Origin of the sequence: Thalassospira permensis NBRC 106175 (assembly GCF_000714555.1) — a bacterium.
GTDB lineage: Bacteria > Pseudomonadota > Alphaproteobacteria > Rhodospirillales > Thalassospiraceae > Thalassospira > Thalassospira xiamenensis.
The window spans coordinates 1-57,671 of the sequence record NZ_AUNC01000001.1; the positions used below are offsets into that span (position 1 = coordinate 1).

A 57,671-nucleotide genomic window follows, 5' to 3' on the forward strand; every position below is an offset into this window, starting at 1 on the left:
TTGGGGGCCATACGCCCGAAGTGTGTCCGGGCTCCATCGGTTGCGGTAAAACCACGATTGCCGAAAGTGACCGGAGCGAGGGGTGAGCCCGAAGGTCGTCTGTTGGCGAGGATGGCAGACGCCCGAAATGTATCCGGGCTTCATCGGTTGCCGGAAATGTCACCGTGGCCGAAAGTGACCGGAGCGGGTGGTGGGCCCGGAGATTGTCAGTTGGCGAGGATGGCAGACGCCCGAGGTGTGTCCGGGCGTCATCGGTTGCGGGAAAACCGCCATTGCCGGGAGTGATCAGAGTGCGCTGCGGGACCGAAGGCCGTTTGTGGGCGAGGATGGTAAATTAAATGCGCAACTTCTGGGTTGCGTATTGGGATGTTGTATGTCAGATTAAATGCAACCGGGAGGTTGCTTAAATGACCAATAGCATTGAAAAGAAAATCGAGATCAACGCTCCGCGCCAGCGTGTCTGGACGGCCTTGACGGATCACAGGCAATTCGGAACATGGTTTGGTGTGAATATCAAAGATGCCTTTGTCGTTGGGCAGGTCTCAAATGGCCAGATCACGATTGAAGGTTTCACGCATGTGAAATGGCAATCGACCATCAAGGCGATGGAGGAACCAGCCTATTTTGCCTATACATGGCATCCCTATGCGATTGAGCCGGATGTGGATTACAGCAGGGAGCCGGAAACGCTTGTCGAATTCTGGCTGGAAGAAAAAGCGGGTGTGACACGGGTGACTGTGCGTGAAACCGGCTTTGACAAACTGCCTGCACATCGTCTTTCGGCGGCCTTGCAGGCCAACACACATGGCTGGGCGTTCCAGTTGGAAAATATCAGGAAATATGTCGAAAACTGAAAATCACATGCCGGGATTTGATGGTGATCCGGGGTTTGCCGAAATCTTTGCCGCTTTGGGCGATCCGACCCGACTGGCGATTTTTGATCGGCTATCGGACGGTCAGGCACGGTCAATCGCATCGCTTTCCAATGATGCGGACATGACCCGGCAGGCGGTGACGAAACATTTGCGCGTGCTTGAAATGGCCGGGCTTGTTGAAAGTCATCGGATCGGCCGCGAAAGCCGATATGCTTTTTGCCCTGAACAACTGGCACAGGCACGCACCTATCTTGATCAGGTGGCGGGACGTTGGGAATCTGCCCTGATGCGGCTCAAGTCCTTTGTCGAAGAAGATGAAGCTTAAATCTCACTTTGGCCAAGTTTGTCGGAAGTCAGCAACAAAGTTCTGAGGTTGTTTTCTGTTATCAGTTATGCAGCCTAGAATTTTCAATCTGATTTCGATGACTTGGCTGGACGTGTTGAAGTGCTCTGAGACGGCTGCAAGTAACAAGTAATAGTTGGACAAGTTTTGGGGTTGGTTATCGACAAATATGTACCCGTGTCCGCGATCTCTTATGTCGAGTTCGACCCTTAGCTCTTGTACTTTTTTGATCAAATTGAATTTTGGCAGGAGTAGGTGCGACGCAAACATGTTGGCCTGATACTCCATTCGATTGATCAAGTTTCCTTTCGTTTCACGCTCGTCGACAACCAAGTCTTGTTTGATGGTGGTTTCAGATCGGAGAAACTTGTCATGGTTTAGGTGAAAGTGACCAATTTCGTGAGCTAAGGTAAAGCGTTCACGCTTTCGGTTTCCATGTGCGTATATTGCTATTTTCTTGTTGGCGAAGTCAGCGCGTCCTAGAAGCTCGTTTTCATCATCGGGGTCTCCATATCCTGCGGACATAGTCAGATCAATAGCCAGTTGTTCGCATATCTTCTCTAGATCAACCGGACCGTCATCGTAGCCAATCATTGTATGTAATTGGTTTGTAGATTTCTCAATGTCGTCTGCGTGCAAATATGGAAACTGACTTTTTGAGAGTACTTGAACTTCAGATTTTTCAAGTGTTTCGCCGGCGACCGCACTAAGAAAGTTACGAGCGTTGTCGTAGTATTTCCCCGAGAAATATGCAGCGAATTTGAGCGAGCGAAAGCGGCTTTCAGAGCCGAGCATTGAGGCTTTTGCATGCTTGGATTTAAGATCGTCCGTAAAACGGCGTTCGGCTAGAAATTCCAAGCCAAGTGGATTGTATTTGATGATACCAAGTTTTCTGCTGCGAGCTACTTTTTCTGCACCGCTCTGGAGCCTGGAAGTTACAACAATGATGCCTTTCGTGTTGTCTCGTCCAATGTCAGACAGTTTGTCGGAAAACTCCCTAATCACGGTATCTGGAACGGCGCCGCTATAATTCTTGCACTCAAAAATTACGATCTGTTGTGGATCGAGATGCTCTTCTCGTCTGAGTTCAATTGATACGTCGAATTCTACGTGATCCCCGCGCTCTTTCGAGAAATATCTAGGTTTTCTCCTGATCGTGCAGCGATCAGGAGGTAGCGTTCCAATTAGGTACTTACCCGCATCCTGCTCCTCTTTCAGGTGAGCAAAGATTGCATTCTCAAGTTCGTTTCCGATTCGAACGGTATCCAGCGCAGCTCACTCCATAGAGACGTAAACCTAGTAGATGTTCGCGGAAGCATCATGAATTGCTAATCTATATGGCGCAATCGCGAAATGGTTGTCCTTTTGATTTTTCCGTTTGATTGGTGGCGTCATTTTGCTTTGCGATCTGCGGTTTTGCGGCTATCCCTTCGGCCGTTGAACCGGTCGGGCGGACCGGAAAACGAACGGTGATGGCTATTGTCAGGGTCTGGGGGTTTTGCCATCACCGCCGGGGAGAACGGGAAGGAAGGATCGTGAAATCATGAACACCAAAGATATCGTCTATATCGCGCTGTTTGCCGCAGTGACCGCTGTGCTTGGGTTGTTTCCGCCCATCACCCTGCCGATTACCGGCGTGCCGGTGACCGCGCAATCGCTGGGGCCGATGCTGGCCGGGGCGATTTTGGGGGCGCGTCGTGGCGGGCTTTCGATCCTGCTGTTTGTTGTGCTGGTGGCGCTTGGCCTGCCGCTTCTGTCGGGGGGGCGCGGTGGTTTTGGTGTTCTTCTGGGGGCGACGGGTGGCTTTATCGTCGGCTGGGTGATTTCGGCCTTCGTGATCGGCCTGCTGATTGAAAAATTCTGGGACAGGCTGAATGTCATTAACGCGGCATTGTCGATTGCGGTTGGCGGGATTGTTGTCCTGTATGCGATTGGCAATCTTTGGGTCAGCATCGTTGTTGAAATCAGTTACTGGCAGGCGACCGTCGGTGCCGCGCCGTTCCTGATTGGTGATGTGATCAAGGTTGCGATTGCAACGGCTGCCTGCATGGCGGTCCGGCGTGCCTATCCCTTGATTTCCAGGGCACGCTAGGTTTTGATGGGGCGCGGTCGTCAGATCGCGCCTTTTGCTGTTATTCCCTGTCTGAAATTTTGCGCCAGGTGCCGATGATCACGCTTGAAAATGTCACCGTGGAATTCGATCAGCGTCGCGTGCTTGACGATATTTCACTGTCACTTTCCGAAAAGCGGATCGGGATTGTCGGGGCCAATGGATCGGGCAAAAGCACCTTTGTCCGGCTTCTGAACGGGCTTCAGGTGGCATCGTCGGGGATTGTGCGCGTCGATGATTTCGATGCTGCCAAGGACGGGCGCAAATTGCGCCGCCATGTCGGTTTTGTTTTTCAGAACCCGGACAATCAGATCGTCTATCCGGTGGTCGAGGAAGACATCGCCTTTGGCCTGAAGGCACTTAAACTGCCAAAGGACGAGATTGACCGTCGTATCGACGAGGTCCTTGCGCGATATGGCCTTTCGGAATTTCGCAACCATCCCAGCCATTTGTTAAGCGGGGGCCAGAAGCAGCTTCTGGCGATTTCCGGGGTGCTGGTGATGGCACCGCGTTACATCATCTTTGACGAGCCGACCACGCTGCTTGACCTGCGTAATCGCAACCGGGTCGAACGCGCGATTGCCGAGCTTGATCAGACCGTGATTACGGTTTCCCATGACCTTGATCTGATTGCCGGTTATGACCGGGTGCTGGTGTTTGAAAATGGCAGCATCGCCTGTGACGATGTACCGGCCATCGCCATTCCCCGCTATCGGGAGATGATGGTGTGATTGCCGGACTTTACATCGATGGCAATTCCGCCCTGCATCGGGCGGCAGCCGGGTTAAAGGTGCTTGCCCTTGTCCTGCTGGGGACCGGTGTTTTTCTGATCCCTGACTGGCCGGTTCTGGCGGTGGTGCTGGTGACGGTTTTTGTCCTGTATCCGGTTTCGGGTTTTGGCCCGCGCATCCTTTGGGCGCAGATCAGGCCGATATTGTGGTTGCTGGCTTTGTTCTTTGCCGTGCAGCTTTGGCTTAATGACTGGCAGGCGGGGCTTGTGGTGATTTTCCGGCTCGCCGCGATTGTTACCTTCGCCGGGCTTGTCACCCTGACGACCAGAACGTCGGACATGCTGGCCGCGTTGGAGCGGGCGATGAAGCCGCTGGCGCGGTTTGGGGTTAACCCGGAAAAGATCAGTCTGGCCTTTTCGATGGTGTTGCGATTCATCCCGGTGATTGCGCAAATCGGTCATGAAATCCGCGATGCGCAACGCGCACGCGGGCTTGATAAATCGGTGCTGGCGCTTGTCGTGCCGCTGATCATCCGCACGCTTAAAACGGCGGATGATGTGGCCGATGCCATCGACGCGCGCAGCTTCGATCCGGATTGATCAAAAAAAGACCCGGCACGCCTACAGGGACGAGGCGCGTGCCGGGTGAAAACCGCTTGGGTGCGGGTTCCTCTATTACATGATCTCAGGCGATACCAAGATGCCATGCGTGGAAACGCAGATGGTCTTCGATGAAGCTTGCGATGAAGTAATAGCTATGGTCGTAGCCTTCCTGCATGCGCAGGTTCAGCGGATAACCGGCGTGGCTTGCGGCGGCAAAAAGCGTATCGGGTTTAAGCTGCTCGGTCAGGAAGCCATCGGCGTCGCCCTGATCAACAAGAGCCGGTGTTTGCATATCCTTGGCGGTTGCGGCCTTCATCAGTTCCGAACTGTCCCACTGTTTCCAGACGGATTTGTCATCGCCGAGATAATTGCCAAGCGCCTTCTGGCCCCACGGGCAATTGATCGGGTTGGAAATTGGGGAAAAGGCCGTCACCGATTTGAACATGCCCGGATTTTTAAGCGCGATCATCAGCGCACCGTGCCCGCCCATCGAATGGCCGGAAATCACCGCATCATCGGAAATCGGGAAATGATCGCGGACAAGGGCCGGAAGCTCCCCGGTCACGTAATCATACATGCGGTAATTGCGCGCCCAGGGTTCCTGCGTCGCGTTGACGTAAAACCCGGCACCCTTGCCGAAGTCATAGGCTTCTTCTTCGTCGTCGGGGACATGGTCGCCGCGCGGGCTGGTGTCGGGGGCGACGATGGCAATGCCCAGTTCGCTTGCGATGCGAAACGCGCCCGCCTTCTGCATGAAGTTTTCATCCGTGCAGGTCAGTCCCGATAGCCAGTACATCACCGGCACACGGTTGCCCTTGCCTGCCTGCCGCGGCAGGAAGATGGCAAACCGCATATCGCAGCCCAGCACATCGGACCGATGGGTATATTGTTTGTGCCAGCCGCCGAATACCTTGTTGCTGGATGAATTTTCGATGCCCATTTTATTCTCCCGTTCGCCCGCCTTGCCGGAATTTTACCGGCAGGGCGGTTTTATTTCATGAAGCTGATTGGTCTTAGTAATGAATGACCGAACGGATGCTTTCGCCTTCATGCATCAGGTCGAAAGCTTCGTTGATGTCTTCAAGCTTCATGGTGTGGGTGATGAAATCGGACAGTTTGAATTCACCCTTGAGGTAGCGTTCGACATAATCGGGCAGTTCCGACCGGCCCTTGACCCCGCCAAAGGCGGTGCCGCGCCAGACGCGACCGGTGACAAGCTGGAACGGACGGGTGGAGATTTCCTGACCGGCACCGGCAACACCGATAATCACCGACTCCCCCCAACCCTTGTGGCAGCATTCAAGGGCGGATCGCATCACATTGACATTGCCGATGCATTCAAAGCTGTATTCAACGCCGCCATCGGTCATATCAACGATGACTTCCTGGATCGGTTTGTCGAATTTTTGCGGATTGATGCAATCGGTCGCGCCAAGCTGTTTGGCGAGTTCGAATTTCTTTTCGTTGATATCAATGGCGATGATGCGGCTGGCACCCGCCATTTTGCAGCCGATGATGGCCGAAAGGCCAATCCCGCCCAGACCGAAAATCGCAACACTATCGCCCGGTTTGACCTTGGCGGCGTTGGTCGCAGCCCCCATGCCGGTCGTCACACCGCAACCCAGCAGGCAGACTTCTTCAAGCGGGGCGGATTTGTTGACCTTGGCAATCGAAATTTCCGGCAGAACCGTATATTCCGAGAAGGTCGAGCAGCCCATATAATGGTAAATCGGCTTGCCGTTCTGCGAGAAACGCGTGGTGCCATCGGGCATAAGGCCCTTGCCCTGGGTGGCGCGGATTTTCTGGCACAGGTTGGTTTTGCCCGATTTGCAGAATTTGCATTCGCCGCATTCCGGGGTGTAAAGCGGGATCACATGATCGCCGACCGCAACGCTGGTGACACCTTCGCCGATTGATTCAACAATCCCGCCGCCTTCATGGCCAAGGATGGCGGGGAAAATGCCTTCGGGGTCTTCGCCCGACAGGGTGAAGGCATCGGTGTGGCAAACGCCGGTGGCAACGATGCGCACCCGGACTTCGCCGGCCTTGGGCGGGGCGACCTGAACGTCTTCAATCGATAGCGGCTTGCCCGCTTCCCAGGCAATGGCGGCTTTGCAGGTAATGGTCTCGGCGCTCATGTCGCTCCTCCGGCTTGAATGATTTAATGCCAACAGTGTATTTATTTCCCCTGATCTGATAATCCGGTATTTCGGTAAATGACTTTTACGGTGGTGTAATAATGAATGCGTGGGACGGGATCAGCGAATTTGTCGCCGTGACGGAACGCAAAAGCTTTACGGCAGCCGCCGGGCAGCTTGGCATTTCCGTGGCCCAGGTCAGCCGACAGATTACCGCGTTAGAAGAAAAGCTTGGCGTGCAGCTGTTTTACCGCACCACGCGCAAGGTTAGTGCTACCGAAGCCGGGTTGGTTTATTACCAGCATTGCCGACAATTGCTGGATGGTTTGCAGGATGCGGAACGCGCAATCGGTACCCTCACACAGGTGCCGCGCGGCAAGCTTAAACTGACCGCGCCGACAACCTACGGCGAAACCGTGATTGCGCCGCTGGTGAATGATTTCGTCGCGCGCTATCCGGAACTTGAAGTCCAGTGCCGCTTTACCAATCAGAAACTTGATCTGGTGCTGGAAGGCTATGACATGGCGATCCGGCTTGGGCGGCTTGATGGCACGACTGGCAGTTTGATGAGCCAGCAGCTTTCCACCCGTCGCCTATATGCCTGCGCATCGCCAGCTTATCTTTCGAAACGTGGGGAACCGCATTCGCTTTCGGAACTGGCGCGCCATAACTGCCTTGTCGGGACGCTGGATTACTGGCGGTTTGAAGAAGATGGCCGGGAACGCACCATCCGCATTCACGGATCGATCCATGCCAATAGCGGGCAGGCGCTTTTGGATGCCGCGCTAAAGGGCATCGGCATCGTCCAGTTGCCCGATTATTACGTCGATCCGTGGATCGCCAGCGGCGATCTGATCCCGGTCCTGTCCAAATTCCAGCCGACCGATGAAGGTATCTGGGCGCTTTACCCGACCAACCGGCACCTTAGCCCCAAGATCAGGATGCTGGTGGAGCATTTGGGGCGGTATTTGGGGTGACTTTGTTACCGAACGGTATCATTCGTCTTGAAATCGAGGAAATGATACCGTTCGGTATCGCTTAATGGTTCTGGCAGCGCGATTTAATGTCTTCCAAGGCGAGATCAAGCAGGCTTGTATCCGCAATTGTTCCGCGCGTGGCTTGGCGCAGTTTGGTTGCTGCTTTTTCGGTCAGGCTGGCGAGTGTTGCAAGTTCGTCGATCACCAGTTTCGGGCTGATATTGATATCGGATGCAAAAGATTCCCAATGTTCACGGCCAAGCAGTTTCGGGTTGCGTTCGCCACCGATGGACATGGCGAGGAGAATGCGTTGCTCTTTGTAAAAATTACGAAATGCTGCGGCGTTATTGAGGTCATAAAGCGGTGCAAGGCGCACGCCGCCAGCCTGCCAGATCAGGCTGTAATTTTTGGCATGCGCATCAGGATTGCCGACAAGATATTGGAAAATGGCATATCGTAGCAGCAGCAGTTTATCGCGGGCAGGATCGAGGCTGAAATCCAGCGCGGCAAACATTTTTTTCCAGTCTGGGCCGCCATCACGCTCGTATTTCTGGTGCGGAAAATATCCAAGCGCCTGACAGAAATCTTCCTGATGCAGGCGGGTCAGATATCGTTGGCCGGATCTTTCGCGCAATGTCCGGTCGTATCGTGCGACAAGCATGAAAATCTGATCTTCTGCCTGCAAAATGTGTGACCGGGGGCAGGGAAGCCCGATTTCACGGGCGATTTCAAGGCAATAATGTTCGACGCGGATCGATTCCGGAAGGCCCTGAATATCGGTCTTGAGGATGTGGGAACTTGGCGTATTGCCATGCGGCAGGGCAATCTTTTCGCCGGTTCGAATAACAACGGCCTTGTCATGCACGCCTGCCAGCGAAATGCGGACTTCGCCTTGCGCATCAACGAATAGGGGACGCGCGGGCAAGTCGCGGATGTGCCCGGCAAGTTCTGCTTCGTCGAGAATGCGATATTCCGGATGGGTTGCATCTTCGGGGGATTCAGCAGTACCGACCGGGGCGATGGATACGGCCCCCGCACAATCCTTGCCAAGGGCAAATAGCATTGCAAATTCGTCATCTGCGGCGATGTCGTGATCTTTGCTTAGAACAAGAGCAAGTTTTCGGCGGGTCAATTTGTTGTCCGGCAACAGCCCGGCAAAGAAAGGCCCGCATTCAGCATCATCAAACCAGTGATTTTCAACCGCTTGGGTCGGTACCGGCAGGCGAAGGGACAGTTGGGGGGTGACGGTTTGAGCAGTGGCAGATCGGTGGATGTGATCGGGGCTATAGCGAAAGCGCAGGCCACCCTTATCGTCGGTGCCAAGTGTGCCGATTTCGATACCGTGCAATCGAACAGAGGCTTCCTGTGTCATTAAAGCCCCTCGTCAATGTCGATGATTTCGGAAGTATCTTTTGGTGTTGTGGTGGCTTGAAGATCGGTCAGCGATAGTGGACTGCCCAGCAAAACAAACAGGCGAATGATCATGTCAATTGGCGGGGTGCTGCTGCCGCGCTCGAATGACGATAGCCATTTTCGGCTGTAGCCGATAAGGGCCGCGGTCTGGCTTTGGGTAAGGCCGCGCTGCTTGCGTAAGCTACGCGCGGCCGCCCGAATATCGTCAATGTTTCGAATGATCATGATGTCACCGAACGGTTTTTTTCTTGCCTGAGGCAAGGTTATGTAACTATTCGGTATCATTCAAGCAAAATGCGCTACTTTGACACCAAACGGTATCAAAGTAGCGCATGAAAAATTTACTGTGCGGTCCAGCCACCATCGACCGACATATGCGTGCCGGTCATCTGTGATGCGGCGTCCGAGCACAGGAACAGGGCGGTCTGGCCGATCTGTTCGGGGGTGACGAACTGTTTGGACGGGTGTTTGTCCGAGACCAGATTGGTTGCGGCCTGTTCGACGGAAATGCCGCCTTCCTTGGCCTTGGCTTCGATCTGGCGTTCAACCAGTTCGGTGCGCACCCAGCCCGGGCAGATTGAATTGGCGGTGATGCCGCTTTCGGCGGTTTCAAGGGCCGTTACCTTGGTCAGGCCCATGATGCCGTGTTTGGCCGCGACATAGGCGGCCTTTTGCACCGATGCGACCAGACCGTGGGCGGATGCGGTATTAATGATCCGGCCCCAGTTTTTCTTTTTCATGTTCGGCAGGGCAAAGCGCGTCGTGTGGAAGGCCGAGGTCAGGTTGATCGCAATGATCGCGTCCCATTTTTCCGGCGGGAAATCTTCGATGAGTGCTGTGTATTGGATGCCGGCATTGTTGATCAGGATATCGGCACCACCGCCGAATTTTGCGGCGGCGTCCATCATCATTGCTTCGATCTGGTCGGGTTTGGAGAGGTCCGCGCCATTGTAATGCGCGGTCACGCCAAATTCGGTTTCAAGCGATTTGCGGGTGGCCTCGATTTCGTCCTTATCGCCAAAGCCGTTTAGCATGATATCCGCCCCGGCCCCTGCAAGGGCCTTGGCCATCGCAAGGCCGATGCCGCTGGTGGAGCCGGTAACAAGTGCGCATTTGCCTGTCAGCATGATGTTTCTCCCTGTGGGTGAGGAGTTGTTCCTCCTCATAAGTGAGGGTCAGGGCCCACTAATTTGATTGTAATGGCAGGTGTTATATTTGCGAAATCCAAGGAAAAGCCCGCCGTGCGGGTCGGCATCCCGGACAAGGGATTTGACGCCGGAGTTCGCAAATATAACACCTGTCCTTCGGATCAATCGGATTTGCACGGGCTACTTTGTCGCAAAACCTTGAAAGATAAATATCTTCCTGCGGTTTTGCTTCGCGTATCCGCACAAATCTGATTGACCATTTCAATCAAATTAATGGGTCCTGACCCTATGGATCATGCCGCAATGCAACATGGGTGGCAAGATCAACCGGAAATGCCATATTTGCGAAGCTTGCGGGCAATCGCCGTGTGCGAGATGCCAAGCCGTTCGGCAAGCTTCCGCGAGCTTGGATAATCCGGGTAAAGGCGCGCCAGCATTTCACGTTCGAGCATGTCCATCCCCTCGGCAAGTGTACCTTGGGCGATGGCCGCATTGATCGGGTCGGTTGCGGGGGCGGTGGGTGCCTGATCGCGGAGTCTGTCGGGGTCATTCGTGGTCGTGGCAGGCGGGTTGCTTGTGGTGGTCAGGTCGCGTGCGGTCAGGATATCGCCATCCAGAAGGGCGACCGCCCGGAATAATGTGTTTTCCAGTTCGCGGACATTGCCGGGCCAATCGTGGCTGGCAAGCCAGGACAGGGCATCGCTTGCGATATGGGGTGTGGGGCGTTCGGTTTGCTGGGCGGTGCGGGTGACGAAATAAAGCGCCAGTTCGGCAATGTCTTCGCGCCGGTCGCGCAAGGGCGGCAGGGTGATGCCAAGGACGTTGAGACGGAAATAAAGGTCTTCGCGGAATGTGCCGTCATGCGACATGGTTTCAAGGTCGCGGTTGGTCGCACTGATGATGCGGACATCAACCGCAATTTCATCCGTGCCGCCGACACGCCGGAACCGGCCATCCTGCAACACGCGCAGAAGCTTGGCCTGCAAATAGGGTGTCAGTTCGCCGATTTCATCAAGAAACAAGGTGCCACCATCGGCCAGTTCCAGAAGCCCCGGCTTGCCGCCGCGCCGCGCACTGGTGAAGGCCCCGGCGGCATAGCCAAACAGTTCGCTTTCGGCCAGGCCTTCGGGCATGGCAGCACAGTTAAGGGCCAGAAACGGCTGATCGGCTCGGTTGCTGGCCCGGTGGCAGGCGCGGGCAAAAAGCTCCTTCCCCGTGCCGGTTTCACCGAGGATCAGAAGCGGGGCATCGACCGATGCCAGTCGTTTTGCCTGTGCCTTGACCCGTGCCAGAACCTTGCTTTGGCCGATGATGTCGTCAAATCCGGTATGGCTGCGGTCCTGAAGCGCGGTCATGACGCGGCCAAGGCGTGCGGCGCGGTGAAACACCATGACGCCGCCCCACGGTTCATCATCGGCGGCATCGGTGCCGTCATCGACATGGCCGATGGGTTCAACCTGTAGCAGATAGGTTTGACCGCCCAGTGTGACCTCGCGTTCCGGCAGGCGGAAATGGCTTTGGCGCAGGTCATCAATATCCGGGTCGGTCAGGAAATCGGCCAAGGGCCGGTCGCGCAGCGGCGCATCGGGGGAGCCGGCGATATTTTGCGCGGCGGGGTTGGCCTGGGCGATCAGGCCGTTGGCATCCACCGCGATCACCGGATCGCCAAGGGCGGCAAGGGTTGCGTGCAATTGGGCGCGCCTGCGTTCAGTCGGCAGGCGGTCAATCGGTTTGACGTCCTCAATGCCGGGTAGCTGCATCAGGCGATGGGCGAGCAGTGGAAAACGTTCCGGCCGGATTGCCGGGATATCGGCAAAGATATGGTGGGTTGTGACCTCAAAGGCGCGGATATCCAGTTTGAAATCCGCCAGCACATTGACGACGTCCCGCGTGATGCCGACCCTGTTTTCCCCGGTGATTTCAAAACGCATAACTGTACCAAAAAGTTTACACTGTATCGAAAACTATACAGTCGTAAGGGACTGTTTTCCAGTGGTTTTGGCGAAATGTCGTGGTTGGTGAAGGTTATTGTAAATATAAGTTTACACTTGGGTGAGGTGTGATTTTACTAAGTATCTGAAATAACAGGGTTTTCAATTCTGGCACGGGCCTTGCGGTGATGGGGGCAGAACACTTTAGATAACGGGAGCCTTCCATGTCTGATCCGCGTCACACCAAATCCGGTTTTGCTACCCGCGCCATCCATCATGGTTATGATCCGCAAAGCCATAATGGCGCGCTGAACCCGCCGGTTTACATGAGCTCCACCTTTGCATTTGAAACCGCCGAGCAGGGCGGGCGGATGTTTGCCGGGGAAGAACAGGGCTTTATCTATTCGCGGATCGGCAACCCGACGCTGGCCCTTCTTGAAAGCCGTCTGGCGGTGCTTGAGGGTGGTGAGGCGGCCCTTGCGACCGCATCGGGCATGGGGGCGATTACGTCGGTCTTCTGGACATTCATTGCGCCGGGTGACGAGATCATTGTGGACCGCACCCTTTATGGCTGCACATTCGCCTATTTCCGCCACGGGCTGGAAAAATTCGGGATCAAGCATAGCCATGTCGATCTGACCGATCCGAAGGAACTTGAAAAGGCGATTTCGGACAAAACCAAGATCGTTTATTTCGAAACCCCGGCCAACCCCAACATGCGTCTGGTCGATATCGAAGCCATTTCCGACATCGCCCATCAACATGGCGCGAAGGTCGTGGTCGATAACACCTATTGCACGCCGTATCTGCAGCGCCCGATTGAGCTGGGGGCCGATATTGTTGTGCATTCGGCGACCAAATATCTGGGCGGTCATGGGGACCTGACGGCGGGGGCGGTGATTGGCCGTGCGGAAGACCTTGAACAGGTTCGCCTTGTCGGCCTGAAAGACATGACCGGTGCGGTCCTGTCGCCGCAGGATGCCAATCTGGTGATGCGGGGGCTTAAGACGCTTGAACTTCGTATGGAACGCCATTGCGACAATGCGGAAAAAATCGCGGCCTTTCTTGAAAACCATCCGAAGGTCGAAAAGGTTTTCTATCCCGGTCTTGAAAGCTTTGCGCAATATGAACTGGCGAAAAAGCAGATGGCCCGCTTTGGCGGCATGATCGCGTTTGAACTTAAAGGCGGGATCGAAGAGGGCCGCAAGCTTATGAATGGTCTTAACATGATCACGCGCGCGGTCAGCCTTGGCGATGCCGAAACCCTGATCCAGCATCCGGCATCAATGACCCATTCGACCTATACGCCCGAAGAACGCGCCGAGTATCAGATCACCGATGGCCTGATCCGTCTGTCGGCGGGGCTTGAAAGCATCGACGATATTCTGGCCGATCTTGAACAGGCGCTGGACGGCGATCAGATGGCGATTGCCGCCGAATAATCCGGCATTTTCAGGCATTTCCCGAACAAGGGAGGCGGACGGCAAATCCCCCAAACGATTTGCGGTCCGTATAAGGTTGCGCATGGCGTGGGGGCCGTTCCGCGCCAAAACGCCAGAAGCTGTAATCTGCTTACATGCACGCATTCGATTGTGGATTTCATAACCCGTTGGCGCGTCAGCCCTTTTCTCGCAAGTTTGTCTACACAACAGATTTATTTCGTCGCACAGAAAACTTTAACCACGCCCGCCAAGAGCAAGGAGACTTTCTGGAAGCGTAAAATAAATATGTTGAAAGGTCACTGCAAAGACGATTCAATGCGGCCACAATACGACAGTTAAAGCGGTAAAATGAAAGACATTGACGTTAGGCAAGCCCTTGAGCGCCAAGTTCTACGTGAGCACAACGCTGACCCGGACACACTCGTTGTTCATGAACTGGGGGTGTTGGGCGGTGCTTCCAGAGTAGACATTGCTGTCGTGAATGGAACTTTGCACGGTATCGAAATAAAGTCGGAAAGAGATACACTGGATCGCCTCGCAGGCCAATCTGAAGCATACTCTCTCGTTTTTGATAAGGTAACAATTGTTTGTGGTGCCAAGCACTTATCAAAGGTCGAGAATTTCGTGCCCGAATGGTGGGGGATCAAAGTAGCTACAGCAGGACCCCGTGGCGGTATTGAGCTTTCTCAGCAACGTTTTCCAAAATTAAATAGGTCGCTTGATCCCGAAGCATTGGCATCCTTGCTGTGGAAAGATGAGGCACTGAGTATTCTCGAAAAGTATGGCGCAGCCAAAGGTGTTCGAAGCAAGAATAAGGCGGCGATTTATCGCCGCCTTTCGGAGTCTTTATCGTTAGATGTGTTGCGGGATTGTGTCCGCGATTGCTTAAAGGCTAGGGAAGGTTGGCGATCTGATTAACTGCAAAATGGAGGTGGTGATTGGTTGGTGCTTGCCGCCAAGACTGTCCATTCCCCGGTCCTGCAACGTTATTTGCAACGTCGTCTATAAACGCATCGCCCCACGAAAACGTCCTACCACACCATGAGCGATGCTGAGTTATCGCTCTTGCTAGGTCAAAGTACTGCGACGTACCACCTCTCGCAGCGTTTGTAATTCCATAACCTTTAAAAATGAACCATACATCGTCTGATGTGTAACGAATGCTAGCACTCATTCTCATGAGTCTAGGGTCAATCTGCGCAATTTCCGGATTGCTTATTGCGTAGTCCCCGAACGATGGAAGACGCGGTAGTTGAGAGTTTGCGATTATATTCTGCCACAAATGCCAATCACTTCTCGGGGTGGATGAAATACCAATTCCAAAGTTTGATAGATTTACAGGAAATGCTGAGCTGAGCAACGTAAGTGTTCGTGCATTAAGTGCTATTGAATTTGTCGCGATGAAATTCGTTGCGAAGGATTGAAAAATTGGAATTTGACTATCCCCACCAATGAAGCCCAAGTCTAATACTAGGTCGACCTCTCCTTCAGATATGTTTAAGTAGCCTAGAAGTGCTTGCAGGTCCGTAGCAAAGGTGGCAGAGCTTAGGGCATCCCGTTCTATCCGGATGCATACTCCTCTCCCGTTACGAGCTACAATGCTTTGCACTGCCTGCTGGTAGGTGGCGGGCCTTGATAGTGAAGTTACTGGTATGGCTAAAGAGCTTGCCAAAGAGAGTCTGTCGAAGATGTACTCTAAGGGATGTGTGCCATCATTCATGACATCGGTTTCGCTAACCGAAGGGGCGTCAACGAATATCTCTGCGAGGCCCCAGTTGTCTGTTATCAAATCGGGATAACGGTTTATGTGTTCTTCGACCGTCTTTCTATAGTCTTCTACTTCGTAGTCCCAGTCGCGATCAGGAACTTCCAATAAAGGTGTCAAACTACTTCGCGCTGTCAGAGATAGTTCTTTTAGGGCAATGAATTCGCCCATTTTTCCGCGCAAAAGTGGCACATAGTACTCGTGACTAAAATCTGGCATAGAATCATCACCTCGCTATATCTGTGTTTATTAGGAGTGTTGAATTCTACTTTTAGTCGATGGAGGGCGGGAAGTTATCCTTAAGGGGGGGCGAATCGTTGATACAAAAAGTCCGAAATGCCGCCACGAAATAATGTTTCAGACGGGAAATTCGAACGTTTGAGCGCGATTGTCGCAGCCTATTCCACATTTCAGCTAAAAGTGACAAATCTTGTGTGAAATGACGACAGCGCCCCTTGATTTTTGCTGTGTCGGCTTAAAAATCGGTACTTTGGTACCGGATTGCCCATTGCTAACTTCCAGTTTGAGCAGTGGGAAAATCTCAGGCTCTCGCTACAAAGGCTAAGAAAAGATGTCAGCACAAAACAGCACACCTGAAATTGGCGAAATGATCGAAGCAACCTCGACCGGGCGCGTGGCGGCCAAGGATCTTGAGATGCTGGGCCAGATTGAAAAAAAGGTGCGCTGGCTATCAAGCTGGACCATCCATAACGCCAACCATATCCGCCCGAAGCGCGATGGCATCAAGGTTGGCGGCCATCAGGCAAGCTGTGCGTCGATGACAACCTTGATGACGGCCCTTTATTTCAACGTTCTGCGCCCGCAGGACCGGGTCGCGGTCAAGCCGCATGCATCGCCGGTTTTCCATGCGATCAATTACCTGTTTGGTCGCCAGACCAGGGAAAAGCTTGAAAACTTCCGCGCATTTGGCGGCGCGCAATCCTATCCGTCGCGGACCAAGGATGGCGATGTTGTTGATTTTTCGACCGGGTCGGTCGGGTTGGGGGCGGCGGTCACCAACTTTGCGGCGCTTACGCAGGATTACCTGCGTTACAAGGATATGCTGCCGCGCGGTGAAAAACCCGGTCGCATGGTCGCCCTTGTTGGCGATGCGGAGCTTGATGAAGGCAATATCTATGAGGCGCTTCTTGATACCTGGAAGCATGATATTCGCAATGTCTGGTGGGTGATCGATTACAACCGTCAAAGCCTTGATGGCATGATCGATGCGCATCTGTTCCGGGTGATCGGCCGGTTTTTCCGCGCGGTTGGCTGGAACGTGATCACCATCAAATATGGCCGCAAGCTGCATGATGCCTTTGCCAAGCCGGGTGGAAAGTCGCTTAAAAAATGGCTGAACGAGGCACCGAATGATGTCTATTCCGCCCTGACCTTCCAGGGGGGTGCGGCATGGCGCAAACAGATCCTTGGCGATATGCCGGGCGACAATGCGCTGGCAAGCCTGCTTGGCGATTATGATGACGATGCCCTGCATGACCTGATGACCAATCTGGGCGGGCATTGCATGGAAGCGGTTTTGAATGCGTTTGATTCCGTTCCCAATGACAAGCCGACAATCTTTATCGCCTATACGGTCAAGGGTTATGCCACCCCGCTTCAGGGGCATAAGGACAACCATGCGGGGCTTATGAATGTGCCCCAGATGGACGCATTCAAAAAACAGAACAATATCGGGGACGGGCAGGAATGGGATTACGCCGCCGGTCTTGACGTGGCCGAGGACAAGGTCCGTGCCTATATCGACGCCGCCCCGTTTAATGACGGCAAATCGCGCAAGAAGCTGGCAACCGTCATCGATATTCCCGAAATGCCCTATGCGCGGGTTGATACATCGAGCACGCAGGAAGTTTTTGGCAAAATCCTGAATGAACTGGCGAAACTGAAAGATAGTGATCTGGCGGACCGGATCGTCACCACATCGCCCGATGTGACGGTATCGACCAACCTTGGCGGGTTTGTGAACCAGCGCGGGCTGTTTGCGCGCGAAAATCTTGCCGATGAATTCCGCGAACGCAAGGTGCCCTCGGCCCAGAAATGGATCAGATCGCCCGAAGGCCAGCATGTCGAACTGGGCATTGCCGAAAACAACCTGTTTTTGAACCTTGCCGCCCTTGGCCTGTCGCACAGCCTGTTCGGGCAGCGGCTGTTTCCGATTGGAACGCTTTATGATCCGTTCATTGCGCGCGGCCTCGATGCGCTGAATTATGCCTGCTATCAGGATGCGCGGTTTATGGTTGTTGCCACGCCAAGTGGCATTTCGCTGGCCCCCGAAGGCGGTGCGCATCAGTCGATCTCAACCCCGATGATCGGCATGGGGCAGCCGGGCCTGACCAGTTTCGAGCCAAGCTTTGGCGATGAACTTGCCACCATCATGGGCTGGTCTTTTGATCATCTGCAAAATCCCGATGGCGGATCGGTTTATCTGCGCCTGTCGACCAAGCCGCTGGCGCAGCTCGAACGTGACCTTTCCGATGCGACAAAATCCGAAATCGTATCGGGCGGTTACTGGCTGCGTGAACCGGGCGAAAATTGCAAAATGGCGATTGCCTATTGCGGCGCAATGGCCCCGGAAGCGATTGCCGCATGGGAAAAACTTGAAGCCGATCATCCGGGGATTGGCTTGCTTGCCGTCACCTCGACCGACCGGCTGTATAACGAATGGCAGGATCTGGAACGGGCGCGCCTTGAAGGCAAGGCCGATGGCCGCATGGCCCATATCGAAAACCTTCTGAAGCCGCTGGCATCGGATGCGCGTCTTGTCACGGTGATTGATGGTCATCCGGCGGCGATGGCGTGGTTGGGTTCGGTCCGTGGTCATGCGGTCGCCCCTCTTGGCGTCAATGCGTTTGGGCAGTGCGGTGACAGCATTGATCTGTATAAATATTACCAGATCGACACCGATGCAATCATCCGCGCGACCAAGCGCTGGGATTGATATCCATCTGGAAATCTGCATCAATGGCCGGGAATTTCCCGGCCATTTTGCTGTGTCGGCGGAAATGTAATCGGGGTCACTTGCGCAGGGTCGGAAACGCACACACATCTGCGCGCTGTATGCTGTGACACTATTGATCATTAGCGCGATGGGGGCTTTGGTTATGGAATATCTGATGTTGCTGGCGGGCCTTGTTGGTCTGTTTTTCGGCGGCGAGGCGCTGGTGCGTGGCAGCGTCGGGATTGCGCAACGTCTGGCGATGCCGCCGCTTCTGATTGGTTTGACCGTGGTTGGCTTTGGCACATCGACCCCGGAATTGCTGGTTTCGGTTGATGCGGCCCTACGCGGGGTTTCCGATATTGCGCTTGGCAATGTTGTTGGATCGAATATTGCCAATATTCTGCTGATCGTTGGTGTGTCAGCCCTTGTCTGGCCGATCCGGGTTTCTGGCGATACCCTGAAACGTGATACGGCGGTGATGATGGCGGCGGCGATTATCCTTGTGCCGATCTTTGCCTTCGGGATGATGGGGCGCGTTGCCGGGGGTATCCTGTTTGCGTCGCTTGTTGCCTATCTTGTGTTTGCCTATCGCCAATCACGCAATGCGCCCAATGCGCCCAATGCGCCCAATGCGCCACTTGCCGATGAGGGTGATCTGCCGATTCCGGCGCGTGGCTTGTGGCTGTCACTGATCTGGGTGATTGGCGGGCTGGTGGCGTTGATGTTTGGGGCGCGCTTCATGGTCGATGGGGCGGTAACGATTGCCCGGACCTTTGGCGTGTCAGAGGCCTTTATCGGGCTTACGGTCGTGGCGGTTGGCACGTCCCTGCCGGAACTCGCCACCTCGTTAATCGCGGCGTTGCGCAAGCAGTCGGAAATTGCCATCGGCAATATTGTCGGGTCGAACATTTTCAACATTCTGGGTATTCTTGGCCTGACCGCGATCATTACCCCGATCCCGGTTGCCAGCCGTTTCCTGACCTTTGATCTGCCGATCATGATCGCGGTATCGCTGGTCCTGACTTTGTTGTTGCGCCGTCAAACCATCGGGCGGGGGATCGGGATTGTGATGCTTGTTGCCTATGGCGGATATGTTTTTGCCGCACAGTGAAATATTGCCAGCCAGTGCGGGCGCGATCCCGCCTTGTGCGGGGCATTGCGATCAGGGGCCTTGCCGGTAAAAGTTCGAAAGGAGGGCCGCGTGCCCTCCTTTTTGTTGGGGGATTTATCGGTTGCCGTTATTGACGGGGATGCGAATTACAAATACTAGAAAAAATCGCATTTATAAAAATTGAACAATAATTAAATGTTCAATAACGGGCCGGGAAATGAACCAATCCGATGAAATTTCGCAATTTTCGCGCGCTTTATCCGGCGATACCGGCCAGCACGCATAAGGAAGCCATCCGTGCCGGGCTTGGGGCGCTGATCGGGCTGGGGATTGCCGGTTTTGTTCTGTCGTTCCTTGATCTGCAGGGTGCAGGGCTTTATCTGATTGCGCCGTTCGGGGCGTCATCGGTGCTGCTGTTTGCCGTACCAAACAGCCCGCTGGCCCAGCCGTGGTCGGCGATTGTCGGCAACTCTGTTGCCGCCCTTGCCGGGGTTGCGGTTTGTTACGTGATTCCCGATCCGGTTTTGCGGGTGGCGGTGGCGGTCGGGCTTGCCATTACCGTGATGATCGTTGCGCGCGCCGTCCATCCGCCGGGCGGGGCGGTTGCGATGGTTGTTGCGATGAACCCGGATATCGCAACCGAGCTTGGCTTTCAGTTCGCCGTGACACCGGTTGCGGCAATCACGGCCATTCTTGTTCTGACGGCAGTACTTTATGCCCGGGCAACCGGGCGGAAATATCCGTTACGCCATTTCGATGACAAGAGCCCCTTTCAGACAACCGACCGTTCCCCGATTGAGCGGCTTGGTCTGGACGAGGGGGAGCTGAATTCCATTTTGCAGCAATATCGCCAGTCGCTGAACCTTGGCGTCGAGGACCTTGCGCGCCTGATCGGGGCGGCCGAATTTCAGGTCGCGGCCCATCGCGCCGGGCCAATTACGGCCGGTCAGATCATGTCGCGCGATCTGGTGACGGTGAATGCCAAAACCCCGCTTAACGAGGTCGCCGACCTGTTTCGGCGGCACGGATTTACGTCATTGCCGGTCATTGAGGATGATGGACGTTTTATCGGGGTGATTTTCCAGATCCATCTGATCCGGCGCGCGACCGAAGATGCCCTTCGTCTGGATCGCGGATTGCTTGCCGCCATGGCGCGCCTGATTGATCGCCGTCGCAATGTCCCGATCCGGGCCATCGAAATCATGTCGGTGACAGAACCGCGGGCAACGGCGAATACCCCGATTGCCGCCCTGCTGCCATTGATGGCGGATGGGGCCTGTGATGCGGTTCCGGTGGTCGAAGATAACCGGATCATCGGCATTGTCACCCGAACGGACCTTATCGCGGCCTTGGCCCATGCGGGGTTGAAGGGCTAGGTAACGTCGAAGGTGTCGATCAGAAAAACGCCTGCTTGATGCCGTCGATGATGAACTGGACCGCAAGGGCGGCCAGGATCATGCCGAGCAGGCGGGAGATCACGGTCGCGACTGTCGGGCTCAGGCGTTTGGCGACCAGATTGGCCAACAGGAACATGGTTAGTGCGCAGAGCATGACAAGGCCGACAACCGCGACGACGCTGACCTGCATCACCACGCTGTCTTCATATTTGCCCATCAGGAGCATCACGGTCGCGATGGAGCCGGGGCCGGCAAGGAAGGGGATCGACATCGGGAAGATTGAAATGTCGTCCGGTTCTTCGTCGGGTTGCGCCGGTTTGGCATCGGTGATCTGCTGTTCAAGTTCGTGTTCGTCTTCAAGTTCCTGATGAACCTGTTCGGCGCGCTGGTTGCGTTTCTGGCTGCGGCGTTCAAACAGCATTTCAAGCGCGATCAGGAACAGAAGCGTTCCGCCGGCAATCCGGAAGGCCGGCATGTGGATGCCAAAAATGCCAAGCACGCTTTCGCCGATAACGGCAAAGGCGGCAAGGATCAGGAAGCTTGCGATACAGGCCCGGATCGCCATGCGGCGGCGATGTCTGGTATCGGTCCCCTGTGTGAGGACGATGAAGACCGGCACCAGCCCGATTGGATCAATGATCACAAATAACGTGACAAAGGCCGGGATCAGTTCGCTCAGCATGTCGAGGCTTGGCATCTGGTTTCCTTTGTCCGTTCTTGGGGTGATTGGTCTTCATAGTGCCAATTGCAACACGGTTTGTCGCCGCAAAACTGGGGCCGTATATCGGCCCGGTCGCCCAAGGTAAACCTTTATGTCGGCTGCAAAATGCAATCGGCCTGTTATGTGTTTTCGTGATTTTAACGGCTGCGGCGGCGATTGCGTCCGTATCGTCCGGCATTTTCCGGCCAGTCGATATAATCAACGGGCTTTTTGCGTATCCATCGGATGAATGTCTGCATATCGGGATGGGCGATGATTTTTTCCGGTATATCGAAATCGCGCGCCAAGGTGGTTTCGTCAAACAATCGGTGGATCATGCGATGACAGACGCGGTGCAGCCATTGGGTATCCGTGCCGCCCTTTGATTTCGGGGTCCAGTGATGGCGGTCGACACTGTCGCCCGCGATCATCATCCGTCCGCAAATCGGGCAGGGACCAAGTTCCTGATCTGGTGTGGGTGATAGGGGCATGAAATAAGCACGTGGTTATGGTCAGGTTGGGCTATTTTGTGCCGGGAGGTCGCCGGTTTTCAAAGAATTTCTGCCACGTCCCGGGTTTAAGGTCGCGCAATGCCCGGATGCGGGCGCTGACCGGTGGGTGGGTATCAAGCAATGAGGGTGGTTGCGTGCTGCGATAAGGGATCAGGCGCAAACGGCGGCGATTGATCTGATCGATATGCAAAAGGGCCTCGATCATGTCTTCGGGGCCGTTCAACAGGTCGCTTGCGCCGTGATCGGCAATGAATTCACGATCCCGGATCACGGCGCGCTGCAACAGGAAGCTTACGGTCGGGACCACGCCAAAGACAATGACCATCCAGTTCGGCGGATCAAAATCGCCAAAAATGAAAAGCATCAATCCGAACAGGGCAATGGTCCATGTGGCCCGATACAGCACGTCGGTCATCAGAAGGATGCGCGTATCGCCGTGCCATGCATGGGCGATTTCATGGGCCAGCAGGGCGCGCATCTGGCGCGGGGAAAGCGTATGAAGGGCATCATTTGATATCGCGATGGTCGTTTCTTCGGCGGTGCCGGTGGTGATTGCATTCACCCCCTTGCCCGGCAGCAGGAAAAGCTTTGGCAGGTAATCAAGCCCGGCACGGCGCGCCAGCATCGCCGCCATTTCGTGAATGGCAGGGAAGGAAGCGGCATCCAGCGGGCGGGCGCGCAATAATTTCATCAGGACTTCGGGGGATATCATCGGGGCAAGCACAAGCATCAGCGCAACGGCAATCGCGGCCGAAATTGCCATGGATAATCCACCGAGCATCCATGCGCAGGTCGCCAGAACCCCGGCCATGCAGGCCATTAACGGGAAGGTGTGCGAATTGCCGCCCGGACTGATGGCAAGAAAGCGTTGCAGGAAGACAGGCAGGCTTGAGGGTTCGTTTTCCATGGGGTGTCCCGATTCTTTTTCCCTGACTTAAAAGGTATGTTTTTAGATGTTAAGGGCAAGGGCAACATACCTTTGCCTGTGCCTTGCGACGTGCTCCAAGGGTAAGCCAAACGCGCGGCGCCTGATTTGAGTTGGCGCAATTCAAATGAGAAAAAGGAAGATTTCCAACAGGTTGTCGGAAATTCCGGCCTGTCTGCCTGCGGGCATGTTTTTTCGGATTCGCGGCAGAACGCAGCATTACCCAATGCCGGAACCAGCGTATTATTGCCCGCAAATCGTTGAAGTTCCTTAATTTGTTAACACATCCTTATATGTTGCCCTAGAATAGTGCTTATGCAATCGGATAGGTGGCTCGTAACAGGTTTGTCGCGGGTCGCTTGGCGCGTGCGCCATATTTGATGCGATACAAGATTTGCTGCGAACGGGGTTTCGGGAAGGAACACAATGACCCTGCTGGACAAAATCCAGTCGGTCCGCAAGGCGGGCGCGACACGGGAAGGGGATCGCACCCCGCTGGAACGGGTGTTCTGGCGGTCGATTGCCCTTGTCGGCGGATTCAGCATGGTCATCAATATGCTGAACATGGTCATCCCGATCTATTCGATGCAGGTGTTTGACCGTGTCCTTTCCAGCCGCAGTGTCGATACGCTTTTGCTTCTGACGCTTGGCATCGCGTTGGTGCTGCTGTTCATTGCGTCGATGGAACAGTTGCGTTCGCGCCTTTTGATCCGGGTTGGCACCGCACTTGATCTTCGGCTTGGCGGGGATCTGTTTGCCCATGTCGTGCAACAGGCCGCACGCGGCAACAATATGCGCCAGCGACCGTTGCGCGATCTTTATGGTCTGCGCGGGTTCCTGACCGGATCGGGCCCCTTTACCCTGATCGATTTCATGTGGGCGCCGGTTTATATCGGTGTGGTTTTCATCTTTGACACGCGGCTTGGGCTTGTCGCCTGTGCCGGGGCGACGATCCTGATCCTGATCGCGATTGCCAACGAGGCGGCGGCAAAGATTTCGGTCGACCGGTCCGAAGAAAGCCAGAACCGGGGCATCGCGCAGGAAGAAACCTATATCCGCAATGCCGAGGCGATGGAAGCCATGGGCATGACTCCGTCCGCGCGCCAGCGCTGGCAGGCAGACCAGTCCGATGCGCTGTATTGGGAAGGCCAGGCCAGCCGACGGGTCGGGACATCCACAACGCTTTCGCATTTCATCCGTCTGGCCATGCAGGTCTGCTTTATCGGGGTTGGGGCCTATCTGGTGCTGTCCGAGAGCATCACGATCGGGATCATGGTGGCCTCCATGATCATGGGGATGCGCGGGCTTGCCCCATTTGATGGCGCGGTTTCGGCATGGCGCAGCTGGAATTCGGCGCGCAATTCGTTTGAACGGCTCAACAAGATCCTTCTGGATAAACGTCAATCGACACCTGCGCCGCTGCCACGCGGACGCGGTATTTCGGTGACGGTGGATCGGCTGGTTTTTGCCCCGCCGGGCAGCCGAAATGTTCTGTTCAAGGGATTTTCCTTCAAGACCGGGCCGGGGCAGGTGATTTCCATCGCCGGGTTCAACGGGGTTGGTAAAACAGCCCTTTTGAAGCTGATCATGGGTATCTGGGTGCCCGGATCGGGATCGGTCAAGCTTGATGAGATCGAAGCATCGCGTATTGATCGCGGTGAACTTGGCCCGCAGGTCGGCTATCTGTCGCAGAACCCGTTCCTGTTTCCCGGCACGATTGCCGAAAATATTGCCCGTCTTGGCAATGCCGAAATGCGCGACATCATTCAGGCGGCCGAACTGGCCGGGGCGCATAAATTCATCCTTGATCTTCCCGATGGCTATGAAACCCGGGTTGAACGGGGTGGGCGCAACCTTTCGGGCGGGCAGCGACAGCTTATCGCCCTTGCCGCCGCGCTGTTCGGGCGGCCGCGCCTGTTGTTGCTGGATGAACCGACAACCGCCCTTGATGACCATGGTGTCGGGCATATCAGCGGGCTGATTGATATCGTGCGCCGTGCCGGGATTACGACCTTTATCGTCAGTCACGAACGCGAAATTCTGGTGCGTGCCGATGCGATTCTTGCCCTTGCCAATGGGCAGATTCAGGTTGTGCCGGTTCGGGCCAAGGCCGATCAGATGATCGCACCACCACCTGCACCCGTGGCATCGCATGCTGCCGAACCGGCGCGTGATGGGCAAATGCGGATCACGCCCAAACGGATTGCCGTGCCCAACCCGGATGCACCGCGCCCGATCATTGAAAAGAATTCGGCGCAAAATCAAACGTCGGAACAGCCGCCCCTACCGGCAGGCATCATGCCGACGCCGACCCGCGCACAGGCCAGCCGTGCCGCGCAGGCCAAGGCAACGGCCGGGATCGAGCGCACCGAAATGGTGCCGCAACCGACCCCGGGTGGTACCATGATGACCATGCGCCCGGCCACCCGCAAGAAGGCCGAAACAACAGCGGACGACCGTGCCGAACGGATGCGCATTGCCCGTGAAAAGCAGGAAAAACAAAGACTGAGCGCGCGCAAGACCGCGCGTGAAGCCGCCCTTGAGGCCAGCCGCAAGGAAGCGCGTGCACAGGTTCTGGCGAAAAAGGCCGCCGCGCGGGAAGAAGCCCGCAAGGCGCGAAGTGGAACACAGCAGTCTGCCGCCGCCCCGCGCCCGAAACGCAGTGACCCGCCAAAGCTTCGGGTGGTTGAAGGATCGGCTGGTCGCAGACAGGGTGGTGTCTGATGGCAGGGGTGGAGCTTCCAACCGCGCGTGAACTTGAAACCGATGTCAGACCGCTGGTGCGGATCGGTCTTCTGATTCTGATCCTGGGTGTTGGGTCGGTGTTCTTGTGGGCGGCAACGGCGCGCATCAATTCCGCCGCAACGGCAAGCGGCGTGGTGGCACCGTTTTCCGGCAGGCAGAGTGTTCAGCATCTTGAAGGCGGGATCATTCGTGACATTCTGGTGCGCAACGGGGCACGTGTGCAGGGCGGCGACGTCCTGATCCGGCTTGACGATACGCGTGCGCGGGCCAGTTTTGATCTGCTGAACAACCGGTATCTGAATGCGCTGGCGACACAGGCGCGCCTGATTGCCGAACGTGGCGGCAAGGACAGAATTCAGTTTCCCGCGCCGCTTTATGATCCGAAATATGCCGGGATTGTTGAATCACAGGAAACCCTGTTTCAAAGCCGCATGAACGCGTTTCGTGGCGAACTTGACCTTTATGACGAACGGATCAAGGAACTGCGCCGCGAAATCATCGGCACGCAGGAACAGAAAACCGCAGCCGAACAGCAGGTTGGCATCGTCAAGGAAGAGCTTGCCATGGTCAAGCCCATGGTCGATCTTGGCTATGCCAGACGCACCCGTCTGCTTCAGCTTGAAAGCCGGTTGGTCGAGGTTCTTGGTAATATCGGGCGGTTTTCGGCCGATATCGCACGTATTGAGCAGCAAATCCAACAGGTCAAATCCAGTCAGGCCCAACTGACACGCGATAATCTGCAAACCATCAATACCGAGCTTCGCGATATCCAGGGCGAGATTTCAGACCTGAATGAACGGTTACGTTCGGCTGAGGATATTCTGGTGCGGTCCGACATCAAGGCACCGCGTTCCGGTACGGTCACCAATTTGCAGTTTTCCACCGTTGGCGGAGTGATACCGCCCGGTGCGCAAGTGCTTGAAATCGTGCCGCAGGACGACAAGCTGGTGATCGAGGCGCGCGTATCGCCGAACGATATCGATGTCGTGCATGAGGGGCTTGAAGTTAATATCCGGGTGACGGCTTTCAGCCAGCGCTGGTTTGCGCCGGTAAAGGGCGTTGTGGCGGATGTGTCGCCGGACCGCCTGACCGACCCGGAAGGTCGCCCGTATTTTCAGGCAATGATCGAAATCGATTCGGAAAGCCTTGCCGAACATGAAGGCATGATTTTATCGCCGGGAATGGCCGCACAGCTTGAAATCGTCACCGGTGCCAGAACGATTCTCGCCTATCTGTTTGCCCCGATCACCGACAGTTTTGATCGCGCATTCCGCGAACAATAGGCGGATCGACCCGGTTCGGGGTGCGTTTATCCACCCTATACAACCTGACAGATTCTGTCAGAGGTGACTTTCGCCTTCCAAATCCCCGGAAAACATGAAAAAAATGTGATTTAGCGATTCCAGTGCGCATCTTCCGTTGATGGGTGCTTGTTTGGCGTCTATACTACTGTATATAGAAGGCCGCTTTGTCTTCTGTATTCAATGGATTGAAAAATTAATCCCAAGTAGGGAGCAGAATCTTGGCTTCGCCCGCCAATCAGGACGATGGCACCGGTTTAACGGATGCTGATATCGAACAGGTGCTGGATGACCGCGCAGAGGATAGCTCTGTTGCGGATAATTCTGATTCCGGTTCGTCGGGCGCGTCAGGTTCACAATCCCCTGCAACGCAGGTCTTTACCAATATCCAAAACGTCATCGGCACGTCGTTTAACGACATCCTGATCGGGGATGCGGGCGACAACACCCTGATCGGTGGTGCGGGTGACGATATCCTGGTACCGGGCGAGGGCCAGGATGAAATGACGGGTGGCGAAGGCCGCGATACATTTGTTTTGCAGGCCGGATTTGGTCAGGCGACCATCACCGATTTCACCCTTGGCGAAGATTATCTGGCTCTTGACGATCTCGGCATTGAAAGTGCGGCCGATCTGGTTTGGCGCGCCTCGGATGACGGTCAGGGCAATGTCGTCATTACTTTTGCGACCGGCGATCAGCTGACGCTTAAGGGCATTAGCATTGCCCAGCTTTCCGAAATCACCCTTGTTGATGCCCCGAAACTGACCGATGTCGCGCTGGACAGTTCCGGCGATCTGTCGTCGGGCAACGCAACCATCATTGACGGAACACCGGGTGATGACGTTATCGAGGGCACGTCTGGCGACGATGTGATTTCGGGCAATGGCGGCGGCGATATTGTTGATGGCGGTTCTGGCAACGATACGCTGTCATTTGACGGTTCGGATGATGCCGTAACGGCCGATCTTTCGACCGGTACGGCAGGCAGTGCGACAGGCAACGATACCGTTTCGTTTAGCAATATCGAAAATCTGACCGGGACATCGGGCGATGATGTTCTGCGCGGGGATGCCGGACACAATACGCTTTCGGGTGGTGCAGGCGACGATACCTTTGGCGCCAGTGGCGGTAATGACTCTATTGACGGTGGCGCGGGCCGCAACACCCTTGATTACAGCACGTCCGAACAGGGTGTTGTTGTCGATCTGAAAAATGGCGCGACCGAAAGCCGGACAGAAACTGAAACCGGTGATGATGCCGCATCTGAAACCGGCAGCAACACGGATTCCGACGCGGCACGTGACGATGCATCCGGCGGTGAAACGGCAACTGACACCGGCACGGACGCCAACACCGAACCTTCTGGTGAAACGACCGGCGATACTGCCGGGGCAGATACTGGTGACACGACCGACGAGGCATCGGACCCGTCGGAGGGGCCGGTGAGGGGCGAAACTGATACGTCCGGCAGTGATACGACCGATGGCGAAACCGGTGATCAGGCTTCTTCCGGTAACGGTGGAGACAGTTCCCAGTCGGAAACCGATGGCGGGGCTGGCGATGATTCTGCGTCTGGCGGATCGGGTGATGACACCATCGCCGAGGAAAGCGGCGACACAGGAACTGACACAGGAACCGATACAGGAACCGACACCGGTTCGGGTGTGGGTGATGAAGCGACTGGTGATGCCGGAGCGGATGAAGAAACCGATCCGAACACCACTGTCGATGAAACAACCCCGACCGATCAAAATAGTACCGAAACGGGCTCTGATGCTGGTGCCGATACCAACACGGGATCGGAAACTGGCAGTGACGGGACGGATGGTGCCGACGAAACCGGTGGCGCTTCGCAGGAAACTGAAACCGGATCAACCACCGGCGGGGATCAGCCGCAGACGGGTGATGCACAAACTGGTGCACAGGATGAAGCATCCGATAACGCATCTGATGACACATCGCCGGATCAGGTCGACGACACGGCATCGGGTGATGGTGCGGTTGAAACCGGCACCGCCGGTGATGAAGAAACTTCAAATGGCGCGGATGACACCACCGCGGACACCACCGAGGAAGGTTCGGCTGATCCCGTAACGGAAGGCGAAGAGACCCCGGCAGAAAACGGTTCGGAAACATCCGGAACCGAAGAGGGCGCTTCGACTGAAACCGATGGTGAGACTTCCGATGGTTCACCGAATGAGGGAGCCGACGGGGAAACCCCGCCCGATCAGGAAACACCCCGTGCTGAAACCGGTTCGGACGCGGCGGGTAATGAAACGAACGCGGGTAACGGTGCCGAAGATGACAGCCTTGGCGGTTCGGACGGTGCGGGTGAAGACGTTCTGAATGAAGATACGCCTGCGTCGGGTGATGGTGATGACAGCACGGACGGCGAAGAACAGCCGTCGCAGAGTGAGCAGGACAACAATAATAACAGCGCGCAGGCCGGTGCAGACGGTTCGCAAGAAGCCGTTGGCGGTGAAACCGGTCAAGCAGACATTGACCAAGGTGACCCTGATACCCCGGAAAACCCCGGAGAAGGTAATGTGGGGGGCAGCACGCCGCCTGATCAGGAGCCAGTCGATGATGGTATTATCGTTGAAGGCACGACGGGTAATGACGTTCTGGAAGGGTCTTCTGATCTGGATACCCTTCAGGGTGGGGCGGGGGATGACACCCTGCTTGGCAATGCGGGCGACGACATTTTACAGGGCGGTGACGGCAACGACACTCTTTATGGAGGTGAAGGGGCCGACGTCCTGCAAGGTGGCAAGGGGGACGACACCCTTTATGGCGCAGCGGGCAATGATGTTCTGCAAGGCGGGGATGGAAATGACTTCCTGCAAGGCGGGGCTGGCGATGATCACATGCAGGGTGGCGATGGCATAGATACAGCCAGCTATGCCGATGCGACCGGTGCTGTGTTTGTTGATTTGTCGAAAGGCATCGCAACCGGTGCGGCGGGTAACGACGTCGTCCAGATGTTTGAAAATCTTGTCGGGTCCGATTTCGACGATCACCTGACAGGTGATGCCGGAGACAACGTCCTGATCGGGGGGGCGGGTGTTGATACGCTGACCGGGGGGGCGGGTGACGATGTCCTGACCGGGGGGACGGGTGAAGACGACTTTGAACTGACTGTCGGATTTGGCAACGACACCGTTACCGACTTTGATGTTGCAGAAGATACGGTTGATCTGGCGCGGCTCGGTATCCCGGATTTTGTGACTTTGCAGTCGATGATGTCCGACGACGGTAACGGCAACACTGTTATCGATTTTGGTGGCGATGGTGTCCTGACGCTTGAAAACGTTTCTGTTGATCAGTTGTCGCACGATAATTTCCGCGGTTTTGGCAGAATCCTTGCGTCTGATGACAATGATGATCAGCAGGGAACCGATGGCGATGACGCCATATACGGATTTGAGGGCGACGATCTCCTTGCCGGTGGTGCCGGGAACGATGTTCTGTCTGGTGGTTTTGGCGATGACACGCTGATCGGCGGTTCGGGAAACGATACGCTTCGCGGGCAGGAGGGTAACGATACCGTCGATTATTCCCGCGCTACCGGTAGTGTGACGCTGGATCTTGATGCCGGAACGGCCAGCAGTGTCGATGGCAATGACATTTTGGATCGTATCGAAAACGCCATCGGTTCTGAATACGACGACACCATTATGGGGGATGCCGGAACAAATACCCTGTCTGGCGGTGCCGGTGATGACACGATTGTGGGGCGTGACGGCGATGATGTCCTATCGGGTGGCGCTGGCAACGACATGTTCTTTGCCGAGGCGGGGAACGACAGTTATAACGGCGGTAGCGGGTTCGACACCGTTGATTACAGCGCAGAGATCAACGACCAATTCGTCAATCTGGAAAGCGGTGTTGCCAATGATACCGCAGACGGTGAAACGGATCGTCTGACCGGAATTGAAAACATTGTCACCGGTTCGGGCAACGATACGGTGATCGGCAATGCCGATGACAACCATATTTCCACCGGTGCAGGCGATGACACGCTTGCCGGGGGTGGTGGCGATGACACGCTTGATGGTGGCGACGGTATCGATACTGCCCTTTTCAACGGTCAGGGTGGGGTCGAGATTGATATTTCCGCGGGATACGCAAAAAATGCGTCCGGCACTGTTTCGCTGGAAAATATCGAAAATGTGACCGGTTCGGGCCAAGCCGATATCATTCGCGGCGACAGTGGCAAAAATATCATAGATGCCGGAAGTGCTGACGATACGGTTCTTGGCAGTGGGGGGGACGATACCTTCATCGGTGGAGAGGGAACCGACACCGTCGACTACAGCGAATTTTCCGTTGATATGACGGTTGATCTTGCCGCGGGAACGGCATCCGGCATGGGGACGGATGAATTTACGGGATTTGAAAATGCCGTTACCGGTGCTGGCAATGATGTGATTTCAGGTACGTCGTCTGACAATATCATTGCTGCGGGGGCGGGTGATGACACTGTTCTGGGCGGCTTTGGGTCGGACACGCTATCGGGTGGCGATGGTAACGATGTTCTGAGTTATGAGTCAGTGAACGGTTCGGGCCAGAGCAATACCGGGCTTACCTTTGATCTGGATGCAGGCACCGTTACCAGTTCCACCTTTGTTGACACGATTGACGGTTTCGAAACGATCAAGGGTAGCGCTGGTAACGACGTTATGCTTGGCGGTGCCGGTGACGACACCCTGCTTGGCGATGTCGGTGATGACACGCTTTCCGGTGGGGGCGGTAACGATACGCTGACCGGTGGTGCGGGCGGCGATACCTTTGTGATTTCCGCAAGCGACGGTCAGATCACCGTGACTGATTTCGATCCGGAACTGGACATGATTGATGTTCAGGGGATCGATGGCGTTGGTCTGCTATCCGACATCGCCGGGTTGGTTGGTGTTGATGAAGCCGGCAATACGACGATTTCGCTTGGCGATGCAACCATGACGTTGCTCGGCATATCGCCAGATATGTTGAAATATTCGAATTTCGTTGGCATTCGGTCACTTGAGGGTACGGAAAATGCCGATGTTTTGATCGGTACGTCGCTTGGTGATGTCATCGATGGTTTGGCCGGGAATGACACCATTCTTGGCATGGATGGCGACGACACATTGTTTGGCGGGGAAGGCGATGACACGCTTTCTGGTGGCCAGGGGAATGACGTAATCGACGGTGGTGATGGTAATGATACCGTTGCTTATGACGATGCCGTTGCGGGGATGCAGGTCGATCTGGCAGCAGGTAACGCATCGGGTGGCGCGGGCAACGATACACTTGCCAACATCGACAATGTTACGGGTTCCGACTTTGATGATGTGATTTCCGGGAATGATGCAAACAACATTCTTCTGGGCGGAGAGGGTGCCGACACCCTTTCAGGGGGCGTGGGGGATGATCTTCTGGATGGTGGTGCTGGCGATGACACCCTGATTGCAGGAGCCGGAAATGACAGCCTTCTGGGCGGTGCAGGCAAAGATACCCTTACATATGCTGGTATCGATGGCGGGGTTTCCGTCGATCTTGGCGAGGGTTCTGCGACGACCGAGAGCGGAACCAGTCATCTGAACGGTATCGAAAACGTTATCGGTTCTGACGGCAATGACACGATCATCGGATCTTTGATTTCCAATACGCTCGAAGGTGGTGCGGGCGATGATCTTATCATTGGCGGCGGCGGAAACGATCTTCTGGTTGGCGGTGAAGGAGCTGATACCTTTGTGTTCGCGCCCGGGTCTGGTGTCGATACCATTGCTGACTTTGATCTTTCTGCAGATCGTCTGAATGTTTCGGCCTTTGGTGTTCCGACCTGGGAAGCCTTAAGGAAGATGATTGTCTCGAACGGCAACGGTGGGACGGTTATCGACCTTGGACAAAGCAAGATCACATTAAGTGGTATTGCGCCCGAAGACCTGACCCCGGATCATTTTGTCGACATCAAATTCATCGGGGCGACTGAAGCTGATGACACAATTGTCGGCAGTGGATTTGGCGAAATAATCGACGGGCTTGATGGCAATGATACGATCGACGGGGCCGGAGGTGACGATATCATCTATGGCGGTGCCGGGGATGACACATTGTCAAGTGGCAGCGGCCAAAATACGCTTGATGGTGGCGCGGGCAATGATACTGCCGACTATAGTCAAAGTTTATCCGTAACCGTCGATCTGGCTACGGGAACAGCGGATTCTTCGGTTGGCAATGATGTTCTGATCGACATTGAAAACGTTATTGGCGCCAAGGGGCAGGACCGCATTTCCGGTGATGAGGGTGACAATATTTTAACCGGCGAGGCCGGGGACGATACTTTGCGTGGTCTGGGCGGGAACGATCATCTTCTGGGCGGGATGGATGACGATCATCTTGATGGTGGTGCTGGCGATGACACCCTGGAAGGCGGATCAGGGGACGATACGCTTCTCGGCGGCACAGGAAACGACATTCTAGATGGCGGTGAGGGGCGTGACGTCGCAACCTATAGCGATGCTGACGGTGCGGTGTTCGTTGACATTGGTGCGGGAACGGCGACTGGCGCGAGCGGTAACGACACACTTGCAAATATCGAAAATGTAATCGGCAGTGATTTTGACGATACCCTGATCGGGGATGACGGCGAAAACACCTTGATGGGTGGCCGTGGCGATGACGTTCTGGACGGTGGTGCCGGGGGCGACACCGTAAGCTATGCTCAGGCAGATGGATCCGTTTCCGTTGATCTTGGTGCGGAAACCGCGACGGGGGCTGACGGTAATGATACCCTTGCGAATATCGAAAATATTATTGGTTCATCGCATTCGGATGAACTGAGGGGCGATACCAATGACAACACCATTGCTGCAGGTGATGGTGATGATACCGTTTATGGCGATGCCGGAAATGATGTCCTTGATGGCGGACGTGGAAAAGATACCCTTGATTATAGCGGTTCCGGGTCTGGTCTGAACATTGATCTGGATGTCGGTACGGCAAGTGGTGCCGATATCGGGACCGACATGATCAGTGGTTTTGAAAGTATCATTGCATCCGATTTTGACGATGTATTTGCCGCCGGAAACAATGCTGTAAGTGTGGATGGCAGCACCGGGAATGATATTTTGACCGGTGGGGCTGGCAACGATCATCTGATGGGCGGGGCTGGCAATGACACCATAGAAGGTGGAACTGGTCGTGACACACTTGATGGCGGCAGCGGCGAAGATACCGTTTCTTATGCGTCGTCGACAGGTAGTGTGAGTGTTGATCTTCAATCCGGACAAGCAAGTGGTTCGGACAGTGACGTCATCCGGAATTTTGAAAACATTGTCGGCTCGACCGCTTCTGATGAGCTTTTGGGTGATGCTGGCGCAAATACGATTGCAGCGGGTGCGGGTAACGATTTCGTCGATGGACGGTCCGGTGATGACGTCCTTTCGGGGGGCGAGGGTAACGATACGCTCCGCAGTGGTCTGGGCAATGACGTTATCGACGGTGGCGACGGGAATGATACTTTTGATCTGTCTGATCTGACAGATGACAGCGTCGTCGATATGGTGGCGGGGCAGGCCACGACTGGCAATGAAATTGACAGCTTTGCAAATATTGAAAACATCCTGACCGGTGCCGGTAAAGACAGCGTTACCGGTGATGAAAATGACAATGTGATCAAAACCGGCGCGGGAGATGATACGGTCAATTCCGGTGCGGGGGATGATACCGTCTTGGGCGGTGACGGCGACGATACGCTTGATGGCGGTGCGGGCAATGATGTGCTTGTCGGCGGTGCGGGTAATGATGTCCTGAAAGGCGGATCTGGTCAGGATACGGCATCCTACGCCGATGCAACCGGCGCGGTCATTGTGGATATGAGTGCGGGAACCGTCGTATCTGCGAACGAGGGGACAGATAGCCTTGACGGAATTGAAATCGTCGAGGGTTCTGATTTCAACGACACCTTCGTCGGGGGCGAAGGCAACGATATTTTCCTTGGCGGTCAAGGCAACGATACGTTCCGCGGGGGCGAAGGCGACGATACCCTTTCGACAGGTAAGGGTAATGACCGGATCGTTTTTGGCCCTGGTAGCGGCGATGATGTTGTCACGGATTTTGATCCGGTTACCGATGTTCTGGATCTGACCGGCTTCAACATTGCGGGGTTTGATGCCCTGAAGCTGTTGTTTGATACCAACGACGCGGGTGATGTCGTCATTCGTTTCGACACCGGCGACAGCGTCACATTGAATGATGTTCGTCCTGAAATGCTGGAAAGTGGTAATTTCAGCGGTGTCGACGTTCGTCTTGGTACGGGCGAAAATGATGATATGCCGGGCTCCGTGAACGACGATGTTATCAATGCGCTTGGCGGCGATGATGTTGTTCATGGCGGTGACGGCGATGATCGTCTTATCGGTGGTGATGGTAACGATACGCTTTATGGCGATACCGGTGACGATGTTCTGGCTGGTGAAGCGGGCGACGATATGCTTGTCGGCGGTGACGGGTCGGATACGGCTGACTACTCCACAAGTAGTGGGGCGATTGTTGCCGATATCGGTGCGGGTAGCGTTGCCGGTGCGGACGGCAATGACAGACTTGAAAGCATCGAGAATGTTACCGGCACGCTGTTTGACGATGTGTTCTACGATGATGCCGGAAACAATACCATTCTCGGGCTTGACGGGGATGATACCATTTTTGCCGGACTGGGTGATGACCACATCGTCGGTGGTGCAGGCAGCGATACGGTAGATTACAGCGCCACAAATCAGGGCATTGATGTCAATCTGGCAAACCGTTCCGGTTCAGGCGCGGGCAATGATTTTCTTGAAAGTATCGAAAACGTCGTCGGGACGGATTTCTCCGACAATATCGTTGGCAATGCAGACGCAAACACCATCATCGCCGGTGGAGGGGATGACACCATTGCTGCTGGCAATGGTAATGACGTTGTCGAAGGCGGCGCTGGTAACGATAAGATTGATGGTGGTACGGGGCAGGATACGCTGTCAGGTGGAGACGGTGGCGACGTCATTGTTGCTGGTGCTGATGATGACACGCTCTCTGGTGGCGATGGGGATGATATTCTTCTTGGCGGTACTGGCGACGACCGGATCATGGGGGATTCCGGGGACGATATCATTGATGGCGAAAGCGGTTATCACGACACGGTCGATTATTCGAATGTGAATGGTCCGGTTGTCGTTGATCTGATGAATAACTATGCCAGCGGTGCTGCGGGCAACGATGTCATCTTGAACATCGAAGATGTTGTCGGAACTGATTTTGCCGATACGCTGATTGGCTCGGATGGCGTCAATACGCTTGATGGCGGTTCGGGTAACGATACATTGTCCGGCGGTGCGGGCGATGACATCGTCATCACGGGTGCAGGCGAGGATGTGGTTGTTGTTGCGCCGGGTGGTGGCAGTGACACCGTCACCGATTTTGATCCGTCCAAAGACGTTGTCGATCTGTCTGCATATGGTATCGAAACATACAGCGATCTTGAAGATCGCATGTTTAATGATGCTGATGGGAATGCCGTTATAAATCTGGCACCCGGTGAAACCATCACGCTTGAAGGTATTTCGGTCGATGATCTTGGTCCCGAGAACTTCTTTGGTTATGTCGCGATCAATGGCACCGAATTTGACGATGTCCTGCAGGGCAGCCAGCTTGGCGATGAAATCAATGCGCTGGACGGAGACGATGTTGTTGATGGCGGTGCCGGGGATGATGTCATCAATGGTGATGCGGGCAATGATACCCTGACCGGTGGGGCCGGTGATGACGAACTGAATGGCGGTGACGGTAACGATACCGCCGATTATTCCGACACATCCGAAGGTGTCACCGTTGACCTCGGCACAGGTAGCGCAACCGGTGAAGCCGGAAACGATACCCTTGATAGCATCGAAAATGTCACCGGCGGGGATGGCGACGATATCCTGATCGGCGATGAAAACGCCAATATCCTGGATGGCGGCGCAGGCAATGATACCGTTTATGGCAATGGCGGCGACGATACCCTGATTGGTGGCGAGGGCGATGATACGCTGTCCTACGAAGGGGCCGAAGACGGCGTTTCCGTCGACCTTGCCAATGGTACCGCAACCGGTGGTGCCGGAAATGATGTGATTGACGGTTTTGAAACCGTGATCGGTTCTGACCATGCCGATACCATTTCGGGCGATGATGCCAGCAACGTGATCGAAGGCGGTGCCGGTGACGATGTGCTGGCCGGTGGTGCCGGTGATGACACCATTCTGGGCGGGGCGGGTAACGATACCCTGCAGGCGGGTACCGGCAATGATACCCTTGTCGGTGGCGATGGCACCGATATCGCCGATTATTCGGATCGGACCGATCCGGTTGTGGTCGATCTGGCCGCGGGTACCGGCACGACCGGCGATGGCAACGATACGCTGATCGATATCGAAGGGGCGACCGGTGGTTCGGGCAACGATACCCTTCTGGGATCGGATGGCGATAACATCCTTTCGGGCGGTGCCGGTGATGACACCCTTTCGGGTGGTGCAGGGAACGACACCCTTGCCGGTGGTGCCGGAGCAGATTTGCTTGACGGTGGGGCCGGTGATGATGTCCTGGCCTTCGAAGGGGACCATGTCGCGGCATCGGGTGAAACCACCGACCATGTCGGCAGCCCGACGACGGATGGCACCGGCGATGTCGCAGATATCAGCGGCAAAAACCTGTCTGATGACAGCTTTGTCGGTGGCGAAGGCAACGATACCCTGCAGGCAGGCGATGGTGATGATGCCATCATCCTGGATCGCGATCACGCCGGTGGCGGTGCCGCCAACCCGTCGATTGTGGATATTGAAAACATCAATGCCGGTGCGGGTAACGATGTTGTCGACCTGACCAGTGAAACGCATTCCTACGGTGACGTCACGATTGATGGCGGTGCCGGTGACGATACCCTGTGGGCCAATGACGGTGATGACGTCATCCTTGGCGGGGCTGGTTCGGACAATATTCTGGGCGGTGCGGGTGCCGATAATATCGATGGGGGTGCGGATAACGACATCCTTGATGGCGGAACCGGGAATGACACCATCGCGGGCGGTGCGGGCGACGATATCATCATGGCCGGTATCGGCGATGATACGCTTTCGGGTGGTGACGGGTCCGATACGCTTGATATGTCTGCGGCCAATGGCGCGACAATTGATCTGGCCAATGGCACGGCAAGCAGCGATGCCACCGGTTCGGACAGCATTTCCGGCTTTGAAAATGTGATCGCGACGGATGGTGATGACACCATCATCGGTAATGCCGCGGACAATGTGATTGATGCCGGTGCAGGCAACGATACGGTTTCGATTGATGCCGGTAACGATCACCTTGATGGCGGCGACGGCATTGATACGCTTGATCTGTCGGGCACTAGTGGCGGGGTAACGGTTGATCTTGCCGCTGGCACGGCAAACGGCGCACAAACCGGTTCCGATACGATTGCCAGTTTCGAAAATGTCACCGGTTCGGCAGACGCCGATACCATTACCGGCAGTGACGCGGCCAACACGATTGACGGTGGTGCCGGTGATGACGTGATCGATGGCGGGGCTGGCGACGACGTCCTTTCGGGCGGTGCGGGCAATGATACATTGGCCGCAGGTGACGGCAACGACACCCTGACCGGTGGCGATGGTGCGGATGTCTTTGTCTTTGAAGATGGCAGCGACGCCGATCTGGTCAGCGACTTTGACCTTGCCAGCGATGTGATTTCCCTGCCCGATATCGGTGTTACAAGCTGGACCGAATTGCAGTCGATTCTGTCCGATGGTCCGGATGGTGCGGTGATCACGTTGCCTTCCGGTGGCACGGTAACGCTTTCGGGTGTTGCTGTTGGCGACCTGACGCCGGATCACTTTGCCGGAATCGAAAATGTCGGAACGCCGGGTGATGATACACTTGGCGGTGGCAGCGGTGACGATACGGTTGGTGCCGGTGATGGCAACGATACGGTCGACGGTGGCGATGGTGATGACACGGTCGATGGCGGCGAAGGCGATGATTCCGTTGGTGGCGGCACGGGCGATGACAGTGTTGGCGGTGGTGCCGGTAACGACACGGTCGACGGTGGCGATGGCAATGACACGGTCGATGGCGGCGAAGGCGATGATTCCGTTGGTGGCGGATCGGGCAACGATAGCGTTGGCGGTGGTGCCGGTAACGATACGGTCGACGGTGGTGACGGTGATGACTCGGTCGATGGCGGTGACGGCGATGATTCCGTTGGTGGCGGATCGGGCAACGATAGCGTTGGCGGTGGTGCCGGTAACGACACGGTCGACGGTGGCGACGGTAATGACACGGTCGATGGCGGTGATGGTAATGATTCCGTCGGTGGCGGTGCGGGTAACGACACTGTTGGTGGTGGTGCCGGCGACGATACGGTTGATGGCGGGGATGGTGATGACACGCTCGACGGTGGTGACGGCAACGACACCCTGATCGGCGGGCCTGGCACGGATACGCTTGCCGGTGGTGCGGGTGATGACGTTCTGGAATTTGGCGCGGATCGCACCGGCCAATCGGGTGATACCACCGATCATGCGGGCAGTCCGGGTGTCGATGGCACCGGCGAAATTGCCGATCTTGACGGGCTTGGCGTCAGTGATGATCAGTATGATGGCGGTGACGGCATCGATACGCTGGTGGGCACGTCGGGCGGTGATGCGATCATTCTGGATCGCGATCATGAAAATGGTGCTGCCAATCCGTCAATCAGTGGCGTTGAAATCATTGAAACCGGCGATGGTGATGACGTTGTCGATCTGACCAGCCAGGTGCATTCCTATGGCGATGTCACGGTTGATGGCGGGGCTGGCAACGATACCATCTGGACCAGTGCCGGGGATGACAGCGTCCTTGCCGGTGATGGCAATGACCATATCAATACGGGTTCTGGCAGTGACGTGATTGACGCCGGGGCGGGTGATGACGATATCGCGGCGGGTTCCGGCGATGATGTGATCACCGCGGGTGACGGCAACGATGTGATTTCGTCGGGTGATGGCAATGATACGGTCGATGCCGGTGCGGGTGACGATAGCGTTATCGGTGATGCCGGGAATGATATTCTTGCCGGTGGCGATGGCACCGATACGCTTGATCTGACCAATGCCGATGGCGGGGCCGTCATTGATCTTGAAAATGGCACCGCAAGCAGCACGGAAACCGGGTCCGACACCATTTCGGGCTTTGAACAGGTCGTTACGGGTGCCGGTGACGATACGATTTCCGGAAGTTCCGCCGATGACACCATATCGTCCGGTGCAGGAAACGATACGATTGACGGTGCCGATGGCAATGACCGGATCGTGGCGGGTGACGGTAATGATGTCGTATCCGATGGGGCGGGCAGTGATTATGTCGATGCCGGTGCAGGCGATGACACGGTTATCGCGGGTGACGGTGATGACAGTCTTGATGGTGGCGATGGCAATGACACCATCGATATGCGCAACGCAACCAGTGGTGCCACGGTCAATCTGGCGGCAGGTTCGGCGCAATCGGCAGAAACCGGTTCGGACCGCATTTCGAACTTTGAAAATGTCACAACCGGTTCGGGCGATGATGAACTGACCGGATCGGATGCCAATAACGTCATGGCCGCAGGGGCGGGTAACGACACCCTTGATGGCGGGACTGGCGACGATACGCTTTCGGGCGGTGCGGGGAATGACAGCTTTATCTTTGCCGATGGCACCGATGATGATGTTGTCACCGACTTCGAAGTCGGGACCGACAGACTGACCCTTGATGGCACGGGCATTGAAACATGGACCCAGCTTCGTGATCTGATCACCGGCAATTCGCTTGGTGATGCGGTGATCAATCTGCCGTCTGGCGGCACGATCACGCTGCAAGGTGTCAATCCGCTTGATCTTTCAGCCGATGATTTCACCGGTGTGACGGATGGCGGTACGCCTTACGACGACAGCCTTACCGGTGGCGATGGCGATGATGTCATTGATGCGCTTGCCGGGGACGATGTTGTCGATGGCGGTGCCGGTGATGACACGATTGATGGTGGTGCGGGCAACGATACCCTGACGGGTGGTTCGGGCGATGACACCGTCGATGGCGGGACCGGTTCGGATACGCTTGGTGGCGGCACCGGCAATGATGAACTCAATGGTGGTGATGGTGCGGATACGCTTTCGGGTGGATCGGGTGACGACACCCTTGATGGTGGATCTGGCGACGATGTCCTGAATTTCGACGCAGATGGTACGGGCGCAAGCGGTGAGACCACCGAAAATACCGGCAGTCCGGGCGTCGATGGTACCGGCGATCTTGCCGATATCGGTGGCAAGAACATCTCGGATGATACCTTTGTCGGTGGTGACGGTACCGATACCCTGAACATGACCGGTGGCAGTGATGCGCTGATCCTTGATGGCAGCAAACTGGGCGATGGCCAGACGACGGGTAGCACGATTGAAACCCGGACATTGGGCCTGACGGATTCGGCATCATCGGGTGCCGTGCAGGCCGCATGGTCGGATGCAAATCTTTACGCCTTTGATTTCGGCACATCCTATGTCGGTGAAGATGGCAAACTGAACCTTGCCGCGGCCGATGACACCGTGACCTTTGATGGCAACGGTATTGGCAATAACGGTGGTTCACCGGCCGGAAGCCAGATCAACCACAATGGCAATACCGGCGAAAGCGAAGCCGTCGTTGTCGATCTGGGGGCCAATGCGCGGAATGCCACGGTTCAGGTTTCCAACCTGATTGCGGCAGAACATGGCGGCGAAGTCGGTTCGTGGCAGGCCTTTGATGCCGATGGCAATCTGGTGGCATCGGGTGTGCTTGACGAAAGCACGATCAGTTACACCAGTGGCGGTGTCGGCACGGCAACGATCAGTGTTACCGACAGTCTCGGCAATCCGGTTGAATTCCGTTACCTCGCCTTCGAAAGCGAACCTTACGCCGATGGTTCATCGGGTGGTGACAGCAGCGACTATTTCGTGCGTTCCATCACCTTTGATGCGGTGGTCGAAGAAACTGTCACCGACGGCGCGCGCCTTGACGGGGTCGAGGTTATCAACGCGGGCGAAGGCAATGACGTTGTCGATCTGACCAGCGATACGATTGCCTATGGCGATGTCACCATCAATGGTGGCGGCGGCAACGATACGCTTTGGGCCAATGAAGGCAATGACCGCATCAATGGCGAACTTGGCGACGACAATCTTTATGGCGGTGCAGGTGACGACTATCTTGATGGTGGTTATGGCCGTGATGTCCTTGATGGTGCCGAAGGCAATGATACGCTGATCGGTGGTGCGGGTAACGATACGCTTCGCGGTGGTGAAGGCGACGATATCATCCATGGCGGTGGTGACATCGATACCGTGACCTATGACGACGCGGCATCGGGCGTGAATGTCGATCTGGCCAATTACACCGCGACGGGTGGTGCCGGGAATGACGGTATCTACTGGGTCGAAAACGTTGTCGGATCTGCCCATGATGACATCATCAGGGGCGATGCGCAGAACAACACGCTGGATGGCGGTTCTGGTGATGACACCCTTTCGGGTGGTGCCGGGAATGATGCGCTGCGCGGTGGTGATGGCAACGATACGGCGGATTACAGCAATTCGGCCGCGGCGGTTCGTGCGAACCTTGCAACCGGTACCGCACAGCTTGCCAATGGCGAAGCCGATAGCCTTGTCAGCATTGAAAACCTGATTGGCTCGGGCGGTAGCGACACCCTGACCGGGTCGAATGGCGATAACCTGCTTTCGGGTGGGGCTGGCAATGACAGCCTGATCGGCAATGGCGGCAACGATACCCTTGATGGTGGTATCGGCAACGACATGCTTGATGGTGGCGAGGGTGATGACGCCCTGACCGGTGGCGATGGTGCTGATCGCCTTTATGGCGGGGCAGGCAATGATACGCTTGATGGGGGTGAGGGTAACGATACCCTTGATGCCGGGGCGGGCGACGACGTTATCCTGGCGGGCGATGGCAATGACGTCATCACCGCAGGTGCCGGTGCAGATACGGTTGATGCGGGTAGGGGTGATGACACGGTTGTTGCCGGTGCAGGCAACGATATCCTTGCCGGTGGTGATGGCACCGACACCCTTGACTTCACTGCTGCCAATGGTGTGACGGTTGACCTGTCGACCGGCACCGCAAGCAGCGATGCCACCGGTACGGACGCCATTTCCGGCTTCGAGAATGTTCTGGGCACGGCGGGGGCGGATACGCTTATCGGATCGAGCGGGGCAAACGTCCTGTCTGGTGCGGATGGTGATGACGTTCTGGACGGGGGTGCGGGTGATGACTCCGTTTATGGCGGGGCCGGTAATGACACCATCATCGCCGGTGCCGGGAATGACACGCTTTCGGGTGGTGCAGGCACCGATACCCTTGACCTGAGCCAGGCGGCAAGTGGAGCCACGGTTGATCTGTCGGCCGGTACCGCAAGCAGTGCCGAAACCGGCAATGATGATATTTCCGGTTTTGAAAATGTCATCGGATCGGCGGGCAATGACGACATTGCCGGATCGGATGGCGATAACGTCCTTTTGGGTGGTGCCGGGGATGACACCATTGAAGGCGGTGCGGGTGCCGATACGCTTGATGGCGGCGATGGCATTGATACCATCAGCTATGAGGGATCAGACGCCGGGGTCGAGATTTATCTTGGCGATACCGATGCCAATGCCAGAACACCGGGCGAAGGCGGTCGCGCATTTGGTGGTGATGCCGCAGGCGATATTCTTGCCAATTTCGAACGCGTCATTGCATCGGCCCATGATGATTACGTCTATGGCAACAGCCAGAACAACGTTGTCGATCTGGGCGATGGCAACGATACGTTTGACAATGTCGAAGCCGATGTCAGTGCCGATACAGTTGATGGCGGCGAAGGCAATGACACGATCTGGACCGGCGATGGCGCCGATACCCTGATCGGTGGCAATGGCAACGACTATCTGAACGGTGAAAAAGGCGACGACACGCTTGACGGTGGGGCTGGTAATGACAGCCTTGTGGGCGGTGATGGCAACGATACGCTGGATGGCGGATCGGGGAATGACCGTATCTCGACCGGGTCGGGTGCCGATCTGGTCAAGGTCACAAGCCTTGTCGGCGATAAGGTCGTTACCGATTTCAACACCAGTGTTGACCAGATTTCCCTTGATGCCCTTGGCATTTCCGAATGGTCCGAACTGGCCCCGCGTCTGAGCGAGGTTAATGGCAATCTCGTCATCGATTTGGGCCCGGATGGCTCGGTCACGTTGCTGGGTGTGCGCCTGAACGAAGTCACGTCCGACATGTTTGTCGGCATCGAAGGCCCGGTTGGCGCAACACCGTTTGATGATGTCCTGCTGGGCACCAGCGAAGATGATTATATCGATGCACTGGCCGGGAATGATGTGGTCGATGGCGGGGATGGCAATGACACCATCCTTGGCAATGACGGCGACGATAACCTGTCGGGTGGTGCCGGAAACGATACGATTTCGGGCGGCAACGGCAATGATGTGATCGACGGTGGCGACGGCGATGACAGCCTGCATGGCAATGACGGCCATGACGTGATCGCGGGCGGTGCGGGCAATGACACCCTGATCGGTGGATCGGGCGACGATGTGATTTCCGGTGGTGGCGGTTCTGACTTCATCGATGCGATGGATGGCGATGATGTTGTTACCGGCGGTGATGATACCGACACGATCTATGGCGCGGCCGGTGATGATCAGCTTTCGGGCGAAGCGGGCGATGATGTCATTTCGGGCGGGGATGGTGCCGATACCATCAATGGCGGTCTTGGCAATGACGTGCTTTCGGGCGATGCGGGCAATGACACCCTTTCGGGTGCGGATGGCAACGATACCCTGATGGGTGGCGACGGTGCCGATACGCTTTCGGGTGGCACCGGAAATGACGTCCTGTCGGGCGGCAATGACAATGATCTGCTCGAAGGCGGTATCGGAAGCGACACCCTGTCGGGCGATGCCGGTAATGACACGCTGCTGGGTGGTGACGGCAACGATACGCTGGATGGCGGGGCTGGCAACGATACCTATACCGGTGGTGCCGGTTCGGACCAGATCATCGTTTCGGATAATTCCGGCGACAAGGTCGTTACCGATTTCAATCCGGCAAGTGACCAGATCAATCTGTCTGCCCTTGATGTCGATGACTGGGCCGAACTGCGTGGCCTGATGTCCGAGGTCAATGGCAACGCCGTCATCAACCTGAATGGTCAGGGGACATTGACGCTGATCGGTGTCGCGGTTGGTGACCTGAATGCGAACATGTTCGTCGGTGTCGAAGCATCGACCGGGCCGACCCCCTATGACGATGTCCTGTATGGCACCAGCAACAATGACACGATTGCAGCCCTTGCGGGTGACGATACGGTCTTTGGTCTGAATGGGCAGGACACGCTGTCGGGCATGGATGGCAATGACAGCCTTTATGGCGGTGATGGCGACGACAAGCTGTATGGTGATAACGGTAATGACCTGATTGACGGCGGCAGCGGTCAGGACAGCATCACCGGCGGCGAAGGCGACGATACGCTGGATGGCGGGTCGGGCGATGACCGTGTCTGGGCGGGTAACGGGGCCGATACGCTGCTGGGTGGTCAGGGTCAGGACAAGCTTTATGGCGAAGCCGGCAATGACGTGATCAATGGCGGCACCGGCGATGACTCGATCCTTGGCGGGGATGGCAACGATGTTCTGGATGGCGGCGAAAATAACGACCGTCTGTGGGGCGGCGATGGCACTGATACCCTGTTCGGCGGATCAGGCGATGACAGGCTTTATGGTGATGGCGGCAATGACACCCTGATGGGTGGTCAGGGCAACGATACCCTTTCGGGGGGATCGGGCCGCGATACCGCAAGCTATGCCAATGCGACGTCCGCGGTTGGTGTCAGCCTGAAGAACGGTACCGCCGTTGGTGGTGACGGATATGACGTTCTGTCTTCGATCGAAGATCTGATCGGGTCGAACTTCAACGATTACCTGTTTGGCGACGATGGTGCGAACCTGCTTTCCGGCCTGTCGGGCGATGATGTTCTGGGCGGTGATGGCGGCAATGACACCATTTGGGGTGGCGATGGCAATGACGTGATCAATGGCGGATCAGGCAGCGATCTGATCGATGCCGGTGCCGGTGATGACGTCATCGAATATCAGAAAGACGCGACCTGGTCGGGCAGCTATGCCGCGAAGAATGTCGGCGATCCGGATATGGATGGCACCAACGAACAGGTCAATCTGCAAGGTTACACCCGTTCGCAGGATATCTTTGATGGGGGTGACGGTACCGATACCCTGTCCCTGACCAGCGGCAATGATGCCCTGTTCCTTGACGACAAGATCACCGATCCGGGCGTTTCGCCGCGCATTTCGAATATCGAAGTCATCGATGCCGGTAACGGCGACGATATTGTCGACCTGACCAGCGAAACCCAGTCCTATGGCGATGTGACGGTTCTTGGCGGAACCGGCAATGACATTATCTGGAGCAACGCCGGGGACGACGTCCTTGATGGCGGCGAAGGCAACGATACGCTTTGGGGTGGTGCGGGCAACGATACCCTATCTGGCGGCGATGGTATCGACGTTCTGAACGGCGGTGCCGGTGATGATGTCCTGCAATACAATGCCGACGACACCTGGAGCTCGAACTGGCATGCGCTTAATGACGGCGCGCCGGGCGAAGACGGTCATGACAACAATACCGGCTGGGGCCATACCGGCCATCACGGTAATGGTTGGGGCCATGATTACAGTGGCGATGCCGGGACTGGTGAATATGTCAATCTGAACGGCTATAACCAGTCGAACGACATCTTCGAAGGTGGCGATGGCACCGATACCCTGAAACTGACCAGCGGCAATGACGCGCTGTTCCTTGCCGATACGGTCAGCGATCCGGGCATTTCGCCGCGCATCCGCAATATCGAAGTGATCGAAGCCGGTGATGGTGATGACATCATCGATCTGACCAGCTCCTATGAAACCTATGGCAATGTCACGCTTGATGGTGGCAACGGCAATGACATCCTCTGGAGCAATTCGGGCGACGATGTGCTTCTGGGCGGGGCGGGCAATGATCGCCTGTATGGCAGTGCCGGTGACGATACCCTGACCGGGGGTTCGGGCTGGGATGAATTCGAGATCGGCAAAACCAACGGTCACGACATCATCACCGACTTCACCCCGGGCGAGGACATCATCAATCTGTCGGAATGGAATTACAGCAACTTCAACCAGATCAAGAATGACATGCATCTTGATACCGATGGCAATGTCGTGATTGAACTTGGCAATGATGCATCTGTCACCCTGATGGGCGTCCATGATACCGATGATCTTGATGCCGATGATTTCGGGTTCGGCACCTGATCGCGGATCGTTTGGATCACCTGACCCGGAAATGACAAAGGCAGCCAACAATGCTGCCTTTTCTTTTGATTGTCTGTCTTTGCCTGCTATTCGGCGGCAATCGGAACATTTGGCCGCTGATTTTCCGGGTTATCGCGGTCTATGGTCAGCTTGGCGCGAAGCTCGTGAATGTCGCGAATGCGCTTGATCTCGTCAAAGCAATCGGCGGCCTGTTCATGCCCCTTGCGGATCATCGCCACCCATTGCTTGATGCGCCCGGCCTGATGGTTTTCGGTGGTGTCATCGGCATTCATCAGGTCGATATAGGTCAAAAGCATCGTCAGGACATCGGACCAGCTTTGTTTTTCAAGGATCTCACCGGCTTCAAACGCCTTGATCCTATTGGCGATATCCGGGGCGGCAATGGCCCCGCGGCCGAGCATGAAGGACGTGCAACCGGAAATATCGCGGCATTTCGCGTAATCCTCAACGGTCCAGATTTCGCCGTTGGCGGTCATCGGGATTGAAATGGCGTCGCGGATGCGCGCCAGATATTCCCAATGTGCGGGTGGTTTGTATCCTTCCAGCTTGGTGCGCGCATGCACTGTCAGGTGCTGGGCACCGGCGGCCTCAACCGCGCGCGAATTGTCCAGAAACAGTTCCTTGTCGGCATAACCCAGACGGATTTTTGCACTGACCGGGATATGATCGGGAACCGCCCGGCGCACGCTTGAGACGATATTGAACAGATTGTCGGGGCATTTCAAAAGCGATGCACCGGCTTCGCGTTTGTTCACCGTTTTGGACGGGCAGCCGAAATTGATATCGATCCCCGGTGCGCCAAGGGATGCGGCAAAGGCGGCATTTTCCCCCATCAGTTCGGGATCATGCCCCATCAACTGCACCAGAACCGGCGTGCCCGATGCCGTTTTGCCGCCCTGAAGCAGTTCGGGGCAGTAACGGTAAAACACATGGGCCGGAAACAGGTTTTGCGACACACGGATAAACTCGGTCACGCACAGGTCAAACCCGCCCGTCGCACTCAGCAATTGCCGAACGCGCCAGTCGACCAGTCCTTCCATTGGTGCAAGCACCAGATGCGTCATGTGCCGATTATCCCGTTTCATGAAATCAAGTGCGCGGCTTTTAACACAAACCGCAACATCATGCCGGTCAAAAATCACAGATCAGGTTTGCCCTGCCAACAGCAGGATCGGCGAATTAAGGCCAATTTGGCTTATTTCCGACAAGGTTTCAGCGAATTTCCCGCCCACCTTCATAAGGTCAATCACAATAAAACGACCCGAACGAATGGTTCGGGCAGGAGAGTGTGGAAATGCTGTATGTCATCGAAAGTGCGCTGGACGAAGTCGAAGCCGTATCGCGCGATGCCCGCGAAAAACTGTCACGTCTTGAAACCGTGATGAAATCAACGGCGCAAAATCTGAAAATCCTCAAAGACAAACTCGAACAGCCTGCCACCAACGGCTAGCCTGCCGGTCTTTTTTCACCAGACATTGTCTTGTATCCCTGTTTCTTTACCCCTGTTTTGGGTAGAATAACGTGCGGGTCCGGCATACGATCCGGGCGGCTCATTGGTGCGCACTAAAACGGGTGCGCCACCCATAAGCCGTTGACCCGGTTTGACCGGATTGTTGATCAGGATCATGGGGACTGATAGCAAACCGGGCTATGACAGCGGCGATTATGACAGGTCGAATTAAGGCCTGCTTAAGACAAAGAGATTTCGAGCTGTCATATAACCGGCAGCCAATAACGGAGGACAGAATTTGCTTTATATCATCGAAAAAGCTTTGAACGAGATCGAAGCCATGCCGCGTGACAAGCGTGAAGACCTGGCGCATCTCGACACCGAAATCAATGAAGCCGTCGAAAAGCTGAAAATTCTTAAGGCAAAACTCGAAGCAGCTGGCGAAAAGAAATAAGACCTGCTGCGATGAGCTATCCGATCAAAGGTCGCGCTTTTGCGCGGCCTTTTTATCAGAAAGAAGGCTTGGTCAGCATAAGCCAAATGATCGCCAGAACCGCGAAAAATGCGGGAAACCCAAAGGCGAACCAAACGCGATAAAGACGGCGATAGGCTGGTTGTAAGGGAATTTGTTCGGAATCTGCAATTCTTGCCAAATCACGGAGTTTGATTTGAATCCAGACGACAGGAAGCCAGAATAGCCCGACAAACACGTATAATCCCAAAGACAGCGCAATCCACCCTTCGCTCAGCTCCCAGCCAACGAGCTGCGTCAGGATATAACCCGAAATGGGTTGGGCGACTGCTGCTGTTGCGGTGAAAATACCATCTGCCAGAACAACAGTGCCAGCTGTATGCGCGATGAATGCGGGATTTCCTGAACGGTTTGAAATCACGAAGAAGAAAGCTATTCCCGCACCGGTTCCAAACAGAACAAACGCCCCGATAACGTGCAGGAACAAAACGATTTCGTAAATCATCTTTCGTTTAGAACCGCCAGTGTGATCATGGAAAGGGCAATCCCCGGAAATACTTTTATCATGGGTCCCATTGGATCAAGCCAAAGGTCGGGTGCTATAACGATACTGCCAAACACGTAACACAGCGATAAACCTATCATTGCAAGGCAGGCGCTTTTGCAGGTCCTTTTTGCAAGGGCGCATAGGCCAAGCAAAAGGTCGGCGACTGAACCGCCAAAAACAAACAGGTGCGCAAGGGAAGGTTCAACGCCACGCGAAATCAGCAGGTTTTGCGCATTTTGCTGCGCATAAAACCCGATCAAGCCTGACGAAATCCAAAACAGTGACAAGATCGCGATAGAAAAAGGAACCAACAGATAGATACGAGAAAACCAGCGTTCCTGGATGGTTGCAGGCATCGTATCAAGTACCTGTTCAAGGGGTTGGCATGGCCTGCCACCATTTGAAATCCACGAACTCGAATTGCCTGTGATGCCTGTATCGAGTACCGCAAGAGCATTGCTACGCAGCGGGGATCGCCAGCCAAACCACCCCAGAATATCGGCAAACGTGCCAATGGCTTTTAACAGGAAGGGCGGAAAATCAAAACGGTATCGCCAGTCCGGGAAGCCAAGCCATTTGCGGATTCTTGTCTTCAATTGATCAAACGCATAACACTCGTCCGCTGTAATATCGGTCAGCAGTTTTGGCCGTATTGATCCTGACGCTGCCTGAACCACGGCATCTGCAACATCGTCAACAGAGACGATTTGAACCGGGACTTCAGGAAAGATGCGCATATTGACGATGGGAAATGCCGATGCTGCGCGTAGAAGTGCCGTGCCGCCATATGCGTCACGAGCGATCACCAGACTGGGGCGTAACACATACCATTCCAGTTTGGACTGCATGATGATCTGGTCGCCGCGGGCTTTGGTGCGCATGAAATCTGTTGATGCCTGAATGTCTGCACCAACGGCTGATATCTGAATGAATTTTTTGCCAGAATCTCCAATCGCTTCCGTGATTCTGGCAATGGATGTTTCATGAATCGCAATCAGGTTGTCACGCGCGCCATTTTGCAGTGCGCCTGCGGCATTGACGATGATGTCGGCATTGGACAGCAATTCCCGCCAATCTTGGGTGCTGGCAGTGGAAATATTGATTTCTCGCCATTCTATCGCCGGATTGGATTGCTTTCCCTTGTCTATCGACCGGCCAATTCCAACAACGGAAAAGCCGTCTCTTACAAGGGCTCTGATACAGGCGGAACCGATCAGGCCATAACCGCCAAGCACGTATACAGTCTTTTGTGATTGCATCAGTGCCTTCATACAAATGAAATCATGCGGAGTGTGTTAAGCGTTTCTTTTACACGCGGGGCGATTTGAAGGCACTGAAATAAATGACTAATTGCCGACTATTTCAAGCATGTGGTGTCTTGATCAGCCCAAGCATTTCCTCGACCGCGGCGGTCGGGTTGGTTGACCCGGCCAGAACATCGGCTTCTAGGGCTTTGAGGCGTCCGGCGACATCTTCGCGGGCGGTAAAGGTTTCAAGCAAACGGTCACGCAGCATGGTCCACATCCAGTCGCGTTGCTGACGCGCCCGTTTCGCAGTGAACTCGCCTTCGTTTTCCATGATGGTGCGGTGCTGGTTGATCAAATCCCAGACCTGATCAAGGCCGTCATTGATCAGGGCGGAAACCATGATCGATTGCGGTCGCCAATGATGGCTGCTGGGTTGCAGGATGCGAAGGGCGGATGAATATTCGCGTTTGGCTTCGCGGGCCTTGGCCGGGTCTGCATCGGCCTTGTTGACCGCGATCAGATCGGCGATTTCAAGAACGCCTTTCTTGATCCCCTGCAATTCGTCCCCGGCGCCGGGCAGCATCAGGACCAGAAAGAAATCGGTCATCTGGGCGACCATGGTTTCGCTTTGACCGGCCCCGACGGTTTCGACCAGAACCACGTCAAAACCGGCCGCCTCGCACAGCAAAATGGTTTCGCGGGTCATGCGATTGACCCCGCCGAGATAGCCGCTGCTGGGCGATGGGCGGATATAGGCGTTCGGATCGATGGAAAGTTCATTCATCCGGGTCTTGTCACCCAGGATCGATCCGCCAGATCGTGCACTTGTCGGATCAACCGCCAGCACGGCGACCTTTTTCCCCGCCTTGGTCAGGTTTTTGCCAAAGGCCTCGATAAAGGTGGATTTGCCGACACCGGGCACGCCGGTAATGCCGATGCGCTGTGATCCGCCGGTATGGGGCATCAGGCGCGAAAGAACGTCCTGCGCCTGATCAAAATGTCTGGCGTTGCGGCTTTCGACGAGTGTGATCGCGCGTGACAGAATGGTGCGGTCACCGGCCAGAATGCCGTCAACAATCTCGTCGGTTGAAAGAACCCGCCTGCGCACCGTTTTGCGGGGCTGGCCCTTGGGGCCGCCCGATAGGGTGCGCAGTGTTTCCGGTGCATTTTTGGGTGCACTCTTTGGCGCGGTTTCTGTCACGATCTTGCCTTCACAATCAGGCCGCTTCCTCGGACGTTGATTCCTTCAGCTTTTCTAACAGGTCACAGGCCGCTTCGGCAATCACGGTTCCCGGCGGGAAGATCGCCTCTGCCCCGGCTTCGTAAAGTTTGTCAAAGTCCTGCGGCGGGATAACACCACCCGCAACGATCATGATGTCTTCGCGGCCAAGCTTGTCCAACTCCGCACGAAGCTGCGGCACAAGTGTCAGGTGACCGGCAGCAAGAGAACTGGCACCGACGATATGCACATCGTTCTCGACCGCCTGCCGCGCGGCTTCTTCGGGTGTCTGGAACAGCGGGCCGATATCGACGTCAAAGCCAAGATCGGCAAAGGCGGTTGCGATGACTTTCTGGCCGCGGTCATGCCCGTCCTGCCCCATCTTGGCAATCAGGATGCGCGGGCGGCGGCCCTCAGATTGTTCGAACTCGTTTACCAGCCGGTCGACTTTGGCCAGTGCTTCGTTATCGGCACCGACTTCGGTTTTATAGACCCCCGAAATTGACCGGATCACCGCCTGATGACGGCCATAGACCTTTTCAAGCGCGTCGGAAATCTCGCCCACCGTGCATTTCGACCGGGCGGCCTGCACGGCAAGTTCAAGCAGATTGCCATTCCCCTGATCGGCGGCATTGGTAAGGGCGGTAAGGGCGGCTTCAACATCCGCATTGTTGCGTTCGGCGCGCAGACGTTCCAGCTTGGCGATCTGCTGACGGCGGACTTCGGCGTTATCGACCTGCAAAACATCGACCGGGCGATCATCGGTAGCACGGTATTTGTTCACGCCCACCAGTGTCTGACGGCCGCTATCGATGCGGGCCTGTGTGCGCGCAGCCGCTTCTTCGATGCGCATTTTCGGGATGCCGGCCTCAATCGCCTTGGCCATGCCGCCCTGTTCTTCGACCTCAAGGATATGGGCCCATGCCTTTTCCGCCAGATCACGGGTCAGCCGTTCGACATAATAGGACCCGCCCCACGGATCGATAACCTTGGTCGTACCGCTTTCCTGTTGCAGGAAAAGCTGCGTATTGCGGGCAATGCGCGCCGAAAAATCGGTCGGCAGGGCCAATGCCTCGTCAAGGGCGTTGGTATGAAGCGACTGGGTGTGGCCTTGGGTTGATGCCATCGCCTCAACGCATGTTCTGATGACGTTGTTAAACACATCCTGGGCTGTCAGTGACCAGCCCGATGTCTGGCTGTGCGTGCGCAATGAAAGCGATTTGGGGCTCTGCGGATCGAACTGTTTGATCAGCTTGGCCCAGATCATGCGGGCGGCGCGCATTTTGGCGATTTCCATAAAGAAATTCATGCCAATCGCCCAGAAGAACGACAGACGCGGCGCGAATTTATCAATCGGAAGACCAGCAGCCTGACCGGCACGGGCATATTCGATGCCATCGGCCAGGGTATAGGCCAGTTCAAGGTCCGCCGTAGCCCCGGCTTCCTGCATGTGATAGCCGGAAATCGAGATCGAATTGAATTTCGGCATGTTTTGCGAGGTAAAGGCAAAGATGTCCGAAATGATCCGCATCGAGGGTTTCGGCGGATAGATATAGGTATTGCGGACCATGAATTCCTTCAGAATGTCGTTCTGAATGGTGCCTGAAAGCTGTTCATGCTTAACACCCTGTTCTTCGGCAGCCGCGATATAAAGCGCCATCACCGGCAGGACCGCACCATTCATGGTCATGGAGACCGACATCTGATCGAGCGGAATACCATCAAAAAGGGTCCGCATGTCATAGATGCTGTCAATGGCCACACCGGCCATGCCGACATCGCCGGTGACACGCGGATGGTCGCTGTCATAGCCGCGATGGGTGGCAAGGTCGAAGGCAATCGACAGGCCCTTTTGCCCGGCGGCAAGGTTGCGGCGATAAAACGCGTTGGATTCTTCGGCGGTTGAAAAACCGGCATATTGCCGGATCGTCCAGGGTTGCTGGACATACATGGTCGGATAGGGGCCGCGCAGGAAGGGCGGCATGCCCGGCATGGTGTTGAGGTGATCAAGCCCCGCCAGATCATCCGCGCCAAAGACGGCCTTGACATCAATGCCTTCAGGCGTGGTCCAGGGCGCTGTATTGACCGGGCTGGTCGGGCCGGAAGTAGCACGATCAAACAGCGGCAGATTGGAAAAGTCCGGAATCCGGGTCATGGTTATTTTACCCCCAGATGTGAAAGGGCCGTCTCGCAGATCGCAAGAACATCCGCCCCGATAAATATGAAATCATCAATACCCGCCGCCTCGTAATCGGCCCTCGCATCGCCGGGATGCCCGGCAAGGTAAATGCGGGTGGCCCCGGCCTGTTTGAGGGTTTGGGCAATATCGGCGGCCATGTCGGCATATTGCGGGTCCGATCCGCAAATGACTGCGATTTTGGCACCACTTTCACCAAATGCCTTGGCGGCTTCGCTGGCATCGGCAAAGCCGTTATTGAGGATCGCCTCAATCCCGCCAGCTTCGAAGAAGTTTCGGGCAAACATGGCGCGCGCGGTATGTTTGGCAACCGGGCCCAGATTGGCCAGAAAGATTTGCGGAAGTTTGCCGGTTGATGCCTTGTGGGCATCGGCACGATCGCGCAGGGTTTCGAAACTTTCCGAAAGACGATGGGTTGGCAGCGGATCGATGGTTGTGCCCGCGGCCTTGCCATAAAGGGCTTCATACATCTGTGCGATGGTTGCACCGGATTTGGCCGCCGTGATCAGATTCTCAAGGCTGATGCCGATTGCATCCTTAAACCCGGTCTGGCGGGCTTTGGCTTCCTTGCGAATTGTCGTCAGGTCTGGCGCATCGCAGGTGACTTTGGCCTCTGTGATGTTGGGGAATTCCGACACGCCGGTCAGCGGATCGCGCCGGGTGGCAACGCGGCTTTCGCGGGTCTGCCAGATTTCGGAAATCTCTTTTTGCAGGGACCCGTCGGCAAGGGCCTTGATAATGCTGCCCTTGGCTTCAAGTGACTGGAACCGGCCCCAGGCATTGGATGCCAGTTCGCGGGTCAGGTTTTCGATGAACCATGAACCGCCCGCCGGGTCGATCACACGGTGAACGTTGCTTTCTTCCTGCAGGATCAGTTGGGTATTGCGCGCAATGCGGCGCGCAAAGCCATCGGGCAGGCCGATCAGATGATCATAGGGCAGGCAGATAACGCTATCAGCCCCGCCCAGACCGGCGCTCAAGCTGGTGACGGTGGTGCGCAGCATATTGACCCACGGATCAACCTTCGACAGCGCCATTTCGGCCGATACGGCATTGATCGTGATGGTGGCGTCATCCACACCCGATGCCGAAAGAACACGGCTCCACATCAGGCGAAGCGCACGAAGTTTGGCAATCCCGGCAAAGAAATCGGTGCCGACCGCAACATTGAACGCAATCGCACCCGCCGCCTGATCAATCACCATGCCGGTATCGGTCAGGGCGCGCAGATAGGTGACACCACCTGCCAGCAGGTAGGCAAGTTCCTGCCCATCGGTCGCACCGGCATTACAGAACGGCGCGCCATTGACCGTGATGGCGGTGGCATGCGGGAAACGGTCGATCAGATCGGCGGCAATATCGGCGGCCTGTTTGATCGCATCATCGGCGGAAACCGGAAGGCTGCCTGTTGCGGCCAATGTGCCAATCGGATCGATGTTAAAGGCCGGTGCGGCGTCGCTTGCAAAATCGTCATCCGCGTCGGCGCTGTTTTCCGCATCCTTTTCAAGGCGTGCGGCCAGAATGGCGGCGGCCGGGATGGCGGCGGCACCGGCATCGATCGCGACGGTGGCAAGGTTGGTATAGACATCGTCAAGTGTGGCTTCGAGATCGGCAAGGCAGTGAATGGCAATGCCGTCAATGCCAGCATCGCCCGATGTGACATCCGCGCCCGTGCGTGCGGCGGCATCCAGACGTAGCAGGACCGACGTTGCGCCGTTTTCCAGATCATCGAGAATCGCGGCATTGACCGATTTGGGATCGGGATGGGCATGAAGCTGGCGGATGTCCCAGCCGCTGGCGGCGTCCTTGGCATCGACGGCGGCACACAGGACCTGATGGATCAGGCGGGTTGCGTCGTCCTGATCGTCGTTGGTGTAAAGCGGCTGCATCGCGAAACCGTCAAGCATCCTTGTGACCAGTTTCCTGTCAAAGGATGCACCTTTAAGCCCGGCTTCCGCCAGTTGACGCCAGCTCGCATAATCTGCGGCTGGAAACTCTGAGGCCAGCTTTAACGGGTCTGTCATGCTCTCTCCCGGTCGCGGTCGGATCTTTTCGGATCTGGGCCGATTCTATTTTACAACGGATTCCCTCCGCCCGGTACACCCCGCCCGGTCCGGCAGAAACAGAGCCATCTTTCGGTATCTGGCTTGTGCACCGCCAAAACGGCGCATTTACAGTTGCGAGGGCAGCTTCGGCCTTGATCGCGGGTTTGCGCCGGATCGTACCGAATTCCCGAAAGAATGTTTCCATATCGCATCTGCGACATGGCGGTGTTTATAGCACCCGCCCATAATTACGTAAATAGGCATGGAAATACCTATTTAGGTCAATATTCCGACCATCCATCAGCGTTCCGTAACGTTATCGTCCTGAAAAATGGTTGTTTTCTGCCAAAGGCGGGATCAGTGGACGGATAATTATGGCGTGCCGCTGCCATTATACTTTGGCCGGATTGTGATGGTTTCTGGGAAAAAATGCGGGGTTTAACCAATTTGACATTTTCATCTGCCAGATTGGGGCTGTCCCAAATCTCGGAGTATTGCCATCCATGAATGCGCTCAGCGCCGTGCCGCCCCGACCGATACATGACGGTCTGGTTGCGTTTGCCGACGACAGCCCCAGCGCCAAAGCGGCCCTTGAAACCGTTTTGCGCCGTGCCGGGTATGACGTGGCAGGGTTTGACTGTGCCGACGATCTGATCGACCAGCTGGACGGTCTTTATCCGCGCGCGATTATTCTGGATCTTGAAATGCCCGGTATGAGCGGGTTTGAAGCCTTTTGCGAGATTCGCCGCCGCTTCCCGAACGCGGTCGAGGTGCCGGTTCTGTTCTTCTCGGCCCATTATGATGCCGATACGCGGGCCCAGGCCGATGCCCTTGGCGCGGCTGACTTTATCAGCAAAGATGCAAGCCCGATGGTGGTGATCGAGCAGCTTAACCGGGCGCTCGATAAATCCATGAGCCATTGCTGAGT

At 55.9% G+C, this 57,671-nt stretch carries 34 protein-coding genes and 1 riboswitch; of the genes, 17 read left to right on the plus strand and 17 right to left on the minus strand.

Going from position 1 to position 57,671, the window contains the following annotated elements; translation table 11 throughout:
- The first annotated feature begins 407 nt into the window (after positions 1 to 407).
- Complete coding sequence (locus tag SMB34_RS00005) at positions 408 to 854, plus strand: SRPBCC family protein (RefSeq protein WP_037986934.1); 447 nt, start codon at positions 408 to 410, stop codon at positions 852 to 854.
- Positions 841 to 1,200 (plus strand): ArsR/SmtB family transcription factor, encoded by a 360-nt coding sequence (locus SMB34_RS00010; protein WP_051682047.1) that lies wholly within the window; start codon positions 841 to 843, stop codon positions 1,198 to 1,200. Before SMB34_RS00005 ends, SMB34_RS00010 begins: the two co-directional genes overlap by 14 nt.
- A gap of 3 nt (positions 1,201 to 1,203) precedes the next feature.
- Here the strand turns inward: SMB34_RS00010 and SMB34_RS00015 are convergent, their stop codons facing one another.
- Positions 1,204 to 2,487: an ImmA/IrrE family metallo-endopeptidase gene (locus SMB34_RS00015; RefSeq protein WP_338057848.1), complete on the minus strand. Its 1,284-nt coding sequence runs from the start codon at positions 2,485 to 2,487 to the stop codon at positions 1,204 to 1,206.
- A 274-nt stretch (positions 2,488 to 2,761) separates the two neighbouring features.
- On the opposite strand from SMB34_RS00015, the gene SMB34_RS00020 reads away from it, so the two are divergent.
- The 3 genes from SMB34_RS00020 (at position 2,762) to SMB34_RS00030 (ending at position 4,658) form a co-directional block, all read left to right on the plus strand.
- Positions 2,762 to 3,310: a biotin transporter BioY gene (locus SMB34_RS00020; protein ID WP_037986936.1), complete on the plus strand. Its 549-nt coding sequence runs from the start codon at positions 2,762 to 2,764 to the stop codon at positions 3,308 to 3,310.
- Positions 3,311 to 3,384: 74 nt separating this feature from the next.
- A complete protein-coding gene (locus tag SMB34_RS00025; protein ID WP_037986939.1) occupies positions 3,385 to 4,059 on the plus strand; it encodes an energy-coupling factor ABC transporter ATP-binding protein in 675 nt (224 codons plus the stop codon).
- Positions 4,056 to 4,658 carry an energy-coupling factor transporter transmembrane component T family protein gene (locus tag SMB34_RS00030; RefSeq protein ID WP_037986941.1) on the plus strand — a complete coding sequence of 201 codons (603 nt, stop codon included), beginning with the start codon at positions 4,056 to 4,058 and terminating at the stop codon, positions 4,656 to 4,658. Before SMB34_RS00025 ends, SMB34_RS00030 begins: the two co-directional genes overlap by 4 nt.
- An 85-nt stretch (positions 4,659 to 4,743) precedes the next feature.
- Here the strand turns inward: SMB34_RS00030 and fghA are convergent, their stop codons facing one another.
- Positions 4,744 to 5,601 (minus strand): S-formylglutathione hydrolase, encoded by an 858-nt coding sequence (fghA, locus tag SMB34_RS00035; protein ID WP_037986943.1) that lies wholly within the window; start codon positions 5,599 to 5,601, stop codon positions 4,744 to 4,746.
- A gap of 73 nt (positions 5,602 to 5,674) precedes the next feature.
- Positions 5,675 to 6,784 carry an S-(hydroxymethyl)glutathione dehydrogenase/class III alcohol dehydrogenase gene (locus SMB34_RS00040; protein ID WP_181849953.1) on the minus strand — a complete coding sequence of 370 codons (1,110 nt, stop codon included), beginning with the start codon at positions 6,782 to 6,784 and terminating at the stop codon, positions 5,675 to 5,677.
- A 116-nt stretch (positions 6,785 to 6,900) separates the two neighbouring features.
- Between SMB34_RS00040 and SMB34_RS00045 the strand changes: the two genes are divergently transcribed.
- Complete coding sequence (locus tag SMB34_RS00045) at positions 6,901 to 7,776, plus strand: LysR substrate-binding domain-containing protein (RefSeq protein ID WP_037986948.1); 876 nt, start codon at positions 6,901 to 6,903, stop codon at positions 7,774 to 7,776.
- A gap of 61 nt (positions 7,777 to 7,837) precedes the next feature.
- Here SMB34_RS00045 and SMB34_RS00050 read toward each other — a convergent pair whose 3' ends face one another.
- From SMB34_RS00050 to SMB34_RS00070, 4 genes are all read right to left on the minus strand, one after another.
- A complete protein-coding gene (locus SMB34_RS00050) occupies positions 7,838 to 9,148 on the minus strand; it encodes a type II toxin-antitoxin system HipA family toxin (RefSeq protein WP_051682049.1) in 1,311 nt (436 codons plus the stop codon).
- The gene (locus tag SMB34_RS00055) at positions 9,148 to 9,414 is read right to left on the minus strand and encodes a helix-turn-helix domain-containing protein (protein WP_167332723.1); all 267 of its coding nucleotides are present in this window, start codon (positions 9,412 to 9,414) and stop codon (positions 9,148 to 9,150) included. The genes SMB34_RS00050 and SMB34_RS00055 overlap by 1 nt, the downstream gene beginning before the upstream one ends.
- Positions 9,415 to 9,530: 116 nt before the next feature.
- Positions 9,531 to 10,316, minus strand: a complete 786-nt coding sequence (locus SMB34_RS00060; RefSeq protein ID WP_037986952.1) for a 3-hydroxybutyrate dehydrogenase — start codon at positions 10,314 to 10,316, stop codon at positions 9,531 to 9,533.
- Between the two features lie 344 nt (positions 10,317 to 10,660).
- The gene (locus SMB34_RS00070; RefSeq protein WP_037986957.1) at positions 10,661 to 12,268 is read right to left on the minus strand and encodes a sigma-54-dependent transcriptional regulator; all 1,608 of its coding nucleotides are present in this window, start codon (positions 12,266 to 12,268) and stop codon (positions 10,661 to 10,663) included.
- A gap of 224 nt (positions 12,269 to 12,492) precedes the next feature.
- On the opposite strand from SMB34_RS00070, the gene SMB34_RS00075 reads away from it, so the two are divergent.
- Positions 12,493 to 13,710 carry a methionine gamma-lyase gene (locus tag SMB34_RS00075; protein ID WP_037986959.1) on the plus strand — a complete coding sequence of 406 codons (1,218 nt, stop codon included), beginning with the start codon at positions 12,493 to 12,495 and terminating at the stop codon, positions 13,708 to 13,710.
- A 348-nt stretch (positions 13,711 to 14,058) separates the two neighbouring features.
- Positions 14,059 to 14,628 carry a sce7726 family protein gene (locus SMB34_RS00080; protein WP_037986962.1) on the plus strand — a complete coding sequence of 190 codons (570 nt, stop codon included), beginning with the start codon at positions 14,059 to 14,061 and terminating at the stop codon, positions 14,626 to 14,628.
- Here the strand turns inward: SMB34_RS00080 and SMB34_RS00085 are convergent.
- A complete protein-coding gene (locus tag SMB34_RS00085; RefSeq protein WP_084716418.1) occupies positions 14,603 to 15,694 on the minus strand; it encodes a beta family protein in 1,092 nt (363 codons plus the stop codon). The two genes, SMB34_RS00080 and SMB34_RS00085, sit on opposite strands and share 26 nt — an antisense overlap.
- Before the next feature lie 352 nt (positions 15,695 to 16,046).
- On the opposite strand from SMB34_RS00085, the gene SMB34_RS00090 reads away from it, so the two are divergent.
- The 3 genes from SMB34_RS00090 (at position 16,047) to SMB34_RS00100 (ending at position 20,918) form a co-directional block, all read left to right on the plus strand.
- Entirely contained in the window at positions 16,047 to 18,431 is a 2,385-nt protein-coding gene (locus tag SMB34_RS00090) for a transketolase (protein WP_084716420.1), read from the plus strand.
- Between the two features lie 163 nt (positions 18,432 to 18,594).
- On the plus strand, positions 18,595 to 19,542 hold the full coding sequence (locus SMB34_RS00095) for a calcium/sodium antiporter (RefSeq protein ID WP_037986967.1): 948 nt from the start codon (positions 18,595 to 18,597) through the stop codon (positions 19,540 to 19,542).
- Between the two features lie 230 nt (positions 19,543 to 19,772).
- Complete coding sequence (locus tag SMB34_RS00100) at positions 19,773 to 20,918, plus strand: HPP family protein (RefSeq protein WP_037986969.1); 1,146 nt, start codon at positions 19,773 to 19,775, stop codon at positions 20,916 to 20,918.
- 19 nt (positions 20,919 to 20,937) lie between these two features.
- Here the strand turns inward: SMB34_RS00100 and SMB34_RS00105 are convergent, their stop codons facing one another.
- The 3 genes from SMB34_RS00105 to SMB34_RS00115 form a co-directional block, all read right to left on the minus strand.
- The gene (locus SMB34_RS00105) at positions 20,938 to 21,636 is read right to left on the minus strand and encodes a MarC family protein (protein ID WP_240478707.1); all 699 of its coding nucleotides are present in this window, start codon (positions 21,634 to 21,636) and stop codon (positions 20,938 to 20,940) included.
- A 161-nt stretch (positions 21,637 to 21,797) separates the two neighbouring features.
- The gene (locus SMB34_RS00110) at positions 21,798 to 22,130 is read right to left on the minus strand and encodes an HNH endonuclease signature motif containing protein (protein ID WP_037986971.1); all 333 of its coding nucleotides are present in this window, start codon (positions 22,128 to 22,130) and stop codon (positions 21,798 to 21,800) included.
- Between the two features lie 31 nt (positions 22,131 to 22,161).
- A complete protein-coding gene (locus tag SMB34_RS00115; RefSeq protein WP_007088888.1) occupies positions 22,162 to 23,058 on the minus strand; it encodes a M48 family metalloprotease in 897 nt (298 codons plus the stop codon).
- Positions 23,059 to 23,502: 444 nt separating this feature from the next.
- Here SMB34_RS00115 and SMB34_RS00120 point away from each other — a divergent pair, with 444 nt between their 5' ends.
- The 3 genes from SMB34_RS00120 (at position 23,503) to SMB34_RS21415 (ending at position 47,545) form a co-directional block, all read left to right on the plus strand.
- Complete coding sequence (locus SMB34_RS00120) at positions 23,503 to 25,800, plus strand: type I secretion system permease/ATPase (RefSeq protein WP_037986973.1); 2,298 nt, start codon at positions 23,503 to 23,505, stop codon at positions 25,798 to 25,800.
- The gene (locus SMB34_RS00125; protein WP_037986974.1) at positions 25,800 to 27,104 is read left to right on the plus strand and encodes an HlyD family type I secretion periplasmic adaptor subunit; all 1,305 of its coding nucleotides are present in this window, start codon (positions 25,800 to 25,802) and stop codon (positions 27,102 to 27,104) included. The genes SMB34_RS00120 and SMB34_RS00125 overlap by 1 nt, the downstream gene beginning before the upstream one ends.
- Positions 27,105 to 27,343: 239 nt before the next feature.
- Entirely contained in the window at positions 27,344 to 47,545 is a 20,202-nt protein-coding gene (locus tag SMB34_RS21415) for a hypothetical protein (protein ID WP_037986982.1), read from the plus strand.
- A gap of 86 nt (positions 47,546 to 47,631) precedes the next feature.
- Here the strand turns inward: SMB34_RS21415 and SMB34_RS00135 are convergent, their stop codons facing one another.
- Positions 47,632 to 48,630: a tRNA dihydrouridine synthase gene (locus tag SMB34_RS00135; RefSeq protein ID WP_037987441.1), complete on the minus strand. Its 999-nt coding sequence runs from the start codon at positions 48,628 to 48,630 to the stop codon at positions 47,632 to 47,634.
- Between the two features lie 230 nt (positions 48,631 to 48,860).
- Between SMB34_RS00135 and SMB34_RS20975 the strand changes: the two genes are divergently transcribed.
- Together SMB34_RS20975 and SMB34_RS20980 are read left to right on the plus strand one after the other, a co-directional pair.
- Positions 48,861 to 49,016, plus strand: a complete 156-nt coding sequence (locus SMB34_RS20975) for a hypothetical protein (protein WP_156487991.1) — start codon at positions 48,861 to 48,863, stop codon at positions 49,014 to 49,016.
- Between the two features lie 298 nt (positions 49,017 to 49,314).
- A complete protein-coding gene (locus SMB34_RS20980; RefSeq protein WP_156487990.1) occupies positions 49,315 to 49,470 on the plus strand; it encodes a hypothetical protein in 156 nt (51 codons plus the stop codon).
- A gap of 55 nt (positions 49,471 to 49,525) precedes the next feature.
- Here the strand turns inward: SMB34_RS20980 and SMB34_RS00140 are convergent, their stop codons facing one another.
- The 5 genes from SMB34_RS00140 to SMB34_RS00160 form a co-directional block, all read right to left on the minus strand.
- The gene (locus SMB34_RS00140; protein WP_037986984.1) at positions 49,526 to 49,993 is read right to left on the minus strand and encodes a DUF2269 family protein; all 468 of its coding nucleotides are present in this window, start codon (positions 49,991 to 49,993) and stop codon (positions 49,526 to 49,528) included.
- Positions 49,990 to 51,294 carry an SDR family oxidoreductase gene (locus SMB34_RS00145; RefSeq protein WP_037987442.1) on the minus strand — a complete coding sequence of 435 codons (1,305 nt, stop codon included), beginning with the start codon at positions 51,292 to 51,294 and terminating at the stop codon, positions 49,990 to 49,992. The genes SMB34_RS00140 and SMB34_RS00145 overlap by 4 nt, the downstream gene beginning before the upstream one ends.
- Before the next feature lie 103 nt (positions 51,295 to 51,397).
- Positions 51,398 to 52,483, minus strand: coding sequence for a methylmalonyl Co-A mutase-associated GTPase MeaB (meaB, locus tag SMB34_RS00150; protein ID WP_084716424.1), 1,086 nt, complete (start codon positions 52,481 to 52,483; stop codon positions 51,398 to 51,400).
- A gap of 16 nt (positions 52,484 to 52,499) precedes the next feature.
- Positions 52,500 to 54,656 (minus strand): methylmalonyl-CoA mutase, encoded by a 2,157-nt coding sequence (gene scpA / locus SMB34_RS00155; protein ID WP_037986986.1) that lies wholly within the window; start codon positions 54,654 to 54,656, stop codon positions 52,500 to 52,502.
- A 2-nt stretch (positions 54,657 to 54,658) separates the two neighbouring features.
- The gene (locus tag SMB34_RS00160) at positions 54,659 to 56,722 is read right to left on the minus strand and encodes a methylmalonyl-CoA mutase family protein (protein ID WP_037986988.1); all 2,064 of its coding nucleotides are present in this window, start codon (positions 56,720 to 56,722) and stop codon (positions 54,659 to 54,661) included.
- Positions 56,723 to 56,813: 91 nt separating this feature from the next.
- Positions 56,814 to 56,980, minus strand: a riboswitch (cobalamin riboswitch).
- Between the two features lie 266 nt (positions 56,981 to 57,246).
- On the opposite strand from SMB34_RS00160, the gene SMB34_RS00165 reads away from it, so the two are divergent.
- Positions 57,247 to 57,669 (plus strand): response regulator, encoded by a 423-nt coding sequence (locus SMB34_RS00165; RefSeq protein ID WP_037986992.1) that lies wholly within the window; start codon positions 57,247 to 57,249, stop codon positions 57,667 to 57,669.
- Positions 57,670 to 57,671: the final 2 nt, after the last annotated feature.

Coding starts and splice junctions, on each gene's coding strand:
- SMB34_RS20975 (WP_156487991.1), top strand. CDS start 48,861: ATGCTGTATGTCATCGAAAGTGCGCTGGACGAAGTCGAAGCCGTATCG.
- SMB34_RS00100 (WP_037986969.1), top strand. CDS start 19,773: ATGAAATTTCGCAATTTTCGCGCGCTTTATCCGGCGATACCGGCCAGC.
- SMB34_RS00045 (WP_037986948.1), top strand. CDS start 6,901: ATGAATGCGTGGGACGGGATCAGCGAATTTGTCGCCGTGACGGAACGC.
- SMB34_RS00090 (WP_084716420.1), top strand. CDS start 16,047: ATGTCAGCACAAAACAGCACACCTGAAATTGGCGAAATGATCGAAGCA.
- SMB34_RS00115 (WP_007088888.1), bottom strand. CDS start 23,058: ATGGAAAACGAACCCTCAAGCCTGCCTGTCTTCCTGCAACGCTTTCTT.
- SMB34_RS00075 (WP_037986959.1), top strand. CDS start 12,493: ATGTCTGATCCGCGTCACACCAAATCCGGTTTTGCTACCCGCGCCATC.
- SMB34_RS00085 (WP_084716418.1), bottom strand. CDS start 15,694: ATGCCAGATTTTAGTCACGAGTACTATGTGCCACTTTTGCGCGGAAAA.
- SMB34_RS00135 (WP_037987441.1), bottom strand. CDS start 48,630: ATGACGCATCTGGTGCTTGCACCAATGGAAGGACTGGTCGACTGGCGC.
- SMB34_RS00145 (WP_037987442.1), bottom strand. CDS start 51,294: ATGCAATCACAAAAGACTGTATACGTGCTTGGCGGTTATGGCCTGATC.
- SMB34_RS00070 (WP_037986957.1), bottom strand. CDS start 12,268: ATGCGTTTTGAAATCACCGGGGAAAACAGGGTCGGCATCACGCGGGAC.
- SMB34_RS00120 (WP_037986973.1), top strand. CDS start 23,503: ATGACCCTGCTGGACAAAATCCAGTCGGTCCGCAAGGCGGGCGCGACA.
- fghA (WP_037986943.1), bottom strand. CDS start 5,601: ATGGGCATCGAAAATTCATCCAGCAACAAGGTATTCGGCGGCTGGCAC.
- SMB34_RS00165 (WP_037986992.1), top strand. CDS start 57,247: ATGAATGCGCTCAGCGCCGTGCCGCCCCGACCGATACATGACGGTCTG.
- SMB34_RS00110 (WP_037986971.1), bottom strand. CDS start 22,130: ATGCCCCTATCACCCACACCAGATCAGGAACTTGGTCCCTGCCCGATT.
- SMB34_RS00080 (WP_037986962.1), top strand. CDS start 14,059: ATGAAAGACATTGACGTTAGGCAAGCCCTTGAGCGCCAAGTTCTACGT.
- SMB34_RS00105 (WP_240478707.1), bottom strand. CDS start 21,636: ATGCCAAGCCTCGACATGCTGAGCGAACTGATCCCGGCCTTTGTCACG.
- SMB34_RS00005 (WP_037986934.1), top strand. CDS start 408: ATGACCAATAGCATTGAAAAGAAAATCGAGATCAACGCTCCGCGCCAG.
- SMB34_RS00050 (WP_051682049.1), bottom strand. CDS start 9,148: ATGACACAGGAAGCCTCTGTTCGATTGCACGGTATCGAAATCGGCACA.
- SMB34_RS00010 (WP_051682047.1), top strand. CDS start 841: ATGTCGAAAACTGAAAATCACATGCCGGGATTTGATGGTGATCCGGGG.
- SMB34_RS00095 (WP_037986967.1), top strand. CDS start 18,595: ATGGAATATCTGATGTTGCTGGCGGGCCTTGTTGGTCTGTTTTTCGGC.
- SMB34_RS00140 (WP_037986984.1), bottom strand. CDS start 49,993: ATGATTTACGAAATCGTTTTGTTCCTGCACGTTATCGGGGCGTTTGTT.
- SMB34_RS00020 (WP_037986936.1), top strand. CDS start 2,762: ATGAACACCAAAGATATCGTCTATATCGCGCTGTTTGCCGCAGTGACC.
- scpA (WP_037986986.1), bottom strand. CDS start 54,656: ATGACCCGGATTCCGGACTTTTCCAATCTGCCGCTGTTTGATCGTGCT.
- SMB34_RS00055 (WP_167332723.1), bottom strand. CDS start 9,414: ATGATCATTCGAAACATTGACGATATTCGGGCGGCCGCGCGTAGCTTA.
- SMB34_RS00025 (WP_037986939.1), top strand. CDS start 3,385: ATGATCACGCTTGAAAATGTCACCGTGGAATTCGATCAGCGTCGCGTG.
- SMB34_RS00060 (WP_037986952.1), bottom strand. CDS start 10,316: ATGCTGACAGGCAAATGCGCACTTGTTACCGGCTCCACCAGCGGCATC.
- SMB34_RS00125 (WP_037986974.1), top strand. CDS start 25,800: ATGGCAGGGGTGGAGCTTCCAACCGCGCGTGAACTTGAAACCGATGTC.
- SMB34_RS00160 (WP_037986988.1), bottom strand. CDS start 56,722: ATGACAGACCCGTTAAAGCTGGCCTCAGAGTTTCCAGCCGCAGATTAT.